A 56,787-nucleotide genomic window follows, 5' to 3' on the forward strand; every position below is an offset into this window, starting at 1 on the left:
GTGCGGTGCGCCTCCACGTTGATGCCGGGACAGCCGATCGACATGTGGGTCCGCCTGGGACCGGGGCCACTGAGGCGGCAGCGCGAGCGAGTGCGTACGCACACGCCTGGCTCCGAGTTCAGCTACACGATGAAGCCGGTGCCAGGCGGGACGCTTCGCAGCCTGCGTACCCAGAGCGTGGCCGCACTCGATGACGGCCGTACGCGCTACACCGCCCACTTCGAGATCCGCGGGTGGCTCGAACCACTGGTCCGGTTGATGTTCGGCCAGACACTGCGACGCGGGTTCGACGGGGTCGCCGCCGGACTCAAGGCCCGGGCAGAGACCGTCTGACACCCCTCAGGGTCAGAGCGCATTCGAGCAGTCGAAGAGGTGGACCGCGGCTGTGGTCTGGCCTGAGGGCGGGTAGATCCACGACCCTGCCCGGGCACAGTGCCCCGCCACCCATTGCACGATGTCCGTGCTGGCTGATCCGTCCTGGATCGCGGCCCTGAAACCGTACGCACCGAGCAGCACCATCCGCACCTCGCCGGATCGCACAGCGGCCTGGAACTCAGCCAGTGTCGGGGTCGGGACGAGATGGGAGTAGCCGCCGATCGGCCAGACCGGCTCCCCCGTGGCCAGGATGAACGGTTGTGCGATGAACCAGCCCACCGTCGTCAACGGGAAGCGGGCAGATCCCTGCCGCTGCTTGGCGATCTGCCACACCTTGGCCGCGTCACCACTGAGCGTTGCGGTCGGGGCGACGAAATCGGCACCGTCAGCCCCGAAGTCCGCGACCTGTGCTGGTGTCGCCACACTGGCGAGGAGCGGCCCCGGCGGCCCGGCCGTCGCCTCGACGTCGGAGCCCGCGTACGCCGGGTTGAGGGTGGAGGCGGTCCAGGCGGCCGGACCGATCAGAAGGGTCGCTGTGACGACCGTCGCGAGAGCCCTCGTCGACAGTCGATGGAGATTCACGAGCAACAGCACCGCAATCGCGACCACACCCCACCGCAGCCATTCGACGAACGACGGCTCCACGGCCCACACCCACGCGGACCAACAACTCTGGAAGACGACGACAACAGCCATGGTGCGTCGCCGCATCGTCACCAGATCCACGAGGAAGGCCGCCGACAGCGCCGCCATCGGGGCCGCCAGTACGACCACGTACGCCGCATGCGGAAGCCGGCCGACGGCACTCAGGACCAGCGCGAACGTGACCCAGGCGCCGCTCCACAGCAGCCATCCGGCGCGCTCGAGTCCACGGTTCGTACGCCAGCCCACCACGATGCCGGCCAGCGTCAGCGGGATCAGCCACCCGATCTGCGGCAGGAGGTGCCCGTCGATCAATTTGGCCCACCCGTCGCCGGGCACGAACACAGGATGAGCGAGGCGCAGCCCCTGCGGCATCGCGCCGGGCAGGTGGATGCCGAGACGCTCCAGCCCGTTGTAGCCGAACACCATCGTGAACACGTTGTCGGTCGAGGTGCCGTCGACGTACGGGCGCGAACCTGCAGGGACGAGAGCCACGATTGTGACCCACAGCAGGGAGGCCAGCACGCAGACCGCCGTCGCGACGACGGCGCGGAGCGCTCGGACCCGACCGCTGACCGGGGCGCAGACGGAGTACGCGATCAGCACCGCCGGAAGCACCAGCCACGCCTCGGCCATCTTCATCTGGAAGCCGAGCGCGATCCACAGCGCCGAGGCGATCAACGACCGCGTGGCCCCGGTGACGGCAGCGCGATGCGCGCGATCAAGGGCGAGGATCAGGCAGCACGCGAGCGGGCCGTCCTCCATCGCATGAGCGAACGTCGGGGTGACGATCGGCGTCAGCACGAACAACGCCGCGGCCAGCCGCGCGGTGGGTACGCCCCGCCAACGGCGGACCGCGGCGTACAAGGCAACGATCGAAACGCCCTCGGCAAGGATCTGCGGAAGCTCGATCACCCACCCGTGGAACCCGAGCACACGGACGAACAGAGCCTGGATCTGCAACCAGCCGGGCACCTTGTCGACCGAGATCGTGCTGGCGGGGTCGAGCGCACCGAAGAACCACGCATGCCAACTCCCGGACATGCTCCGTACCGCCGTGGCGTAGTAGCCCGTGAGCGGAGCGCTCGCGAGATGAGCCGAGGCCAGTGCCAGCCCGGCGAGGACGATGAGAGCGAGGACCTGGCGCTCGCGGGTGAACACGGACTGGACAGACACAGTGCGCACCCGCGCGTACGCGCCAGTCACACCGGTGGGCTCAGCTCGCGGTCCAGATGGTCGCGACGCCGACGTTCGCGATGACGATCAGGAGCAGCGCGAGCCAGAAGTTCCTGGAGATCGACTCCTTGCGCAGGTTCGCCATCACCAGGCCGAGGACGACGATGCCGACGAGCATCATCACGCCCATCTTGGCGTCCCAGGCCTTGCTGTGGGTGTCGTGCACCTTCTCGACGATGTAGAGGGCGAGACCAGCAACGACGGTCGTGCCGGCGCCGTCACGCATGAGGAAGTTGATCTTCTTCACCGGGTCCTTGGCCTGGATCAGGATGCCGCCGAAGAGGGCACCGAAGCCGAGCAGATGGATCGCGATCAGAACGTTCTCAACAGCGGTCATGGCACGAGGCTAACGTCTCGCGGCGGCCGCTCAGAACAAGCGTCGGTCGGCGGCCCAGCGGGCGAGTTCGTGGCGCGAGGTGAGTTGCAGCTTCCGCAGGACGCTCGACATGTGGGTCTCGACGGTCTTGATCGAGATGAACAACTCGCCGGCGACCTCCTTGTACGCATAGCCGCGAGCAATCAATCGCATCACCTCGCGCTCCCGCTCGGTCAGGCTGTCGAGGTCCTCGTCGACGGCTGCGAGTGGGATCGCTCCCGCGAACGCGTCCAGCACGAACCCCGCCAGACGCGGCGAGAACACCGCGTCCCCGGCGTCGACCCGTCGGATCGCATCCACGAGTTCGGGGCCGGTGATGGTCTTGGTGACGTAGCCCCTCGCGCCCCCGCGGATGACACCGATTACGTCCTCGGCCGCGTCACTGACCGACAGCGCCAGATAGACCGGGCGGCCGTCGGTCGAAGGCGCCTGACGAATCACCTCGACACCTCCGCCGCCGGGCAGATGCACGTCGAGGAGTACGACATCGGGCTGCTCCGCGCGAATGACGGCGACGGCCTCCGCGACATCCCCGGCTTCGGCGACGACGTCGACATGCTCGGCGAGCTCGGCGCGTACGCCCCGCCGGAACATGGCGTGGTCGTCCACGATCACGACGGTGGTCATGCCACTGCTCCTCGAGGCTGCCGCAGACGCACGTTGGTCCCCTCTCCGAGCTGACTGACGATCTCGGCGGTCCCGCCATGACGCTCCATCCGACCGACGATGCTGTCGCGTACACCGTGGCGGTCAGCCGGGATCGCGTCGATGTCGAAGCCTGGCCCCCGGTCGCGTACGAACACCTCGACAGTGTCGTCGCTGACCTCGGCATAGACCGACACCGCCGACCCACCGCCGTGGCGTGCCGCGTTGGCCATGGCCTCCCGTGCCGCCGCCACGATCGCCGACGACTCGGTGAGCGGCGCGTCACCGACGACCACCGCATCGACCTTGACCCGGTGGGTGTCCTCGATCTCGGCGGCCGCCTGTCTGAGCGCCGCCGCGACCGTCCCCTCGACACCGGGTTCGTAGAGCCAGGTACGCAGATCTCGCTCCTGTGAGCGAGCCAACTGCGCCACCGTCTCGGGATCGCCGGCCGACCGCTGGATCATCGCCAGGGTCTGCAGGACCGAGTCGTGGAGATGGGCAGCAACATCCGCCCGTTCCTGAGAACGTACGCGCTCGGCACGTTCGGTCGCGAGGTCGGTGACGAGCTTCGAGACCCACGGGCCGACCACCAGCGCGACACCTCCGAGCGCGAAGACGAACGCCAGGGTCAAGGTCCGTACGTCCGACCAGCGCACCTGTTGCAGCGACAAGGTGAGCAGGCCGAGCAACACCAGGACGAGGCCCGCGCCCGCCCGGGCGTACGCACCCCAACCTCCGCCGCCGAAGACGAAGCGCACCCACGACATCCGACCGAGCGGATCGGTCCAACGCGACCGTTGCGCCTCATCGGCCTGGCGCCACAGCAAGCCGACGCCGGCCAGCGCTGCCATCAGCGGCCACAGCACCCGAGCCGGGATGCCGATCGTCGGTCCGAGCAGCAGGATCCCGCCGGCACCGAAAGCGACCAGGGCGAGTGTGGGTCCGAGGTCCACCATGCGCCTCAATGGCCTGGGACGAAGTCCGAGACGACCAAAAGCCTCTGCCCCCACCGTCTGATCGGCGGACGGCGATCCCGCAGGCAGCATCACCCAGCAGGCCGCGTACAGGCCCAGCCCGAGGCCGCTCAGCGCGGTGGTGAGGATGAAGAACGCACGTACGCCGAGCACCGGGAGCCCCAGATGATCGGCGAGCCCTGCGGCGACGCCGCCCAGGAGCGAGTCCGTCATGTCCCGGTGGGCCCGACGTGGTTCGCCGGCCACCCTCGGGCGGCGTACGTCGGCAGGATCAGCAACACTCACCCCGGAATCGTCACATGCGCGCGCGTAGGCGCACATCAGTGATCACCCTGAGTCCCGATCAGGCACGATCTCAGGGTGTTCCCCGATGGTGGCGGGATCCCGGATCGAGGACGGTTGGACCATGACCACATCACCTGACGACACCGCAGTACCCGAGGACGTTGCTCCTCGACCTGCAGACCCGGTCCGCGACCTGTCCCGGCTGCGCCGAACCACTGCTGAATCGCCGTACGGCCGCCACATCGCCGGCGTCGCCGGTGGCCTGGCCCGCCACTTCGACATCGACCCCCTCGTCGTCCGGATCGCGCTCGTCGTGTCCATGATGTTCGGGGTCGGCGTCTTTGTGTACGCGGCCCTGTGGCTGCTCGTCCCCGAGGACGGCAAGCACCACGCCCCGATCCATCTCGATGCACGTACCCGCACCGTGCTGCTGTGGGGTACCGCGGCGGTGGCCGCGGTCTGGCTGCTCGGACTGCCGTTCGGCACCCACGACTGGTTCCCCTGGCCGCTGGTGGTCATCGGCATCGTCGTCGCGGTGGTGACCAACCGTCGTGAGCGCCGCCGGTCCTGGGCCTCCCCTATCGCCAACGGTTCCGTCAGCCCCCAGACGAACGACACCACCGTCATGGGCGCTGCCGGCGAGCCGACGTACGTCGCCCCGCGACCGAGGCGCAATGGCCCGGTCTGGTTCGGATTCGCGCTCGCGACGATCGCCGTCGGCGAAGGCATCCTGGGCCTGATGGCCGCAGCCGGACATCACCCGAACCTCGGTGCGTACCCGGCGCTGGCACTGGCCGTCATCGGTGCGTACCTCATCGTCGGCGCCTTCTGGGGACGTGCCGGTGGTCTCATCGCCCTCGGCATCGTGGCCGCGTTCGCCACCGTCGTCGGCACCGCGGGCAACGGGGTCGGACAGGGCAAGACCCTCGACATCACCCCGACGAGTGCTGCCGCCGTGATGCCGTCGTACAGCCTCGGCACCGGATCACTCACCGTCGACCTCACCCAGGTCAGTGACCAGAAGGCGCTCGACGGTCGGGTCCTCGACCTCAACGGCACGTTCGGGCGGATCCAGCTGATCGTTCCCTCCGGCACCGGGGTCATCTTCCACGGCACCGTCCGCGGGGCCGGGTCGATCCAGACCTGGGACGACGAGCACGACGGCCCAAGGGCCACGTACGACCACACCTTCCCGGCAGCCGCCGGCCACCCGACCATCACCGTCGACGCGTCGATCCGCTTCGGCGCCATCCAGCTCAGGAGCGAATGATGAACCCCAATTCCGTACGCGTCGGACAACTCGTGATGGGCCTGGTGTTCCTGCTGCTGACCGGCGTCTGGGGGCTCTACGCCAGCGACACCATCGGGACCGACAACCTGCGCTGGCTGATCCCGCTCCCCCTGCTCATCGGCGGCGGAGCAAGCCTGGTGGCGCTGGCCGTGACCAGTCGCAAGCGCAGCTGACGCAGACGCCTACGGGGTGTCCTCGCCCCGCCACGTCACTCCGGTACGGATCACCCGTGCCGGGGTGCCGGCTGCCGCGGCCTGTGCCGGGATCGTCTGGTTGCGGACGAGGCTGCGCATGCCGATGACCGACCCGTCGCCGACCGCGACGTTGCCGGTCACGACGGCGTCCCGAGCGATCCACACATGCTCGCCCAGCGTGATCCGACCGCCGAAGGCGTTGATCCGATCCCCCGTGGCAACATCTTCCAGCCGGTGCATGTCGTCAGTGGCCAGATAGAGGTTGTCGGCCCAGAGTTGGTCGGGCTGGGCGATGATGTGGCCGCCATTGCGTGCGTCGAGCATCGTGCGGCCGGTGCCAGTGGTGCGGCCGTTGAGGATGATCTCCGAATGGGCGCCGCAGTAGATGTCGCCCCACAGGAGGTTCACCTCCGGGCCGAAGAAGACCACCGGTCCGTCCCCACCCACGAGCAGGCTGGCGACCGGCTCCATGGTCGAGGCGACCACGAACAACGAATCAGCGAAGGGGATCCCGGTCATCGTCTCGATGAGCCGTGCCGGCAGATCTACGTCAGGCACGACGAACAGGTGGTTGCGCTGGAGCGACCACCAGTCCGGCAGAGGATCGATGACTTCCCGCAGCGACAGTCCGTCCAGGACGTCCTGGCGTACGCCAGCACTCAGCAGTCGAGCGCGTACGCCCTGCGACGGCTCATCTCCCAACACCCAGGTCACGCGGCAACCCTACGGAAGCCCTGAGCCTCAGAGCTTCGCGGGGACACCAAACAGATGCGCGTCGTGATTCCCGGTTGCCACGTACGGACGGCACGGCTCGTTGCGCAGCGACGGGCAGGCCGGCAGCGGCGTCGGTGCCGGGCCGTCCGAGGTCACCGGAAGCACGAGGTACGACCCGAACTGGGCGCCGAGCCCGATGGAGACGGTGCTGGTGCCCGACGGCGGCTGGGTCTCGACGAAGTTCCAGATCGGCTGGTCGCCGTTGAGCCCGGAGATCGTGACCCGGATCCGCGAACCGGCCCGGTAGACGTGCCCCTCGTAGTAGAGCGGGATCGCGACCTTGGTGTACTTGCCGGCCGGCATCGGACGTACGTCGCTGGCCAGCAGGCTCGAGAACGGCTCCATCTCGGTGCTGGGCTGCTTCATCGGGCTGCCGGTGGCGCCGGCGAGCTTGCGTTCGCTCAGCCGCTGCCAGCCGTTCTGGACGAACGTCTCCTTGCCGTCGGGGCGGATCTCGGTGACCGTCGCCTGCAGGTCGACGTCCGGCGTACTCGACTTGACCCAGACGTAGACCGCGCCGGCGCCGAGGACGGTCGTGTCCTTGGTCAACGCAGGGGTGACGTACGAGACCTGGTTGGCCGCCGGAGGCTGCTTCCAGTTGTAGCTCCACTGCGAGGCGTTGCCCCACAGCCCGCCGGTGCCCACACCGGTCCCGAGCTTGGCGTTCCAGCTGTTGAGCGGGGTCGCCTTCGGGTTGGCGACGAAGGTGTCGGCGACGCTGATGCCCGGAGCCGCGATGCTGAGCTTGCCACCCGTCGAGAGGTACCACCGGGCAGCGCTCGTGCCGGGCGCCGGGATCGAGGTGTAGCTCCGCTCGAAGGCAGCGATCGGGTCACCGTCGGCGTTGGTCGGCAGGTTCTTGCCGGCACCGTTGTCGTACATGATCGTGATCGGCTTCTGCGCCTCGAACATCTGCTGTGCACCGGAAAGGGTCAGCTGTGTCTGGATCGGGTCGTTCGGCAGCGTGATCGGATCCGTCATCGGGGTGCCGAAGACCTGGTTGAACAGGAGCGGCGCAACCACCTTCAGGAGCGCAGATTTCACCAGCGGGGATTCCTTGGCGACATAGACCTCGAAGAAGTCGAACATCCGGGTGAAGGTCGCTGGATCCAGCGAGTCCCCATGGGACCCGTTGGTGAAGTAAGCCCACTTCTTGTTCGTCCCGGTCATGTGCCGGTAGAGGTCTGGGCAGTGCGCACCGGTCTGCTCGTCCTCGAACTGGCACGCGAGGAAGACCGGCACGTTGATCTTGTTGACGAAGGTGATCGGGTCCAGCGGGTCCGCCTGGGACGGGATGTAGTGCTGGTTGGCGCGAATCTTCCCCATCAGGTCGAGTGCCTGGCTGTGCATGATCTGGTTGTACGCACAGGTCGTGTCGCCGGCGGCGATCTGCTTGGCCGCGTAGTCCTGGCCGGCACCCGGACCCGAGGGCAGCGCGTCGTGTACGCGCTCCTTGGCCCATTCCACGGCGAAGCCGTCGTTGATGACGCCGCCGGGGAAAAGCGTCGTGGCGACCGAGTCGATGGTCGAGAGCGGTGCGATCGCCGCGAGCGACGGCGGCCGCGTCATGGCCGCGAACAGCTGACTGATGCCGCCGTACGAGATGCCGAGCATGCCGACCTTGTGGCCCTTGACCCACGGCTGGGCAGCGACGGCCTCGATGGCGTCGTACGCGTCCAGTTCCTGCATCCGTTCGAAGAAGTCGTACGCGCCGCCGGAACAGCCGGAGCCACGGATCTGCACGTCGACGACGGCGAAGCCCATCAGGTTCGCCAGCGCCGCGATGCCGTTCTGCGGCCCGTGCGGGTCCGCGGTGCCGTACCCGGAGTACTCGATCAGGGTCGGGTACGGGGCCGCGTACGCGGGTCCCTGCAGCGCCGAGGCGACCTCGGGCGGGAGGCCCACTCCGAGCGTCGCCGGCCGGGTCGGCAGGCTCACCATGTACGCCAGCTTGGTGCCGTCACGAGTGGTCAGATAGCCGTACCCGGTGTCGGGGATGTTCTGACTGCGGATGGCGCCGAGGTTCCACGGGGTGTCCACATCGCTGTGCACGGCGATCGGGCCGGACAGGTGACCGTTGAGCCTGAGTCGGTAGCCGGCACCGGCGGGCACGTTGCGGAACAGGAGCGCGCCGAGGGGACTCGTCGTCTGCGTGCGCATCGCCGCACCCGACGGGCTGATCAGCGTCACCGGCACACTCTTGGGGAGCCGCTCCGACCAGATCTGGCGGGCGCCACCGAAGGCGACGATCTTGTACCCGGCGGCCTGAGCAGCTGGTGCGGCGACCTCCACTGCCGTCAACGAAGCCGCCACCACGGCCGTAGCCGCCACCAGCGTCCGCACGATGCGCGACCGACCCATCAGACCTCCAGGTTCCGTGGCCGGCACACCGACCTCTCGAGAGGCTAACTCCGGCCACAGTCAGGCGTAACGGTTTGGCCACAACTTTCTATAACTCGTTCTACAACCGCCCCGATGTGACGTGCGCAACAATCGATCCATGGCAACACCGCGTCACGTCCTCGATCCTCGCCGTCCGATGGACGTTCGCCGCCAGTCGGTCGTCAACCTCTGGGACTTCCTGGTGCGTCGCGGTGTCGCCGACACGACGCGTACGCCCTCGGAGATCATTGACAGCGGTCGGACCCTCGAACTCCACCGGTACGTCGCCCGCGGCGAGACGGACGGCCGACCGGTCCTGCTCGTGCCACCGCTCGGCGCGCAGGCTTCGTGCTTCGACCTGCGGCAGGGCCTGTCGCTGGCGTCGGACTTCGTCGAGCGCGGGCGTCCGACGTATCTGGTCGACTACGGCCCGCTGAAGGGCGCTGACGCCAAGGTCGGCATTGAACACTTCGTCAACGACGTACTCCCCCGGGCGATCCAGAAGGTCTCCGAGGATGCAGGGGGACAGGACGTCCACCTCGTCGGCTGGTGCATGGGCGGGCTGCTGTCGATCGGCACCACGGCCGTCTACCCGGATCTCCCGATTCGTACGGTCGCCATGGTCGCGAGTCCGTTCGACATGTCGAAGAACCCGATGCTCAAGCCGATCCGGGCGATCGGCAAGGTGACCGGCGGTCGGATCATGGGCACGGTCATCAAGGCCGCGGGATCAGTGCCGGCGCCGGCAGTGAGTCTGGCGTTCAAGGCGACCGCACTGCCGACGTATCTGAAGAAGCCGAAGACCTTGTGGACCCGGCGGGAGGACCGCGACTTCCTCGGTCAGATCCAGGCCGTCGACGAGATCATGAACAACATGTTCGCCTACCCGGGCCGGGCCACGATGCAGCTCTACCAGCGGATGGCGATCCGCAATGAGCTGGCCACCGGCAAGGTGCAGGGACCGACCCACCTGGTGGATCTCGCCACCATCACAGTGCCGGTGATGAACGCGGCGGGCATGACGGACGTGCTCGTTCCGGAGGGGGTCGCACATCACGTCGGCGCGCTCGTGCCGAATTCACCCGACGTACGCCTTCCGCTGGTGCCCGGCGGTCACCTCGGCGCGCTCACCGGTACGAAGGCGCCCGAGACGACCTGGACGTACATCAACGACTTCATCGCCGATCACGACGTGGCGTGAGCCCTGCCGCGCCGGATCGAGGCTCGATCACGGGGCAATTCGAACGCAGGGCAAGACGAACGCTGCGAAACCTGTCGCGGCATCTTCAGTTCGCCCTAAGTTATGAGGGGTCGAGGTGACCCCCGTCACATCGCGGTTCTAAGGCGAGACATTGAGCACTGAGAACTCCACCGCCGTGGTGGCCGCGTGGCGAACTGCGGCGAGAACCGATGCCGCCGGTGCCGCGGACGCCGCCTGGGACCGCATCCTCGAACTGCAGACCCTGGGCGCAGAGGACCGCAACGGCGCCGACGAACAGCTCAACGAGTTGTTCCGCGCTGGCTCTCCGGCCACCGGCCTCGACGGCCCGACCGACGGGATCCTGGTCCTCACCACGACGAGCGCGGTGACCGATGTCGCGCTCCGCAAGCTCACCTCTGCGTGGATGCCGTGGGAGGGCAAGCGATTCCACGCCGACACCCAGACCGGCGACAACCGGATGACGGAACAGTCGGTCGTGGTCAGCAAGGTGCTGTGGCCGCTGTACGCCATGAAGGGCAAGCAGGGCGAGCGGATCGCGTTCGACTTCCAGACGTACGTCGAGAGTGGCAAGGACGATCCCGACCGCGAGGTCCTGGTGATCGACTACGCCGACCTGGCCCAGAACCCGCGCCTGCTCATCCGCAGCATCCGCGACGAGCTCGTCGAGCTGGTGCCGGGTACGTACCTCGGCAAGATCCTGCTCCGGCTGCCGACCGGCTCCTACCTCAAACTTGGCTACTTCGCTCTGCGTACCGACCCCACACAGGAGGACTGATGAAGCCCCAGCTCAACCCCCTCAACCCGCTCGGCCTGCAGTGGTACGAGCACCCGTCGCTGACGCTGCAGCTCGCCAACCTCTCCAGGGAGCGCAACGACCTGCGCGAGCACAACCTCTTCGAGGGCGAGGACATGCGCCCCGACGACACCCCGGAGGCGACCGACGAGGCGATCCGCGCGCGTACTCCTGAGGGCGACTTCAACGACCTCGGCTGCCCGCACATGGGCGCCAAGGGCACCGGTTTCGGCCGCAACGTCCCGATCGAGAAGACGGTCGTGGACCGCAAGAACCTGCTCAACCCCGACCCGCGCGAGATCAGCCGTCGCCTGATGGCACGGGACACGTTCAAGCCCGCCGGCATCCTCAACGCGCTCGGCGCGGCCTGGCTGCAGTTCGAGAACCACAACTGGTTCTTCCACGGCAACGGCGACCCGACCAAGTTCATCTCGATCCCGCTCCAGGCCGGCGATGACTTCCCGGAGAACCCGATGGTCATCCGGGACACGATCCCGATGCACGGCGAGATCAAGGACGGCTGCCCGGCACCGGTGTTCGCGAACGCCGAGACCCACTGGTGGGACGGCTCGCAGATCTACGGCAGTGGCCAGGAGAAGCAGGCAGGAATGCGTACGTTCTCCGGCGGCAAGATCAAGGTCGACGACAACGGTCGCCTCTTCAAGAGCGACATCCCGGGCGTGGACCTGACGGGCATGCAGGAGAACTACTGGTTCGGACCCGGCCTGCTGCACACGCTCTTCTCGCGCGAGCACAACACCGTCGTCGAGGCGATTGCCAAGGCGCACCCGGATCTGTCGGACCAGCGTCTCTTCGAGCTCGGCGTCCTGGTCGTCTCGGCGCTGATCGCCAAGATCCACACGGTCGAATGGACCCCGTGCGTACTGCGCCACCCGGCGCTGCAGATCGGCATGAGCGCCAACTGGTACGGAGCCCTCGGCGAGACCTTCCGCGACAAGGTCGGCCGCATCGGCGACTCCGAGGCGCTGTCGGGCATCGTCGGATCTGCGACGGACCACCACTCGGCACCGTTCTCGCTGACCGAGGAGTTCGTATCTGTCTACCGGATGCACCCACTCATCCCCGACGACTGGTCGTTCTTCTCCCTCGAGAGCGGCGAGCACAAGTTCGACAAATACTTCACCGACATCCAGGGCATGCACACCCGCGACTTCATGGACAGCCTGCAGATGGGTGACATGTGGTACTCGATCGGCAAGGCGAGCGCCGGCGCGGTCTGCCTGAAGAACTACCCGAACTCGCTACGGAACCTGACCCGTATCGATGGCCAGGTCACCGACCTGGCGACCCTCGACATCGTCCGTGACCGTGAGCGTGGCGTGCCGCGTTACAACGACTTCCGCGAGGCGCTGCGGATGCCGCGTCGCAAGAAGTTCACCGACATCACGCCGAACAAGGAATGGGCGAAGGAGATCGCCGAGATCTACAACGGTGACGTCGACGCCGTCGACCTCCAGATCGGTATGCAGGCCGAGCAGCCGCCGAAGGGCTTCGGCTTCTCCGACACCGCGTTCCGGATCTTCATCCTGATGGCCTCACGCCGCCTCAAGAGCGACCGGTTCTTCACCAAGGACTTCCGCCCGGAGGTCTACACCAAGACCGGCTTCGACTGGGTCAACGACAACTCGATGAAGGACGTCCTGCTCCGGCACTACCCGGAGCTCGAGCCGGTCATCGGCGACGTCGAGCGCGTCTTCGCACCGTGGCACGAGCTCGGCGCGGCCGAGCCTGGCAAGAAGCCGCTCATCGTTCGCACCGCGGACACGGTGAAGTCCTACCTCCCGTTCGGCTGATCCCATGACCGACCCAGTCTCCGACTCGTTCGACGTGCGCGTACTCGCTGCCCTTCTGGACGGCGAGTACGCGGCGTTGCGTACTCGCGTCAAGCAACTGCTCATTGAGAACGCCGACCTCATCACGGACTCGACCGAATGGCCGAAGGAGGTCTATCGCGAGCGGGTACGCGACGTGGTGCTCGAGGCGGCGAAGACTGGGCTCACCGGATCCGGATTCCCGGTCGAGTACGGCGGACTCGACGACTTCGGGGGCAACGTGGCAGCGTTCGAGACGATGGCTCTCGGTGACCTGTCGGTGCTGGTGAAGTTCGGGGTCCAGTTCGGACTGTTCGGCGGGGCGATCCACCAACTCGGCACCAAGCGCCACCACGACGCCTACCTGGCCGACATCGCCAGCGCGCGGCTGCTCGGCGCGTTCGCGATGACCGAGACCGGACACGGCTCCAACGTGCAGGCGCTCGGCACCACGGCGAGGTACGACTCGGCGACTCAGGAGTTCGTCATCAACACCCCGGACGAGGCCTCCCGCAAGGAGTACATCGGCAACGCCGCGTGTCACGGCGAGGCGGCTGCGGTGTTCGCGCAGTTGATCGTCGACGGCGAGAACCATGGGGTGCACGCACTGTTCGTGCCCCTGCGCCGCAAGGGCAAGACGCTGCCGGGCGTGAGGATCGAGGACTGCGGGCCCAAGCTCGGCCTCAACGGGGTCGACAACGGACGGATCTGGTTCGACCACGTACGCGTGCCGCGGGAGAACCTCCTCAACCGCTACGCCGACGTGAGCCCCGAGGGTGCCTACAGCTCCTCGATCGAGAACCCCGACCGCCGGTTCTTCACCATGCTCGGCACGCTCGTGCAGGGCCGTGTCTGCGTCGGGGGCGGCGGCATCCAGGCCACCAAGGTCGCGTTGACGATCGCCACCCGGTATGCGGATGCGCGTCGGCAGTTCGGCGTCCCCGGCAAGCCGGAGGTTCTGCTCCTGGACTACGGCCAGCACCAGCGTCGCCTGCTCCCGCTGATCGCGAGGACGTACGCCCTGCACTTCGGTCAGGAGCGGCTCGCGCGCGACTTCAAGGAGATCTTCAGCGACCCGGACGCCTCGGAGCGGCGCCGACGGGCGTTGGAGTCGCGGGCCGCCGCGACCAAGGCCCTGGGCACCTGGCACGCCACCAACGCGATCCAGGAATGCCGTGAGGCGTGCGGCGGCGCCGGCTATCTGGCCATCAACCGCTTCGCGGCCCTCAAGGCCGACACCGACGTGTTCACCACGTTCGAAGGCGACAACACGATCCTGTTGCAGCTGGTCGGCAAAGGCCGATTGACCGACCTGCGCGACGAGTTCGGTTCGCTCGACGGGGTTGCGGTCGCGCGGTTCGTGGGTCGGCAGGCGATCGAGACGCTCGCCGAGAAGACGATCGCTCGCGCGGTGATCGAGCGCGTACGCGATGCCGCCCGCGGTCATGACGAGGCCGAACCGGGCGGAGACCTGCTCGATCACGACTACCAGTTGGCGATGTTGCGTACCCGCGAGGAACGGACCACCTCCAGCGTCGCCCGCCGGTTGAAGGGCGGCATGGACGCCGGAGGCGACCCGGCCGAGGTCTTCAGCCGTTGCCAGCACCACCTCCTCGCGGCGGCTGCGGCACACGGCGAACGGATCGTGTTCGAGGCGTTCCTGACCAAGGTCCAGGCGATGCCTGAGGGCCCTGAGCGCGATGTCATGTCACAGGTCGCCAGTCTGCACGCGTTGTCGGAGATCGAGCGCGATCGTGCCTGGTGGCTGGAGCGTGGGCGGTTGTCGACCGAACGCGCCAAGTCGATCACCCGCGCCGTCGACATGCTCTGTCGGGATCTGCGCCGGGTCGCGGTTCCGCTGGTCGACGCGTTCGGCGTACCTGACGAACTCCTCCCCGAACTTCTCCCCTAGCCTCTCTTCCCCACGATTCAGGAGACCTGTGATGGCCCAAGACTTCAAGCACGCCTCGATCATCGAAGGTGTCCGATTCACCGCCCAGGTCGGCATCCCGAACGTGGCCCAGGGACTCTTCAAGAAGCGTGAGGCCGTCGTCGGAGCCGTCGCCAAGGTCCCGGCGGAGAAGCTGGCGTACGACCTGGTCGCGAAACTCGCCGCGAAGTACGGCCCGAACCCGTTCTGGGTCCGGGTCGGGGCCGAGGAGACGCTCCTGCTGACCCACCCCGAGGACATCGAGACAGTGCTGGGCGGGAGCCCGTCACCGTTCGCTCCGGACCCGGACGCCAAGAAGAAGGGGATGACGGCTTTCCAGCCAAATGCCCTGTCGATCTCCCGCGGCGACCTGTGGGCCAATCGTCGTGCCTTCGCTGATGCGGTGCTGCAGCCGGGCGCCCCGACGCACGCCCTCGCCAAGCGCTTCGCCGCGCTGGCGGTCGAGGCGGCCGACCAACTCGTCGCAGCCGGTGAGCCGGTGACGTTCGACGCGGTGAACGAGTCGTTCCAGCGGCTGACCCGACGCGTCGTCTTCGGGGACGCCGCTGCCGATGACACGGCCCTGACTGAGCAGCTGGGTGAGCTGATGGCGGCCGGCAACAAGATGCCGGGCGCTCCTGCGGCCGGGTACGACGACTTCCATGCCCGGATCGCCGCGTACGTCGCCTCGCCCGACCCGGACGCGCTGACCGGCATGATCCCGAGCGCTCCGTCGGACGGCCAGACCGACGTCCCGGGGCAGTTGATCCACTGGATGTTCGCCATGGGCGACACCCTCCCGGCGAACCTGTACCGCGCACTCGGAGCGTTGGCCACCCACCCGACGGCACTGGAGCGCGTACGCGCCGAGATCGGCACGAAGAAGCTGACCACGGTCTCCACGGTCGCCGACTCCACCTACCTCGCCGGCTGCATCCTCGAAGCGATGCGGTTGTGGCCGACCACCGGCCTGTTCGGCAGAGTGCAGGAGACCGAGGTGCGCTGGAAGAACGGCGAGAAGACCCCGGCGGGCACGCCGCTGCTGATCCACAACCTCTTCAACCATCGCAACCGCGACCGGATCCCGTTCGCGGACCGGTACGCCCCCGAGGAGTGGTCCGAGGGCACGGCCGGTCAGGACTGGTCGTTCAACTTCTTCAGCCATGGGCCGCAGGGGTGCCCCGGCGCTGGCTTGTCGATCTTCCTCGGCCAGGCGTTCCTCGGCCAGCTCGTGATCACGACGACGCCGACGCTCCAGAGCGGTCCGAAGCTGTCCTGGGCGACCCCACTGCCCTACACGTTCGACATCTACGCCACCACGATCGGCCTCGCCTCCCTCTGAGGGTTCTCCCCCACGGTGGGTGGCCGCATAAACTCGCGCGGTGCGCGCCAACAACGATCAGCCTCTCGACGGCATCGACCCCGTGGAGTTGGCGACCACTCTCAAGGTGCTCCGCGAGTTGCACCGGCTGGATCCCGAGCACCCCGACGTCCAGACGGTGAAGCACGCGACCGGCTACATGTGGAAGCTGCTCAAGAAGTCGCGCCGCCTGGCGATCCGCGAGGACCGCGCGAACCACGACACCGAGATCATCGAGAGCACTGCGACCGGGTCCGCCCAACGGATCGACGACGAGACTGCCGGGATCCCGCTGGTCTCGACCGCGAAGGGCGCTGTCGCCGGCGAACTGCTGAAGTCGCGCGGCTGCTACATCTGCAAGGCCGACTACACCCAGGTCGACGCGTTCTATCACTGGCTGTGCCCCGACTGCGCGGCGATGAGCCACACCAAACGCGACCAGCGCACCGATCTGACCGGCAAGCGCGCCCTGCTGACCGGCGGGCGGGCCAAGATCGGGATGTACATCGCACTGCGGTTGCTCCGCGACGGCGCCCACCTCACCCTCACGACGCGCTTCCCCAAGGATGCGGTCCGTCGCTTCTCCTCCATGGAGGACAGCGCCGACTGGCTGCACCGGCTCAAGGTCGTCGGGATCGACCTGCGCGACCCCACCCAGGTGGTCGCGCTCACCGATGAGGTCGCCGCCGACGGCCCGCTCGACATCATCATCAACAACGCGTGCCAGACCGTACGCCGCCTGCCCGGGGCGTACTCGAACCTGATCGACGGGGAGAACGCACCCCTGCCGGGCGGCATCGACCTTCCGGAGATGATCACCTTCGACCGGATCTCGGAGGCCCACCCGGCGGCTCTTGCCTCGGCGCTGGCCTCCACCCAGATCGCCCACCACGAGGGCGAGACCACCGAGCAGGCGCTGGCGGCCCACAACGCGGCCTCACTCACCCAGCTCGCACTGAAGGCGGGAGGCGCCTCGCTCGAGGCGCACCTGGCCGGGACCGCGATCGACGCGGGCGGGCTGATCCCGGACGTCCAGATCAACAACTCCTGGACCCAGGTCCTGGACGAGGTTGACCCGTTGGAGCTGCTCGAGGTCCAGTTCTGCAACTCGATCGCGCCGTTCCTGATCAACTCCCGACTCCGGCCGGCGATGCGCGCCGCCGTCCAGAACGGTGCGCGCCGGGCGTACATCGTCAATGTCTCGGCGATGGAGGGGCAGTTCTCCCGCCGTTACAAGGGCGCCGGGCACCCGCACACCAACATGGCCAAGGCTGCGCTCAACATGATGACGCGTACGTCCGCGGGCGAACTGTTCGAGACCGACCAGATCCTGATGACCGCCGTCGACACCGGCTGGATCACCGACGAGCGGCCGCACTACGAGAAGCTGCGGATCGCTGCCGAGGGGTGGCACGCGCCGCTCGATCTGGTCGACGGTGCCGCACGGGTCTATGACCCGATCGTCCAGGGCGAGGCCGGAGTCGACCTCTACGGCGCATTCCTCAAGGACTACCAGCCCTCCCCCTGGTGAGCCCCCGCCCACCATGGAGCAGACGTGGAAGGATCGATCCATGTCCGAACCCGTCGCTCGCCTCGCCGTCCTCATTGACGCCGACAACACCTCTCCGAAGCACGCCGCGGACATCCTCGACGAGTTGGCGCAGTACGGCCGCGCCACCGTCAAGCGGGCGTACGGCGACTGGACGACATCGCAGCTCTCCGGCTGGAAGTCCGCGCTCAACGAGAACGCGATCGCACCAGTGCAGCAGTTCGCGTACACCACCGGGAAGAACGCCACCGACGGTGCGTTGATCATCGACGCCATGGACCTGCTCTACTCCGGCGACGTGGACGGCTTTGCGATCGTCTCCAGCGACAGCGACTTCACGGGACTGGCGACGCGCCTGCGGGCCTCGGGCAAGATCGTGTACGGCCTCGGCCTGCGCAAGACCCCGGCGTCCCTGGTCAAGGCGGTCGATCGCTTCATCTACCTCGAACTGCTGGGCGACCAGCCGTCGACCTCGACCGAGCCCTCCAGCGATGCGGCCGACCTGCCGAATCTGCAGAGCATCCTCACCAAGGCGATCAACCGCGCCGCCGGCGACGATGGCACCGCGAACCTCGGCGCCATCGGAAGCCAGCTCCGCGCCGCCAACGCGTCGTTCGACCCTCGGCTCTACGGATTCGATCGGCTGATCGCGCTGGTCAAGGCGCAGCCGTACGTGACGGTCACCGGCACCGGATCGGCGACGAAGGTGGCGCTCAAGAGATCCACGAAGGCCAAGTCGTAGCGATCCTCGAGTGAGTGTCAGGGACAGCCGACAGCGACACTCAAGGCGTCACACACGGAGTGCATCCGCGTACCCGACAAAGACCCGAGACGATCCGTCAGCTGTGCAAGCGAGACGTTGAGGACGGAGTCGAGTCCCACGACGCAGCGCTGCGGCACAGGATCCTCGCCCGGCTCCAGCACAACCTCGGTCGGCAACCCGCGAATGGTCGTGGTGCACGGCGCGACGATGGCCCGTCCGAGGCGAGGAATCGTGGCGTCACGCGACAGCACCACGACGGGTCGACGAGGGAAGTCCGGGGCTTCGCACCACCAGACCTCACCACGACTCGGCCGGACCACCATGCGCCTTCCCAGCAGCGTCGAGGAAACCAGGCAGCGATCCCCACGCATCCGGGACCGCGTACTCGACCGCGGCATAGGAAACGTCGATGCGCCGATCAATCTCGGCAGCACGATGCTCGGCAAGAAGGGCAACCAGAGCACGCTCCATGACGGTCGAATCCTTCGCTCCGTTGCAACAGGCGCGCGCACGGATCAAGAGATCCTCATCCACCGTCGTACTGATCCGGAGCCGCGTCATGCCACAAACGTAGCACGACAGTGGCATGTTCCCGAGGTCGTGCTCAGGTCGCTGCTCAGCGCTTCTTGGCGTCGCGCTTCATCACAGCGCTGATCGCCGTGTCGAGTACGCCGGGGGCAAACCGGTTCATCCGGGTCGCCAGGTGCGCGTCCACCCCGATCAGGTAGCGGATCCGGGGCTTCTTGGCCTCGATCGCCTTGCGAATGATCGCCGCTGCCTTCTCGGCAGGGATCGCCATCTTCGCGGCCGTCTGACCCTGGTCCAGCGCCCACGCCATGCCCTTGCCGTACACGGCCTCGGCCTCCGGCCCGAAGTCCTGGACCGCAGGGTCCAGACCCTTCTCCCAGATCGAGGTGGCGATGCCGCCGGGTTCGATCAGGACCACGTCGACGCCGAGCGGGCGGAGCTCGTGCCGCCAGGCATCGGCGAGGCCCTCGATCGCATGCTTGGAGGAGGAGTACGGGCTCATGAACGGCGGCGCGAACTTGCCAGTGGTCGAACTGGTGAACAAGATCCGGCCCTTCGCCTGCCGGATGAGCGGGAGGACCGACTGCGTCACCGCGATGTGGCCGAACAGGTTCGCCTCGAACACGTCGCGGAACTGCTGCAACGGGATGAACTCAGCCGGCCCGGACGCGGGAACGCCGGCATTGTTGAAGAGGACGTCGAGACCGTGATCGCCGACCTCCTTCGCCACGACCTTCGCCACCGCATCGATGCTCGACTGTTGGGTGATGTCGACATGCACCGGCAGGATCGATCCGTGCTCGGCACGCAGCGCCTCAGCCGCCTGCTGCGTGCGTACGCCGGCAAGGACTCGCCATCCTGCGCCCGCCATCGCGATCGCAGTGGCACGGCCGATGCCGCTGGAGGCACCCGTGATGTAGATCGTCTTCGTCATGGCACCAGTCTGCTGCCGCACAGCCGAAAGGTGAAGGAATCACCCTCGAGTGGTGAGGTCAGGCAGCGGCGAGCACCACGTGCGACCACGTCCCGGCAATTTCGGGGTCATACCTACGATCTCGCACCGAATTTCCTCACCTTTCGAGGGTGATTCCTTCACCTTTCGGCGCTTACTCCCAGGCGGCGCTACGCGCCGCTGGTCATTCGTTCGGCGCGCTCGAGCGAGCAAGCTCGCTCGGCGACCTCACTTCATTCCCATTCGATGGTGCCCGGAGGCTTGGAGGTGATGTCGACGGTCACCCGGTTGATCTCGCGGACCTCGTTGGTGATCCGGGTCGAGATCTTCTCGAGCAACTCGTACGGCAACCGTGCCCAGTCGGCCGTCATCGCGTCCTCGGAGGTCACCGGTCGGAGCACGACGGGATGGCCGTACGTACGACCGTCGCCCTGCACACCTACCGAGCGGACATCGGCCAGGAGCACGACCGGCATCTGCCAGATGTCGCGGTCCAGACCGGCGGCGGACAGCTCCTCGCGGGCGATGGCGTCGGCCTCACGCAGGATGTCGAGGCGCTCGCGCGTGACCTCGCCGATGATGCGGATGCCGAGACCCGGGCCTGGGAACGGCTGCCGGTGGACGATCACGTCAGGAAGGCCGAGTTGGGCGCCGACGGCGCGTACCTCGTCCTTGAAGAGCTCACGGAGCGGCTCGACGAGTTCGAACTCGAGGTCCTCCGGCAGGCCACCCACGTTGTGGTGCGACTTGATCGTCGCAGCGCCGGCTCCGTGACCGGATTCGACGACATCCGGGTAGAGCGTCCCCTGCACCAGGAAACCGACCGTCGTGCCCTCGGGGGCTGCAGCGATGATGTCGGCCTGCGCCGCTTCGAACGAGCGAATGAACTCGCGGCCGATGATCTTGCGCTTCGCCTCCGGCTCCGAGACGCCGGCAAGGGCATCCAGGAACTGCTTCTCGGCATCGACCACGACGAGCTTGGCTCCGGTCGCGGCGACGAAGTCGCGCTCGATCTGCTCGGTCTCGTCCTTGCGCATCAGACCGTGGTCGACGTACACGCAGGTCAGTCGGTCACCGATCGCCTTGGTGACGATCGCAGCCGCGACAGCCGAGTCCACACCGCCGGACAGGCCACAGATGGCGCGGCCCTCGGTGCCGATCTGCTCCTTGATCCGGGCGATCTGCTCCTCGGCGATGTTGCCGATGGTCCAGGTCTGGCGGCACTTCGCGATGTCCCACAGGAAGTGCTCGAGCACCCGCTGACCGTGCTCGCTGTGCAGCACCTCGGGGTGCCACTGCACCCCGGCCATCGACCGGGTCGTGTCCTCGAACGCCGCCACCGGGGTGCCCTCGGACGAGGCCAGCACGGTGAAGCCGTCCGGAGCCTTCGAGACCGAGTCGCCGTGAGACATCCAGACACTGTGCGCAGGCGGGATGTCGGAGAGCAGCGTGCCACCTGCACCGACCGAGACCGGAGTGCGGCCGTACTCCCGAGCGCCGTTGTTGTCGACGGTGCCACCGAGGCCCAGAGCCATCAACTGGAAGCCGTAACACATGCCGAAGACGGGAAGCCCGGCATGGAACAGGGCGTTGTCGATCGACGGCGCGCCCGGCTCGTACACGCTCGACGGCCCGCCCGACAGGATGATCGCGGCAGGCTTCCGCGCCAGCATCTCTGCGACAGGCATGGTGTGCGGGACGATCTCGGAGTAGACCTTCGCCTCACGGACGCGCCGCGCGATGAGTTGGGCGTACTGAGCACCGAAATCGACGACGAGGACCAGGTCGTGCTCAGACACCGTGCGTGCGGGGGTCGTCATGCCCAGATCCTAGGGGATTCGCGGGCCCGGACTGCAGCGGGCGGCCATGCCCCTCACTGCACTACCCCGGGATGTCGGCACCCAGCCGGAGGGAGGGTGGCGGGCGCCGACGTCCCGAGGGACAGCCCGGATCACCAGTGGAGGGTGGTGGTCCCGAGCCACCTGCTCCAACGACGACCCGAAACCCGGAGTTACGGGTGATTTCCGGGGTGAGTCCGCTCAGGAGACCCCGACGATCGGCAACCTCAGGGCTGCCGGAGCCGTCGGCGGGACGGCCGGTGCGTTCGGCGGCACGGGCTGCAGGCGTACGTACGCCTCCCCCACCGCCGGGCGCGTGTCTTCCTCACCCTTGTTGGGCCAGAACGACATCGCCCGCTCCGCCTGGGTGGCGATGGTGAGCGACGGGTTCACGCCGAGGTTGGCGGAGATGGTCGAGCCATCGACGATGTGCAGACCCTCGTAGCCGTACAAACGCTGGTACGGGTCGACGACGCCGGTGTCGGGCGAGTCGCCGATCGCGCAACCACCGATGAAGTGTGCGGTCATCGGGACGTTGAAAGGCTCTCCCATGGTGCCGCCGGCATAGCCCTCGCCGTTCTCGGTCGACATGTGCTTGGCCATCAGGCGGGCACCGTCGTTGGCGACCGGGATCCAGGTCGGGTTCGGCTCACCGTGACCCTGCTTGGACGACAAGGTGTAGCCGAACGGGGTCTTCTTCGGGAAGACGGTGATCGAGTTGTCCTTGGCCTGCATGACCAGCAGCACGATCATCCGCTCCGACCAGTGCTTGAAGTCGTAGAGCTTCGAGATGTTCCTGCGCTGGGACCACATCTCCTTGCCCCACCGGCCCAAGCGGCCCGGACCACCGTCGGTGAGCACCGTGGTGAGCAGCGACATCGAGTTCGAGCCGTGGCCGTACCTGACCGGTTCGAAGTGCGTGTGCGCATCCGGGTGGATCGAGGAGGTGATCGCCACCCCCTCGGAGTAGTCGATCTGCAGGTCGGGTGCGATCGCGCCGAGGATCGCCTCGGAGTTAGTACGCGTCAGCTCGCCGAGCCGGTCCGAGATCATCGGGAGGTCGCCAGTGGCCTTCAGCTTGTGCAGCAGCTTCTGCGTGCCGATCGCGGCGGCGCTGAAGATGACCTGGTCAGCGGTGAAGGTCTTGACCGCGGTACGACGCGACAACTTCGCCTTCGTCCAGCGGGTGTGCACCTCGTACCCGCCGCCGGACCGCGGGACGACGCGCGTCACCGTGGTCAGGGGGTGGATCTCGGCGCCGTTCTTCTCGGCCAGGTAGAGGTAGTTCTTGACCAGGGTGTTCTTGGCGTTGTGCCGGCATCCGGACATGCACTCACCGCAGTTGGTGCAGGTCGTACGCGCCGGGCCTTCTCCGCCGAAGTACGGATCGGCGACATCCTGGCCGCGGGGGCCGTCCGTGTCACCGAAGAAGACGCCCACCGGAGTGGCGTGATAGCTGTCCGCCACACCGAGATCCGCGGCGACCTTCTTCATGATCTGGTCGGCCGGGGTCTCGTACGGGTTGATGACGACGCCGAGCATCCGCTTGGCCTGGTCGTAGTACGGCGAGAGCTCCGACTTCCAGTCGGTGATGTGAGCCCACGACTTGTCGTTGTAGAACGGGTCGAGCGGTTCGTACAACGTGTTGGCGTAGACCAACGACCCGCCGCCGACGCCCGCGCCGGCGAGGATGACTGCGTCCTTGACCATGTCGATGCGCTGGATGCCGTAGCAGCCGGCCTCAGGGCGGAAGAGGAACTTCTTGAGGTCCCACGAGGTGGTGGCGAAGTCTTCGTCACGGAAGCGGGCGCCAGCCTCGAGGACGCCGACCTTGTAGCCCTTCTCGGTCAGGCGCAGCGCCGAGACCGACCCTCCGAAGCCCGAACCGATGATCAGGACGTCGTAGTGGTTGCTCATGCGCGTCCGACCGCCTTCAGGACCTTCATGGACAGGGTCATCACCTTGGCGTACTGCTCCTCGGAGAGGCCGAAGGACGGAGCCAACGGGACGACTGACTGGGAGGCCACGGACTGCGTCTCGGTGTACCGCAGCAGGCCCTCGGCGCCCTGACGGCGACCGGTGCCGGACTCGCGCATGCCACCCATGGGCGCATCGATGCTGGCGAAGGTCGCCGCGTACGCCTCGTTGATGTTGATCGTGCCGCACTTGACCTGCTTGGCGAGCTCGCGAGCTCGCTTGACGTCCTTCGAGAAGATCGAGCCGTTGAGGCCGTATGCACCCTCGTTGGCCAGCGAGATCGCCTCGTCCTCCGTCTTGAACCGGTAGAGCGACACCACGGGTCCGAACGTCTCGTGACCGTGGCAGGTCATCTCCGGCGTGACGCCTTCGAGGATCGTCGGCTCGAAGAAGTACGGGCTGAGGTCCGGCCTGGCCTCGCCGCCGGCCAGGACGGTGGCGCCCTTGGAACGGGCGTCCTCGACGTGGGCGACAGCGGTGTCGAGCTGGTCCTGGGAAATGAGCGAGCCCATGTCGTTCTCCCAGTCGAGCGTCGCACCCAGGGTGAGGGCCTTCGTACGCGCCACGAACTGTGCCTTGAACTCGTCGTAGACCTCGTCGGCGACGAACAGTCGCTCGATCGAGACGCAGAGCTGACCGGCGTTCGAGTACACCGCACGGACGGCACCGTCAGCTGCCTTCGCGACATCGGCGTCAGCGAGGATCAGCATCGGGTTCTTGCCGCCGAGTTCGAGCGAGCAGCCGATCAGCCGCTCCGCACACTGCTTGCCAATGAGCTTGCCGGTCGCCGTCGAACCGGTGAAGCAGATGTAGTCGGCACGCTCGATGATCTGGGTGCCGACCCGGGAGCCGGGTCCGGCCACGATGTTCCACAGACCCGCAGGGAAGCCGGCCTCATCAAGGAGTTCGGCGGCGAGAAGCGCGCTGAGCATCGTCTGAGCGTCCGGCTTCGCCACGACCGCGTTGCCCGCGGCCACCGCAGCGAGACCGTCGACCAGCGCCATCGTGAACGGGTAGTTCCACGGCGAGATGATGCCGACGATCCCCTTCGGGATCCGGTTCACGTGGACGTTGGTGAGGACCGGGAAGACACCCGGGCGCCGCGGCGAAGCCAGGTGCTTGCTCAGCGTCCGGCCGTAGTAGCGGGCCGTGAGGGCGACGTGCAGGACCTCGGCGAAGGCATCCTTGCGAGCCTTGGCCGACTCCAGCACCACGACATCGGCGATCTCGGCCTGCCGCGCGAGCACGACGTCGTGCAGCTTGAGCAGCAACCGCTCGCGCTCGCTGAACGGGGTCTGCGCCCACACCTTCTGGGCGGCCCGGGCCCGCTCGAACGCGGTCTCCACGTCGGCCTCGGTGGACTGCGGGATCTGCGCCAGCGGAGCGAGGTTGATCGGACTCGTCGCCTGCTTGGTCTCACCGGAGGTGGCGATGATCCGGTCGGTCAGACGGGTCACGTACGCCGGCTCGAGCACATACGTTGCGGTCGCGTCGTGCTCGGGGTCACGCGGACCCTCAACGAGGTGGCGCTCAGGATTGGGGGACGTCATGTCCGCAAAGATACACGGTGCGGCCCGCACTGACTACCTCGTGTTGTCGTGGCGATCGTCTCAGCGACCCTTCGGACGGGCCTCTTCCCGGAGGTGATCGCGAGCCTGCAGACGTACCTCGTCGGCTGCAGCATCGGTCACCATCTGCTGGCTGGCACGCTCGGCCGTGACGCGCTCGAGATAGTGCTCGACCTCGGCGCGTACGCGCTCGGCGTCCCAGCCCAACTCCTGGGCCATCAGCCGGGCCGCGGCCGGCGCCGCAGCCACTCCGCGGTCGAAGGTCTCCATGGAGATCCGCGTACGCCGCACCAGGACGTCATCGAGGTGCACGGCCCCCTCGTGCGTGACCGCGTAGACGACCTCGGCGGCGAGATAGTCCTCGGCACCCTCGAGGGGAAGCGCGAGCGCGCGCCGATGGTGGATCAGGTCGAGGACCTCATCGATGAGACCGCCGTAGCGACCCAGGAGATGATCGATTCGGGCGACATGGAGCCCCGACCGTCGAGCCAGCAGGACGCGCTGGTTGCTGCGGGTCTCGAAGTTCTCCGCACCGAGGAGGCGGACCTTGTCGGTGATCGACTCCTGGATCGCCTGATCGGTCGTCGTCTTCAACGAGTGCACCGCCGCGTCCACGGCGTCCTTGGCCATCACCCGATAGGTCGTCAGCTTGCCGCCCGCGATCATCACCAGGCCCGGGACCGGGGTGACCACGGTGTGCTCGCGGGAGAGCTTCGCCGTCGAGTCCGACTGGCCCGTGAGCAACGGCCGCAGGCCCGCGTACACACCCTCGACGTCCTCGTGATCGAGCGGCTCGCGCAGGATCGCGTTGACGTGGCCGAGGAGGTAGTCGATATCGGCACGGGTGGCGGCCGGGTGAGCCTTGTCATAGGTCCACGGGGTGTCAGTCGTGCCGATGATCCAGTGGCGGCCCCACGGGATCACGAAGAGGACGCTCTTCTCGGTCCGCACGATGAAGCCGGACTCGCTGCGGATCCGGTCGCGGGGCACCACCAGGTGGATCCCCTTGCTCGCCTGCACGTGCAGCGACCCGCGTCCCCCGACCAGTTCCTGGATGTCGTCTGTCCAGACCCCTGCGGCATTGACAACGACCCGAGCCCGGATGACGAACTCGACCCCGGACTCCAGATCCTTGGCGCGTACGCCGACGACCCGCTCGCCCTCGCGTACGAAGCCGATCACCTGGGTACGCGTCGCGATCTGGGCGCCGTGACGGGCTGCCGTACGCGCGATGGTGGTCACCAGACGGGCATCGTCGACCTGGGCGTCGTAGTACTGGATGGCTCCGGTGATCGCGTCGGAACGGAAGTCCGGGGCGATCCGCTGGACCGCGCGCTTGCCCAGGTGGCGGTGCCGAGGAAGGCCCATCTGACCCAGACCGCTGTGCTTACCGACGGCGGCCATTGCGTCATAGAGCAGCAGACCGGAACCGACGTAGCCGCGCTCCCAGACCGGATGGGTCAGCGGGTAGAGGAACGGGACGGGTCGTACGAGATGCGGCGCGAGCTTGGTGACCAGAAGGCCACGCTCCTGCAGCGCCTCGCGTACGAGCCCGAAATCGAGCATTTCGAGGTAGCGGAGGCCGCCGTGGACGAGCTTGCTGCTGCGGCTGCTGGTGCCGCTCGCGAGGTCACGCTGCTCGACGAGACCGGTGTTGAGCCCACGGGTGACCGCGTCGAGGGCGACGCCCGCGCCGACGATCCCGCCGCCCACCACCAGGACATCGAGTTCCGGCTCGCCAGCCGTACCGGCGAGCGCTGCGATCGCGCTCTCGCGTTGAGCAGCGTCCATGGCACCGAGGGTGGTCATGGGTGGAGCGTACGGCGTCGGGAGGGGCGATTCTTGGATGCCCAAGAGATCGTCCGCATCACGAGTCGTCGAGGTTCTTCAGTCGCTCCAGCAGACGCCGGTCGCGCTTGGTCGGCCTCCCCGCCCCCCGCTCACGCTGGAAGACCGGCAGGATCCGTTCCGGCTTCGGTGGAAGTGCTGGTGTGCGGTCCTCGTACGCCAATGCCGCCTGCGGTGCGCCGACGCGCTTGTTGAGCAGTTCCCGGACGATCAGGATGTGCTCGCGGTCGGTGACGACGCGTACCTCATCGCCGATCTTGAGCACCTGCGCCGGCTTGGCGCGTACGCCGTTGACCCGGATGTGGCCGCCCTTGGCAGCCGCGGTCGCCAGTGACCGACTCTTGAAGAGCCGGACCGACCAGCACCAGGCGTCGACGCGAGACATCAGCCCTCGAGAACTATCTCGATCCTCTGGAACTCCTTGAGATCGGTGTAACCCGTGGTGGCCATTGAACGCTTCAGCGCACCGATCAGGTTCATGGTGCCGTCGGCCACGTGCGATGGGCCGTACAGGATCTCCTCCAGCGAGCCGACCTGGTCGAACACGACCCGTTGGCCCCGCGGGAGCGTTGCGTGGTGCGCCTCCGCACCCCAGTGGGCGCCGTGCCCGGGGGCGTCGGTTGCGCGGGCGAAGGGGCTGCCGACCATGACGGCGTCGGCGCCACAGGCGATGGCCTTGGCGAGGTCACCGGACTTGCCGATCGACCCGTCGGCGATGACGTGCACGTACCGACCGCCGGACTCGTCGAGGTAGTCGCGACGGGCCGCCGCAACGTCGGCGATCGAGCTGGCCATGGGCACCGAGACGCCGAGGACCGTACGTGTGGTGTGCGCAGCTCCGCCACCGAAGCCGACCAGGACGCCCGCTGCGCCGGTACGCATCAGGTGCAGGGCAGCCTGATAGGTCGCGCACCCGCCGACGATGACGGGGACGTCGAGCTCGTAGATGAAGTCCTTGAGGTTCAGCGGCTCGCACTGACCGCTCACGTGCTCGGCGCTCACTGTGGTGCCCCGAATGACGAACATGTCGACGCCGGCGTCCACGACAGTCTTGGCGAATTCCTTCGTACGCTGCGGGCTCAGGGCACCGGCGACGGTCACGCCCGCCTCCCGGATCTCCTGCAGGCGGCGGGTGATCAGCTCGGCCTTGATCGGCTCGGAGTAGATCTCCTGGAAGCGCGCGGTCGCCGACTCGCCGTCGAGCTGCGAGATCTCGGCGAGCAGAGCGGTCGGGTCCTCGTACCGGGTCCAGAGTCCCTCGAGGTTGAGGACGCCGAGGCCGCCCATCTGGCCGAGCGCGATGGCGGTCGCCGGCGACATCACCGAGTCCATCGGAGCAGCGAGGACCGGGATGGAGAACCGGTACGCGTCGATCTGCCAGTCGGTGCTGACCTCCTGCGGGTCACGCGTGCGGCGGCTCGGGACGATCGCCACCTCGTCAAGGGAGTACGCCCGGCGGGCGCGCTTGGCTCGGCCGATCTCGATCTCAGTCACCGGGGAAGTCTAGGTGCGCAGCGCATCCGTGCGTGCGCGTGACCGGAACTTCGGTTGACAGGTGGGGCACCAGAACAGGTTGCGCCCCTCCAGATCGGCGATGCGTACGGCGCTGCCGCAGACATGGCACGGCATCTGGGCACGCCGATAGACGTACACCTCGCCGCCGTGATCATCGACGCGCGGATCCCGTCCCATCGCCTCGGGCATGTGCTCCGGACGGACGGTGTCGATCCGGTTCTTCGCGAAGCCGTCCTGCATGAGGACGACGAGGTCAGCCCACATCGCGTCCCACTGGGACCTGCGCAACGTGGCGCCGGGGCGCATCGGATCGATGCGGTGACGGAACAGTAGTTCAGCGCGATAGACGTTGCCGATGCCGGCCACCACTGCCTGATCCATCAGCAGCGCGCCGATCGGTTTGGTGCTCCGGTGGATCCGGGTCCACGCCCGGTCGACGTCAGCGTCCGGTCGAAGTGGGTCGGGTCCGAGCTTGGCGACACAGGCCTCGACCTGGGCGCGGGTCCACAGATCACAGGCCGTGGCGCCGCGAAGGTCAGCGAGTCGGCGCTCGTTGGCGAGGCGGAGCCGGACCTGTCCGACGGGTGGTTGGCCGAGGTTGTCGACAATGTCGAGCTTGCCGATCAGACCCAGATGAATGTGGATGTACCGCTCATCGGCGAACTCGACGAAGAGTTGCTTGCCCCACGCGTCGGCGCGTTCGACGGACTGGCCGTCCAGCTGAGCCGCCTCGGCCTCGAACCGGCCGGTGGGGCTGCTGACCCGAACCGGTCCCCCGCCGAATGCCTGGGTGAGCTGATCGGCAAGAAAGTGCAGGTGATGCCCCTCGGGCACGTCTCAGTCCTGGTCCTCGGCCGGACCGAGGCCCTTCGCCGACTCGGGCAGCGCGGGGCGTACGCCGTCCTTGTCGTACGCGGTGAGTTGATCAATGCGGCGTACGTGCCGCTCGTCGTTGCTGAACGGCTCGCTGAGGAAGACCTCGACGAAGCGCGTCATGTCCTCAAGGGCGTGCATCCGACCGCCCACGGCGACGACCTGCGCGTTGTTGTGATCGCGGGCGAGCTTGGCGGTCTCGTCGCTCCACACCAGCGCGGCGCGGATGCCCTCGACCTTGTTGGCCGCCATCTGTTCGCCGTTGCCGGAGCCACCGATGACGACACCGAGGCTGTCTGCGATCCCCGCCGCGCGATCCCGGGCGACACCCTCGGCCGCGCGGATGCAGAACACCGGGTAGTCATCCAGCGCGTCGTAGACGAACGGGCCGTGGTCGACGACCTCGTACTCGAGCTCCGTCAGGCGAGCGATGAGGTGGCTCTTGAGGTTCAGGCCGGCGTGATCGCAACCGAGGTGTACGCGCATGAGTTCAGTCTCTCATCGCGCTGATGGTGCAACCGAGGCACGTCCAAGGACCACCCGCCGAATCTTCCGAACGTTCGGACGGCTCAGGCGGACTCCTTCCGAACGTTCGGACGGCTCACGCGCACTCCTTCCGAACGTTCGGAAGATCCAGGAGGGACACCCCCAGATCCCACGATCCGATGACGTCCCGATGGATCAGCGTCACCTCCGCCGCATCTGGGAAGGAGCCGGTGCGCCAGAACAGGGCGTCCCGCAGCACCTCCCGCTCCGCCTGATGCACCGCCCTGACACCAATCTCCATGCCCTCACAGGTCCGCGCCCAACCGATCCACATCGAGCGCACTCGCACGCCGTCGCTCGCCGCGGTCTCTGGCGCAGCCACGGCCTCGAGGTCTCCGTCCGCGGCTATCCGACTCAGCCAATCCCGGTGTCGCCTCGCGAACTCGATCCCACACCGGCGAAGCATCTCGTCCTTGGAGCCGAACCAGCTGGCAACCGTCGAATGCGTCGCATTGGCCTCACGGGCGATGGCGCGAAAACTCGGCGCCGGCAGCCCTCGTCGGAGCACGATCGTCTCGATCGCGCGGCCCACCATGTCTGCCTCAAGGTCGTTCGGGAACATGTCTGAACTCCAGCACCCGCCACCGACATTTCAGACCGTGCGCAGCGCCTCAGCAAGGGCGCGGAGCGCGTGGCCCCGGTGAGAGATCGCGTCCTTCTCTGCCGGCGTGAGTTCCGCAGACGTACGCCCCGGCGCCTCTGCAGGCTCGAACATCGGGTCGTAGCCGAAACCGCCCTCGCCGGTGATCGCGCGACGAATCGTTCCGCGCATCTCGCCACTGACGACGATCTCACGATCGCTGTCGACGTACGCGATGGCACAGGCGAACCCAGCACCTCGTCGCTCGTCGGCGACATCCTCGAGCTGCGCCAGGACGAGAGCGTTGTTCCGAGTATCCGACCGCGGCGGTCCGGCCCAGCGTGCCGACAGCACACCCGGCATGCCGTTGAGCGCATCGACACAGAGCCCCGAGTCGTCCGCGACCGTCGGGAGACCGGTCGCCGCGAACCCGGCTCGCGCCTTGATGAGGGCGTTGTCCGCGAACGTCGAGCCGTCCTCCACCGGTTCGGCGTAGGTGGCGACGTCGTCCAGGCCGACCACGTCGAGCCCGGGCAGCAAAGGCCCGAGGATGCGGTTCAGTTCCCCGATCTTCTTCGCGTTGCGCGAGGCCAGATGGAGCCTCACCGGCGCATGTCCGTCATGACCGGAGCGCGTCCATCTGGATCCGGGTCAGATCGGCACAACCCTTCTCCCCCAGAGCCAGCAGCGCGTCCAACTCGGTCCGCGAGAAGGCCGCACGCTCAGCGGTGCCCTGCACCTCCACAAAGGCACCAGCGCCGGTCATCACGATGTTCATGTCCGTCTCGGCGCGTACGTCCTCCTCGTAGGGGAGGTCGAGGCGTGGCAGGCTGTCGATGATGCCGACGGAGACGGCGGCGACCGATCCGGTGAGCGCGTTCGGGACCCCAAGGGCAGCGACCGCATCCGCAAGTGCGACGTACGCACCCGTGATCGCGGCGGTGCGGGTGCCGCCATCGGCCTGCAGGACGTCGCAATCGATCTGGATAGTGTTCTCGCCGAGAGCCTTCTCGTCGATGATGCCGCGCAGCGACCGTCCGATCAGTCGGGAGATCTCGTGCGTACGCCCTCCGATGCGACCCTTGACGGACTCGCGGTCGTTGCGGGTGTTGGTCGCCGCCGGCAGCATCGCGTATTCAGCCGTGACCCAGCCGAGCCCCGAGCCTGCACGCCAGCGCGGGACACCGGTGGAGGCGGATGCGGCACACAGCACCTTGGTCCGGCCGAACTCCACCAACACCGAGCCGGGCACGTGATCGAGCCAGTGGCGGGTGATCTTGATCTGTCGGAGTTCGTCGTCGGCACGGCCGTCTGCGCGGGTCATGAGGCAACCCTAGGGGCTGGCACCGACACAGCTGTGACCGCGGATCGAATGCCTAGATCCTGTACGTGGCGCCGGCCTCAGCCACGTGGATCGGCCCCTTGAACGGACCGGAGTGTGCGTCGGCGATGATCCGCTCGTGGTCGTGCCAGGCCGGCATGTGAGTCAGCACGAGTCGCTTCGCGCCCGCCTCATGGGCCAGCGCCGCGGCCTCGAGACCGGTGAGATGCAACGCGGGCGGGTTGTCGACCCCTTCGAGGAACGACGCCTCGGCGAGCAGGAGATCGGCCTGCGAAGCGATCTCGTTCAGCACCGGTGTGACACCCGAGTCGCCTGTGTACGCCAGGACCTTGTCGCCGACCGTGATCCGCATCGCGTACGCGGTCACGGGATGCTCGACCTCACGGGCCTCAATGGTGAACGGACCGATGTGCACGGGCCCCTCGAAGCGGTGGAACTCGAACTCCTCGGTCATCCCGCCCTTGGGGAGGTCGTACGCCTTGGAGAGCCGCCGCTCGCTCCCGCGCGGACCCCAGACGGGCAACTGCGGCTGCGGACCGGTCGGGTGGTACTTGCGCAGGACGTAGTAGGACGTCATGTCGATGCAGTGGTCGGCATGCAGGTGCGACAGGAACACGGCGTCGATCTCGAGCGGGTCGACGTATCTGTGCAGAGCCCCGAGGGCTCCGTTGCCCATGTCGAGGATGATCGACCAGGTCCGGCCCTCGAACTCGTCCTGGACGAGGTAGCAGGACGCTGGGGACTCCGGCCCCGGGTAGGAACCGGCGCACCCGACGATGGTGAGCTTCATGCCAACCCTCCGACGTACTGCTGAGCACCGACAAGTTCTGGCCCGAGGAACCGTCGTCCGATGGACTCGAATTCCTGCGGGTCACCGGTGGTGAGGAACTGATGGATCGGCACACCGCTCGGCCGCATCAAGTTACTCCCCGCCAACATCTTGTACACGTCTTTTGCGCATTCTTCGGCGCTCGACACGAGGGTGACGCCGTCACCCATGACGTACGAGATCACGCCGGTGAGCAGCGGGTAGTGGGTGCAGCCGAGGATCAGGGTGTCGACACCGGCAAGCGGATCGAGGTACTCATGCGCTGCCGCCAGCAAGTCGTCGCCACCCGTGATCCCGGCCTCGACGAATTCCACGAACCGTGGACATGCCTGCGTCTCCAACACGATCTGCGGGGCAGCGGCAAAGGCGTCGTCGTACGCCTCCGACTCGGCCGTCGCGCGGGTGCAGATGACCCCGATCCGACCGGTCTTGGTCGCGGCGACCGCGCGGCGCGTGGCGGGCAGGATGACCTCGATCACCGGGACGTCATAGCGTTCGCGGGCGTCGCGCAGCATCGCTGCGCTGGCGCTGTTGCAGGCGATCACCAAGGCTTTGACACCGCGGTCCACGAGCATGTCGAGGCACTCGAGTGCGTACTCACGCACCTCGGCGATCGGCTTCGGACCGTACGGTGCTCGAGCAGTGTCACCGACGTACACGATCGACTCGTGGGGCAGCTGGTCGATGATCGATCGTGCGACCGTGAGCCCACCGAATCCGGAATCGAAGACTCCGATCGGGGCATCCACGTCAAGCACGAGTCTGGAGTCTAGAGGGAAAGCCGAACCGTCACTTTTTCGCCTCGAACCGTCACATTCGGCGACCCAAACCTGGCCGGAAAAACGGCAGCGCCCAATCTGACGGTTCGAGGCGAAAAGTGACGGTTCGACTAGGCCCAGAGCTGTCCTTCGAGGCGCTCTTCTGCTTGATCGATCGTGCCCTCGTAGGCACCGGTCGACAGATACTTCCAGCCGCCGTCGGCGATCACGAAAGCGATGTCGGCCTTCTCCCCCGCCGCGACGGACTTGGCCGCCTGGCCGAGTGCGGCATGCAGGATCGCGCCGGTGGAGATGCCGGCGAAGATGCCCTCGAGTTCGAGCAACTCGCGGACGCGGCGTACGGCGTCGCGAGGACCGACCGAGAAGCGCGCGTCGATCAGATCCGAGTCGTACAACTCGGGCACGAAGCCCTCGTCGAGGTTGCGCAGGCCGTAGACCAACTCGCCGTAGCGCGGCTCGGCCGCGACGATACGTACGTCCGGCTTGTGCTCGCGGAAGAAGCGCGAGGTGCCCATCAGGGTCCCGGTCGTGCCGAGACCAGCGACGAAGTGGGTGATCGACGGCAGGTCCGCGAGCAGTTCGGGACCCGTGCCCTCCTGGTGCGCGAGCGCGTTGGCCGGGTTGCCGTACTGGTAGAGCATCACCCAGTCGGGGTGCTCGGCGGCCATCCGCTTGGCCACCCGCACGGCTTCGTTGGATCCCCCGGCTGCCGGCGAGGAAATGATCTCCGCGCCCCACATCCGAAGCAGCACCCGACGCTCGTCCGAGGTGTTCTCCGGCATCACGAAGACGCAGCGGTAGCCCTTGAGTTTGGCCGCCATGGCGATCGAGATACCGGTGTTGCCCGAGGTCGGCTCGAGGATCGTGCACCCGGGACGGAGCAGCCCGTCCTTCTCGGCGTGCTCGATCATCTTCAGAGCGGGACGGTCCTTGATGGATCCGGTCGGGTTGCGGTCCTCGAGCTTGGCCCAGAGGCGTACGTCCGCGCTCGGCGACAGTCGCGGAAGCCCCACCAACGGCGTGTTGCCGAGGGAGGTCAGCAGGCTGTCGTAGCGCACCATGATCGTTGGTCGAGTAGGCCCAGGGCCGGCTCGAGACCTAGCGAGCGCCGCCCGCGACTGCCGGCAGGATGACGACCTGGTCGCCGTCCTTGAGCGCGGCCTCGAGGCCGCCGAGGAAGCGTACGTCCTCGTCGTTGACGTAGATGTTGACGAAGCGACGAAGGTCGACAGCGCCGTCCTTCTCGTCGATCAGGCGCGCCTTGATCCCCGAGTGGTTGGCCTCGAGGTCGTCGATCAGCGCCGACAGGGTGTCGCCGGCGGCCGGGACGGCCTTCTCGCCTGCGGTGTACGTACGCAGGATGGTCGGGATGCGGACCTCAATGGCCACGATGTTCTCCTCAGATCTCAGACTGCCGGGTCCAACGTCGGAACTACCGAGATTTCTTCCTCGGTGACCGTGCCGTCCACGATCCGGTAGGAGCGAAACTCTACCGGTCCGCTGTCATTTCCATGCTCTCGCGTCGACACCAGGACGTAGTGGGCGTTCGGCTCGTTGGCCAAACCGATGTCGGTCCGGCTCGGGTACGCCTCCGTCGCGGTGTGCGAGTGATAGACGATCACCGGCTCCTCGTCGTTGGCCCACAGGTCCTTGTAGAGCTGCAGCAACTCGGTGGAATCGAACTCGTAGAAGGTCGGCGAACCGGCCGCGTTCACCATCTCGATGAAGCGCTCCGGGCGATCCGTGCCCTCAGGCCCGGCCACGATCCCGCACGCCTCGTCGGGATGGTCCCGCTTGGCATGGCCGACGATGGCGTCGTAGGTGGCCTGGTCGATCGTCAACACGCATCAAGCCTAAGCGGGGCCGACCGGGGTGACCGACCCGATCTCACGCGTGGGAGACGGCCTTGGACAGGGACTCGACCAAGGTTTCCTGGAGGAATCCGGTCCAGTGGTAGATGGCGTACACCTGCCGGGCCGGGTCCTCCTCAGGAAGCTCGATCCAGCGGTCCTCGTCGTCGTCCTCCACCCCCAGCCGGGTGGCGAGCGCGAGTCGGATGTCGGTCAACGAGGTCATCCACGCGGTGGCGGCGCCGCGGTCGAGTTCGACGTCGATCGTGATGTCGTCGTCCGGCTCGTCCGGCAACCCGGCGTCGTCGAGAGCGTCGACAATGGCGGAGGCGTTCGCGACCTTGCGGTTGCGCAGCGCGGACTCGGTGAATCGACGGAACTCCCCCGCGGACTCCTCATCATCGAGGTAGGCGTCGGGGAACAGCCGAGCCAGCACTGGATCCTCGGGAGCCGTGGTCGGGCCGTGGAAGTCGAACATCGCCTCGAACGGATCGCTCGGCTCGGCGGGCAGCGCCGACTCGCTGCGCAGCAGTTCAACCATCTGGCCGGCCAGGGAACGCAACAGGTCCGCCTCGAAACCCGCGAACGTACCAATCACCTGGCGGCTGCGCCGGTGATAGGTGAACCCCGGCTGGGAGCTTCGGCCACCTGCGGCAGCGAATCCGCTCACGTCTGCTTCTCCAACGTCGCCCACAGCCCGAATTCGTGCATTGCCTGGACGTCGCGCTCCATCGCCTCGCGGGTGCCGTTGCTGACCGTGCTGCGGCCGTCCCGGTGCACCTCCATCATCAACTTCTCGGCGCGCTTCTTCGGGTAGCCGAAGTACTGCTGGAAGACGAACGTCACGTACGACATCAGGTTCACCGGGTCGTTCCAGACGATGGTGATCCACGGTGTGTCGGAGACGACGAGGTCCTCGGTACGTGGATCGTCCAGCTCGATGGGAGCGGTCATGGGACAAGCCTGCCACGCCGTGGCGAGAAGTCTGGCGGCGTGGTCCACCTTGACATTACATAGGTTTCCTATGTTATTTTGGAGCCATGCCCCAGCCAGCCACCGAGATCGTGATGTACGCCGCGCGGCTCATCCGACAGGTACGACGCGAACTCGATCTTCCTGCCTACATCCGGGTGCTCTCACTGCTCGATGAGCTCGGACCGACCGGGATCTCGCAGCTCGCCACCGCCGACAACTGTGCCCAACCGACGATGTCCGCGCAGATCCGCCAGATCGAACTCGACGGGTACGTCAGCCGCCGCCCGCACCCCGATGATGCCCGGAGTTCGCTGATCGAGCTCACCGCCGCGGGGCGTACCGAACTGGCAACCATGCGGACAGCGCTCGGGGCTGCCGCGGCAGCACGCCTCGGTGACTGCACCCCCGCCGAGGTGGCCACCACGATCCACGTGCTTCGCACCTTGACCTCGGAGGTCTCTGAATGAGTCTGTTGAAGCAACCGCGCGCCGTGTGGGCGGTGGCATTCGCCTGCGTCATCGCCTTCATGGGCATCGGCCTGGTGGACCCGATCCTCAAGTCGATCGCCGCCAAGCTCGGCGCCTCGCCGAGCCAGGTCAGCCTGTTGTTCACCAGCTACATGGCGGTCATGGGCGTCGCGATGCTCATCACCGGCTGGGTCTCGAGCCGGATCGGTCCGAAGAAGACACTGCTCATCGGACTGCTGCTCATCATCATCTCGGCGGCGCTCGCTGGCAGCTCCAGCACGGTGGGTGCCGTGATCGGCTTCCGCGCCGGCTGGGGTCTGGGCAATGCCCTCTTCATCGCCACCGCACTGGCCACCATCGTGGCCGCGTCGTCAGGCGGCGTCGGCAACGCGATCATCCTGTTCGAGGCAGCCCTGGGCCTCGGCATCGCCTCCGGGCCGCTGGTCGGCGGCCTGCTCGGTCAGCAGTCCTGGCGCGCACCGTTCTTCGGCGTCTCGGTGCTGATGGCGATCGCCCTGGTGGCCACGTTCTTCCTGCTGCCAGCGACACCCGCGCCGGCACGGCGTACGTCCCTCTCCGAGCCCCTCAAGGCCCTACGCCACCCGGGTCTGGCTCTGCTCGCGGTCGTGGCGGTCTTCTACAACCTCGGCTTCTTCACGCTCCTGGCCGCAGGCCCGTTCGCCCTGCCGACGTACGGCGTGATGCAAATCGGCTGGACCTTCTTCGGCTGGGGGCTACTGCTGGCCGTCGCATCCGTCTGGGTCGCACCTGCGCTGCAGCGCCGCTTCGGAACAGTGCCGGTCCTGATGGCCGCCCTCGGGCTGTTCGCTCTCGATCTGCTGATCATGGCCATCGGAGCCGACAACGAGACAACTGTGACGGCGGGCATCGTCGTTGCCGGAGCGTTCCTGGGTGTGACCAACACGCTCGTGACCGAGGCGGTGATGCATGCAGCACCCGTCGAGCGCCCGGTCGCCTCGGCTGCGTACTCGTTCGTTCGCTTCTCCGGCGGCGCCGCCGGTCCGTACATCGCCGGCAAGCTGCTGCAGCACGACGGTGTCAACGCACCGTTCTACTTCGGCGCGATCGCCGTCGCGCTCGGTACCGTCGCGCTCGCCTTCGGCGGCGGGCTGCTCAAGCAGACACCGGTCGAGACCGGCGAGCAGCTGCTTGAGGACGTCCTCGTCGCCGACTGACCCGCCGCCTTGTGCGCATCAGCGGGGGCCATGGCGCTCGCTGGTGCGCACGAGGCGGTCACACCGCAGGCTTCGCGGCCCAGTCGCGCAACTGGTCGATCCGGGCCCGGAGCTGGTCACCGGTCGCCACAGCAGCCGCGGGTCCCCCACACGCCTTGCGCAGTCGCGAGTGGATGACGCCGTGCGGCTCCGAGGTCCGGTGGTGCCACGCGGCGACAAGTGAGTTGAGTTCACGGCGCAGTACGCCGAGCTGATCGAATGTCGCCGTCTCGGTCAGAGCCTCCGAGGCTTGCGCAGCACGGTCGTCACGCATCTTGTCCTTGGCACCCTTGGCCACACGTTGCTGCAGCAACTCACGCATCTGCGCGGGGTCGAGCAGGCCCGGGATACCGAGGAAGTCCATCTCCTCATCCGATCCGACATGGACCTCACCCGCATGGCCGAACTCGCCGCCGTCGAAGAGCACCCTGTCGAACCGCGCCTGGGAGTCGAGTGCCGCCCACTCGTTGTTGAGCTCGTCGCTGGCCCCGTCGCCGGCCTGGGCCTGCGCGAGCAGAGCGTCCTCGCTGTCGAACAGGTCATCGGGGTTGGCACGCCTGGCCAGGACGTGATCGCGTGCGACTTCCAGTTCGGCGGCGAAGCCGAGCAGTGAGGGCACCGAAGGCAGGAACACCGAGGCGGTCTCACCACGTGCACGAGCACGTACAAAACGGCCCACGGCCTGGGCGAAGAACAGGGGCGTCGCGGTGGTCGTGGCGTACACACCGACGGCCAGACGGGGTACGTCGACGCCTTCCGACACCATCCGGACGGCGACCATCCAGCGCGCGTCGCCCGTGGAGAAGGTTGCGATCTTCTTCGAGGCCGCCTTCTCGTCGGACAGGACGATCGTCGGCAGTTCCCCGGTGATCTGCTTCAGGGTCTTCGCGTACGCGCGGGCGCTGTCCTGGTCCGAGGCGATCACCAGTCCGCCGGCGTCCGGGACGTTCTTGCGTACCTCGTCCAGACGCTTGTCCGCAGCCGAGAGCACCGCCGGGATCCACGACCCCGACGGGTCCAACGCCGTCCGGAGCGCCTGCGCGGTGAGGTCCTTCGTCAGCGGCTCCCCCAGCCGAGCGGTGATCTCGTCACCGGCGCGCGTACGCCAGGACATGTCGCCCGAGTACGCCATGAACAGCACCGGGCGGACGACATGATCAGCGAGCGCCTCGGCGTAGCCGTACGTGTAATCGGCCACCGAGCGACCGATCCCGTCCGAGCCTGGAACGTAGGTCACGAACGGGATCGGGTTGATGTCTGAGCGGAACGGCGTGCCGGTGAGCGAGATGCGTCGGGTCGCGGGCTGGAACGCCTCGCGTACGCCCTCACCCCAACTCATCGCATCGCCGGCGTGGTGGATCTCGTCGAGGATGACCAGCGTCTTGAATCGCTCGGTCCGGATCCGCAGCGCCAGCGGGTTGACGGCGACGCCGGCGTACGTCAGCGCAACACCCACATACTCCGCCGAGGTCTTGCCTTGACCGACCGAGTACGCCGGGTCGATCGGGATCCCGGCCCGTGCTGCGGCCTCGGCCCACTGGGTCTTGAGGTGATCGGTCGGGGTCACGATGGTGACGCGTTCGATCACCCGGCGCGAGAGCAGTTCGGCGGCGATGGCCAGCGCGAAGGTGGTCTTGCCGGCACCCGGCGTTGCGACCGCCAGGAAGTCACGTGGACGCTCGTCCAGATAGCGCGACAGCGCTTCCTGCTGCCACGCCCGAAGGCGGAAGGTCACTCCTTGTCGCCGCTGGAGTCGTCGGGGAGGCCTTCCCAGATCTCCTTGCACTCGGGGCAGACCGGGAACTTGGCCCCGTCACGACTCGGAACCCAGACCTTGCCGCACAGACCGACGACGGGATAACCCATCACCATCGCCTCGGTCAGGGTGTCCTTGTCGACGTAGTGCGAGAAGCGATCGTGATCGCCCTCCTCGAGCGGGACCTCACGAGTCCGATCGTCCGTGCGCTCCTTGACGGCCGTGTCGCTCTTCGAGCCGAATCCGAGGAAACCCATGGCCCTCACTTTAGTCACCGGAACCGACAACCCCGGCCTGCGACATGAGCCGCGGACCGGGGTTGACAGGAGTTTTCGAGCGTCAGGCGACGAGAGCCCGGACGCGGTCGAGGATCGAGGTGCGCTCCTGCACCTCGGCGACGTGCAGAGCCGAGATGTAGGTCTCGCGAGCACGCTTCTCGAGGCGGCCGCCGACCGCGATGGAGAGTTCGTGGCCGTAGCCGCCGAGTCCCGCCATCAGTGCGATCAGGTGATGCTCCTTCAGTCGACCCGTGGCGAGCGCCTGGCGCATCACGTCGTTGGTCGGGTTCGCGTTGTAGTGGTCGAGCACGGCGCGTACGCCGGGGAGCTCGTCATAGGTGAGGTGCCACGCGTGGATCACGGCGGCTTCGAGGTTGGCGTCGCCGGCGTCGAACAGTTCACGCTCGATCATCCCGGCCAGTCGGGTGTACCAACGCAGCTGGAGCGCCGCGAGGATGTCCATCTCGTCATCGAAGACGGCGCTCACGCCATCCAGGTCCATCGGAAGCAGACCGTCGCCACGTTCGGCAGTGACGGCCTCGATCTCGCGGAGCACGTGTCCGCGGTTGTGGTGAGTCGTCCAGGTCATGGCCAAATCCCCCTTGTGTCAGGTACTTCCATACCGGGAGTACGTACCGACAGTACGTCCCGGTTTTCGGGTATGCCAGCCGTGGCGAGGGTGGGTTGGATCACCCCGTGCGTGACCCACGACACGCTCCCCTCGAAGCAATCAAAGACACGCCGTCACGCACGTGGCGTACGTCACTTAGAGTTGGTCGGGTGCCCAAGCCGACAGTGAGCAAACTCGTGCCCAAGGTCCCGCTGCCATCGGTTCCGGGGACGTCGCGCAGGATCTCGGCCTCCACCAAACGGACGCTGATCGATCTGGCCAAGGTGCTCTTCACCGAGAACGGGTACGCGAGCACCTCCCTCGACGCCATCGTCGCGCGCGCCGAAGTCACCAAGGGCGCGCTGTATCACCACTTCAGCGGCAAGCAGGCCCTCTTCGAGGCGGTCTTCGAGGACCTCGAGCAGGAAGCCGTGCGCATCGTCGAACAGGCGATGAAGGACGTACGCGACCCCTGGGACCGGGCGATCGAGGGTCTGCGGAGCTTCCTCGGCGCAGTGCAGGACCCGTCGTACCGCCGACTGGTCATCCAGGAGGGCCCGGCGGTGCTCGGGTACGAGCGCTACCGCGAGCACGAAGAGCGTTCCGCGCTCGTGATGGTGCAGGACATCATCGAATCGACCATCGGTGCCCTCGGACAGGACCTCACCGACGACTTCAAGGCGACCTGGTCGCGGATCTTCATGGGTGCACTGTCGGCAGCCGGCGAGGACGTGTCCCTGTCCGCCGATCCCGAGGCAGCCGCCAGCCGCGTCGAGGTGCTGATCGGGCTGATCTTCAGCGGCCTGCAGAACCTCGCGCCCCGACCCCAGGTCGAGGACACCGCAAAACAGGCCTGAGCAGCCTCAGCTGAACGTGACGGTGCCCTCCGCGACCTGCGGGTCGTTGCCGTTCGGGATCATCTCCAGGAACGTGTGACCCGGGTTGATGTAGATCGGGTGCCCGGCGGAGTCGGTGAAGGTCGGCGTGCCGTTGACCCCGTTCTTGTGCCACGTTCCCTTCACGACCTTGCCGCCCGAGAAGATGATCGCCTTGCCACTGCCGTCGAAGTGCGACTCAGGCACGTACGCGCCCTGGTAGCCGCCATACCCGGAGTCCGACGTCCTGACCTTGATCACGATGATCGTGGTCGGCTGGAATGCGTCGCCGGCGTTCATGTAGCCGTTGGTCATCGTGTACTTGCCGCCCGCGTACGACCACTTGGTCGTGCTCGCGCCGGAGAACTTCACGGTGATCGAGGTCGCGGTGCCGCTGCCCTTGAACTTGCCGCAGGGCAGGAAGGAGGCCGGCGTGGCCGACGGCTGGTTCGCCTCGACGCCGAGTTGCTTCAGATCGGCGTACACACTGTCGACCCCCGGGTGGGTGCCGTCGAGAATCCGCCTGACATGCGGGTTGCTCATGGTGATGAGAGGGATGCCCGCTGCCGCGACGGCCTTGATTGTGACATCCGCACCGCCGGAGGTGACGACATGCGCCCCCAGCGGCTTGGCCAGTCCGATGTCGGTCAGTCGGGTCGACCGGATCGGACCCACCTTCGACGGCAGGTTGGAGTAGAAGAAGGCGCCGAGGCGGGTCAGACCGCCCTCCACCAACTCCTCGTAGACGAAGTCCGCGGAAGCCAGGCCGTACTGCGGCCGGGCGTTCGAGTCGTTGGGGATCTTCGCGATGTAGACGGGGTGCGTGGTCGCAGCGCTGCCGCCGTTGAGCGGCTCACAGGTGAGCGGCCAGAACGCGGGCGCAGCCGGGGCCGAGGAGGTGCCGGCGGAACTGGGCGCGCTGATCGACTTCCCGCCGCCGCAGGCGGTCAGGGCGAGGCTGGACAGGGCAAGGGCAGTGACAACTCGGCGCACTCGTTCAGTCAACCTCGCGTACGCACTCGTGCGAAGCAGGCTCGCCCAGACTCACCGAAGTCTCAGAAACTCATTAGAGGAATGTGGGGCCGACCCGGTAGCGTTGACCTGCTGGCCCGAGGGCCGGCGTTGAAAACTCAAGAGGGGCTGATCGGTTTCGACTTGGGACGTTAGTTCCAGGGGAAGCGGGTCGAGGAGCCAGCGCCATCTCGTTAACGCCGCTGGAAAAAATATAACTGCCAACGCTAAGCGCAGTTCCTTCGCTCTCGCCGCCTGAGCGGTGATCGAAGCGTCTGACCGGGTATCCGTCTTCGGCCCGGACCCAGGCGTCGCCTAGAAGACTCACCATGCGCATCTCGTCAGTGGGGCGCTAGGGACATATAGCTGACTGAGCCTGTTGGGGATGTGTCTGTGCAAGCCTCAAGGCCGAGAAAAGCGACAGCATCGACTACACCCGTAGAAGACTTGGTTCGACGCTCGAGGACCGGGGTTCGATTCCCCGCAGCTCCACCGACGAGGAGAAGGCCGCCAAGCCGAGGGCTTGAGCGGTCTCGACGAGGAGGGGGTGCGCTGACGCGCGCAGCGCGGCAGCCGCTCCACTCTGTGACTGGCGGCGTGTGCCTTCCTGACGGACGGCCACGCCGCTTCGTCATGTCATGCGGCATCAGAGATGCCGCGAGGTGCCGCTACGCGCCGGCCCCACTGCTGGCCGGACTGCCAGACCCGCGCCCGTCCAGCCCTTCTCCTGCTTGGTCTGTGCTGGCGACGTATCTGGTACGCCGCCAGCACACATCAAGCCAACCCGGGGCAGGGCACGAGCGGCCCAGCAGTCGCATGAACCGCAGAGCCAACCACGGGCGCCGGGTTCGCCGTCCGGATTGTCACACCCTCCAGCGGAGCGGACGTTCTGGGGTGAATGTGCCCTCAACCCGACAGGATTGTGCAGACGACGGAAGTAGTTGCTAGGCGCCAGCCCCACTGAGATGGACCGCAGTCGACAGGGCCGTTGCCACTGCCGACTGCGGCGTACGGAGCGTGCCGGACACAAGTTCATCGAGTTCGACGACAGCCAACGACGGCGTACTCGCCGGGATGCGGTCGAGCACGGCAAGAAGGTCGGTCGCTGATTGGGCAACAGTGAACCGGCGTGCTGCTCCGGCCCGATCTGCTCTCGATTGCGGCCCGCGGGCCAGCGCCCGATTGATCCCGACTGCCAAGGCAGCCGCGTCGTCAGGCACGACGAAGGTGATCGCACCGCAGTCCGTCTCCGGCAGACCACCGTCGTCCGAGGCGACGACCTGGCAGCCCGCATGTTGGGCCTCGATCGACACGATCCCAAAGGTTTCGTGCCAGTACTGGCCATTCGACGGCATCACCACGACGTCGTGCTGTGCCATCAGAGCCGCCATCGCCTCCGGGGTCTTGCGTGCCTCCACCAGGCGGATGTCCGGGTGGGCCGCCAGCAGCCGTCGGATCACCGCGCCATGCGGCTTGTCCGATCCGGCCGTCGTCGCCGTGATGCTCATCGCGACGCCCGGACTCGCCATGTCGAGGTGGAGCATGGACAGCAGAGTGAAGACGCCCTTCTCCGGGCTCAACCGACCTGCGAACAGGACGCGTACGACATCGGCACCGGCCTCGGACCGCTCGACCTCACCGAAGCACGGCTCCGCGAACGGGTACACGACCCGCACCTCGGTCTCGTCGACGCTCAGGAAGCTGGCCCACATGTGCGCAGCGAACTGGCTCGTGGCGATGAGCGTGCGATCACGCATTCGCGCGGCCACGCGTACCCGGTCCGCGACGTGGATCGGTGGCGGGACGTGCAGCATCTGGAACGCTCGCCGGCGAGTCGCCACGGAGGGGAACTCCGTCACGAACACGACGATCCCGTCCAGGCGACCGACCTCGGCCACCGTGTCGAGAGCCCGGAAAGGGACCCCGGGAAATTCGTCGCGACCATCTGGGCCGACGACGCCGACAGTCACGATCTCAGCGCGGACACCTCGCCGGTTGAGCTCGCGGACATGCCCGATCGTGTAGTTCTCGGATCCGCCGGTGCCCGCGGGCAGGGGAATGCCGAACTCCCAGATGAAGTGGATCGTCGGGCGCGAGGGCATCTCGCCACCGCCTCTTGTCGCTGCCGACACCTGAGCCGAAGCCAGTCGCGAAGTCCACGGCCGGCGGCTCAATGTCCCGCAGTCCGTTTCCAGAGTACGCCGCGGATCCTCAGCACTCGTACACACGCGCCTCCCATGGGCGAAGGGCCTCTGATTCAGGGTCCGATTCGTGGTAGTTCGTCAGCAGCAACACTCGGCCGCCGGCGCTGGCGAGATCGAAACTGATCGGCGAGTTCGACAGGTTGGCATACACCTCCACGGTCTCGTCTCCCCACGTACGGGCGAATGCGTAGATCTGGTCGCGACCGGTCTCGATCACCCTGAATCCACCCATCACGAGGACCGACCGACTGTGGCGTAACGCGATCAGAGCTTTGTAGTGCTGGTAGATCGACCCCGGGTCGTCCCTCTGCGCTGCGACGTTGAGCCACGAATGATTCGGGTTGGCTGCGATCCACGGAGTGCCGTCGCTGAATCCGGCACCGGCCGCACCAGTCCACTGCATCGGCGTACGCGCATTGTCGCGACTCTGCCGTCGCAGGGCAGCCATCGCAGCAGCCGGGTCTGCCCCGCTGCCGTCCACAGCGGCGGCGTAGTAGGCCAGGGACTCGACATCCCGCAGATCCGCGATGGAGTCGAACGGCATGTTGGTCATGCCGATCTCTTCGCCCTGATAGACGTACGGCGTCCCGCGATGAAGATGCAGCACCGTGGCCAGGGCGGTCGCCGACTCACGCCAGAACGTCGTGTCGTTGCCGTAGCGGGACACGACCCGCGGCTGGTCATGGTTGTTCCAGTACAGACTGTTCCAACCACCATCGCTCAAGGCGAGTTGCCAGCGTACGAGGGTGTCACGCAGGTCGTTGACCGAGGCGGTGCGCGGAGTCCACTTGTCACCCTGCTGGTCCAGCGAGACGTGATCGAACTGGAACACCATGGCCAGAAGCGCATTCTCGGTATCGGTGAACTCGCGCGCCTGCTCGGGACTCACGTGGGGCATCTCCCCCACCCTGAGGTATCGACCCGGCCGAGGGTCGAAAACCCGCTCGTTCATCTCCCGCAGGTATCCCTTCAGCTCTGGCCGATTCGCGAAGTGCGGCATCCCGTCGCCGTACCCGCCTGCTGGTGCGGGCACGTCCGGCAGATCACGGTCCTTCGCGATGAAGTTGATGACATCCATCCGGAATCCGTCGATCCCGCGGTCCAGCCACCAATTCATCATCGAGAACACTGCGTCACGGACCTCAGCGTTCTCCCAGTTGAGATCGGGTTGGCTCGGCGAGAAGAGATGCAGGTAGTACTGCGCGCGTTCGGGCACCCACGTCCACGCCGGCCCGGAGAATGCCGCACCCCAGTTGTTGGGCTCGGCACCTGGTTGACCGCCGACGGTTCCCGGGCGGGGATCACGCCAGAAATACCAGTCGGCGTACGGATTCACCGTCGACCGGCGTGATTCAACGAACCAGGGGTGCCTGTGTGAGGAGTGGTTGACCACCAGGTCCAGGATCAGCCTCATTCCACGGGCGTGGATAGCCGCGAGCAACGCATCCAGGTCCTCGAGCGAGCCGAAGACCGGGTCGATGTCCTGATAGTCGGTGATGTCGTACCCATTGTCGGCCTGCGAAGACGGGTAGACCGGGCCGAGCCAGATCACGCCGATCCCCAGATCGACGAGGTGGTCCAGGTGTGCGATCACGCCTCGAAGATCGCCGACGCCGTCCCCGTCCGAGTCCGCGAAGCTGCGCGGGTAGATCTGATAGACGACGGCTGAGCGCCACCATTCGGCTCCATCCGTGGGCGTCACTCAGCGGCCGCTGACTCGCGGGCAAGGAACGCCCCGAGTTCGGCCACGGTGCTCATCAGTGGAGCTGGAAAGACGATGGTGGTGTTCTTGTCGACACCGAGCTCGATGAGCGTCTGGAGGTTTCGCAACTGCAGCGCCAGCGGGTGCTGCATCATCACGTCCGAGGCGTCACCCAGCGCGGCAGCAGCCAACGACTCACCCTCGGCGTTGATGATCTTCGCGCGCTTCTCCCGCTCGGCTTCGGCCTGACGCGCCATTGCGCGCTTCATGCTGTCGGGCAGTTGGATGTCCTTGAGCTCGACCAGCGTGACTTCCACTCCCCACCCGCTCGTGACGCCGTCGAGGAATTCGCGGATGGACACGTTGATCCGATCGGTCTCGGAGAGCGTCTCGTCCAGCGTGTGTTGGCCCACGACCTTGCGCAGCGTGGTCTGGGCGATCTGGTTGATCGCCGTGTGGACGTCCTCGATCGCGACGACGGCCTTGACTGCATCCGTGACCCGGAAGTAGGCCACCGCGGAGACATCCACGCTGACGTTGTCACGCGTGATGATGCCCTGTGACTGGATCGGCATCGTCACGATGCGGAAGCTGACCCGGTGCAACACATCCACCACGGGGATGATGAAGCGCAGGCCGGGCTCTCGTACTCCGATGACCCGGCCCAGACGGAAGAGCACGCCCTGCTCGTACTGCTTGACGACCCTCACGGACAGGACGAGACCGAGCAGCGCGACGACAGCCAGCGCGGCCACCACACCGATGACAGCAGACATCAGACGGCCTGCGCCCGTTCGTGGTGGTGCCCGCCCTCGCTGTCCCACTCGGAATGGTCATCACCCTCCACGCCGGTGAGAGCGGAGCGCGCATCCTCGGCGGAGGCGTCGGGCTGAATGATCCGGACCGTACGATGCTCGCCGTTCGCAAGGGTCAGAGTGACCAGATGGGTGTCGTCTCGTGGGAAACAACCCGTCTTCATGATCCGATCACCGACATCGACCTGGCGAGGACGATCGTCCCAGTCGGGCGGCGAGTACAGGATCCTGGAGATATGGCCGGCGGCGACGGGCCACAGCGAGACAAGGGCGGGAAGCTGATCGCTCAGCGAGCGATTCCCGGGCCACCAGACCGCGTCGGGAAGTACGCGATCTGGCTTCGCGCGGTAGGAAAAACGAGTTGATTGCGGATTCGTGGCCATGGCCACCTCACAGAGATATGCCGTGTCATCAGAATCCTTGAACCAGTGGTCGGTTGATGGCCGATGCGCCCGGTGACCTAAGAATCGCGGCTTTCCTCCACAGTACCCCGGCCCTGCGGAATGCACCCGCCCGACGGCCCTGGGCGGTCAGGAGACGGCCACTCCGGCTGGCGCGTACGCCGCGGCGAGGGCACCCTCGCGTACAGGCGCCGGCGCATGCGCACCCAGCACCGCCAGCAGCGGCTCGGAATCGACCGCAACGCCGGTCACTCGCGTCTGTGAGACCGCTGCCTCATGATGCACGTGGTGGTGCGCCGCATCGGCCAGGCCGATGACGTCTCCCGGCCCGACGAGCCGCACGTCCTCGTGGTTCCGACTCATCGCGACCTCGCCCTCGAGGATGAGGAAGCACATGTCCGAACAACTCGACTGGGCGCTGATCGTCCAATGCTCCGGATAGACAAATGCGTGACTGGCAGCGATGAGCCCCGAGATCTCCGACGCGGTCATGCCAGCCAGCAACGGGTGCCCGGACAGTTGCCTGGCGAGTTCTGACTTCTCCGAGCGGCTCAGTCTGGGGTGGTACTGACGGCGGGTGAGAAGACCGGCGAAGTGCGCGTCCCGGTCGGTGATCTCGTAGTCGTGGCGGTGGTCCATTGCTCTCGGCCTCCAAAGGGATGTGGGAAGTGGCGACGGGACCAGCGTGCTCCGTGCTCGAGCGCGGCGCTTCCGCCAACTGGCTGATATCTGCTCCGCCGGCCGGAGTCGGTGGCATCCGCCGAGTGGCGGAGGACGTACGGCCTCAGCCGAGGTCCGAGCCGGCGAGGTGAGCGGCAAGTTGAACCCGCGAACTCACCCCGAACTTCGCGTGGATGTGGGCCATGTGGGTCTGTACGGTCCGCGGCGACACGACCAGCTCTGCGGCGATCTCGGGGTTCGTCCTGCCGGCAGCAGCAAGCCGCGCGACGTGCCGTTCCGTCGGCGTGAGCTCGCCCCACGCGTCCGGAGGTACGTTCCGCGGCGCAGGTACCGATCCCGCACCGAGCATCCGCCCGACCAGGGCCGACCAGCGCGTCGCATGCAGCGTGTGCACGATGGTGCTCGCCTCCTGGAGAAGCACGATGGCCCGGTCCTTCTCGCCGCTCTCCTGCCACAGACGCGCAGCGTCCATGCAAAAGAGCGCGTGGGTTGGTGGGCGTCCGGTGCCGCGCTGGGCGTCCACTCCCGCCTGGCATACGACCGGATCACGGTTGAGGAGTCCCTCACACACTTTCGCCGTGGCCAGCGCGCTCGCGACTCCCGGTGCTCGCCGCGCACCTTCCATCGCTGTCGCCGTCACCGTCGAAGCGACGCCCAAGTCGTTGCGGTCCATCGCCTCGTGCACCAGCTGCGGCGCGAAGACCCGCCACGCGAGCAGGAACGGCGCTCCTCGCAGCCGGAACCAGGCCTCGCACAGCAGGTCGTACCTCTCGTTCCCGTCGTGCGAGTTGGCTGCCTGGGCGAGCGCCACCCACTCCTCCCCCAAACCTCCGTACGGCCCCAGGCGGTGCGAGCGCGCCTGCTGGATCAGGTTCGCCGCCTGGGATGATTTCGCCCGGGCCGCTTCGATCGTCGCCCAGATCCCCCAGGCCAACGGGCGGGCGGCAACCGCGCCGGTCTCGCGTGCGACCCGTAGCGCGGCCTGACAGTCCCTGATCGCGTTGTCCCACTCGCCGTCGATGACGTGCAGGAGCGCGTTGGAGGCGAGGTACCAGGAGAGTTGACCAGTGTCGCCCTCGTCCTCGGCGATCTTCACGCCGGTGAGGATCGCCTCGTGGGCCTCAGGCAGTTGATCGAGTTCGGCTCGCGCCATTCCGAGCAACACATGGGCGGTCGAGCGGTACTCGGCCTGAGCCTCGCCCTGGGTGGCCAGTCCGACGGCCTTCTGCGCATCGAGGAGAGCCACGTGAGGCAGTCCGTTGGCCAGGTGCACTGCTGCCATCGTGGTCAGCCCCTGCCGGACCGCGAAGTCGATCCCACTCTGCTCGCCGAGAGCGATGGCTCGCTCAGCCTGCATCTCGGCGCCGGCGATGTCGCCACCCAGGACCCGTGACAGGGAGGAGACCGCCAGGAACATCGCCTCGTCGGAGGCTGACCCGGCGACGAGCGCGAGCGCCCGCTCGAACTGTTCGCGTGCGTCTGCCATCAGACCGGCGCGCTGCATCATCACGCCGATCGCGGCCTCTACCCGTCCACGCTGGGGCGGGTCGGTCGACACGATCAGGAGCCGGGAGGCGGCGGCGGTTGCGCGGTCGAAGTCTCCCGCTTCGATGCGGGCCCACATGTCCATCTCGGCCAGGAGGAGGGCTTGTTCGTCCGTCCCGACGGTCGGGGCCTGTGGCCCCCATCCGCGAGCCGCGGCCTCCACCGCCGTGTGTGCATCCACCGCGTGGCTGGCTACCGACTTCGACACCGTGTTGCTCATGCTCATCCGCCTCACTAGCGAACCCGCCCGAGACTCAGATCCTTTTCAGGTTAAGCCTGCTGCCGTCGATCCGAGTAGGCCCCCATCGGGTGATCCGCACCACCTCGGATGGACCGGATTCCAGTCGCATCGGCACCCTCGGGGCGTACGTTGTGGGCGTGACTCCCCCGCCGACCCAGTACGCCCTCGCCGGCGAGGTGTCGATCGCGTACAAGGTCGTCGGCGACGGCCCGATCGACATCGTCCTGGTCCCGGGCTACCTCGGCCACGTCGAGCTCATCTGGGACGTGCCGAGCGTCGTCCACATGTTCGAGCGACTTGGCACGTTTGCCCGGGTGATCCAGTACGACCGTCGCGGCACCGGCCTGTCCGACCGGCTGCCGCGAGCCTCGACGCTGGAGGAGCGGGTCGAGGACATCCGTGCGGTGATGCAGGCCGTCGGTTCGACCAGCGCCACCCTGGTCGGCATCTCGGAGGGTGCGCCGACCGCGATCCTGATGGCGACGACCCATCCCGACATGGTCGACAACCTCGTGCTCTACGGAGGTCTCGCCCGCGGCACGTGGGCCGAGGACCACCCCTGGGCGGCGCCGCGCGAGGACCTGCTCGAATCCTCCCGGGCGACCGCGCCCTTCCTGTTCGAGGGCGCGATGGCCGAGGTGATGGCACCCTCGGTCGCCGACATCGACTTCGCCCGCGACTTCTATGCACGACTCCAGCGCTACAGCGCCAGCCCGTCGTCGCTGCAACAAGCTTTCGAAGCCTTCCTGGACATCGACGTACGCGCCCTGCTCCCCTCGGTCAGCCAGCCGACCCTCGTGGTCCACCGCCGTGGCGACCGGGCCGTGAACTGGCGAGCTGGCAAGTACCTCGCCGATCACATCCCCGGGGCCACGTACAAGGAACTGCCCGGCATCGACCACGCGATCTACGTCGGCGACGCGGACGCGGTGATCGACGAGATCGAGCACTTCATGACCGGCGCCCGCCGCGCGGTCGAGGTCGACCGGATCGTCACGACCGTCATGTTCGTCGACATCGTCGGCTCGACCCGGACCGCGGCCGCCTTGGGCGACAGCACCTGGCACGACCTGCTGACCGCCGTCACCAGCGTCCTGCGCGACCAACTCCGTACCCATCGTGGCACCGAGGTGAAGACCCTCGGCGACGGGCTGATGGCAACCTTCGACGGCCCGGCGCGGTCGATCCGGTGCGCGAAGGCGATGATCGAAGCCACCGCGCCGTTGGGGATCGAACTCACAGTCGGACTCCACACCGGCGAGGTGGAGGTGACCCAGGACGACGACATCGCCGGGCTGGCCGTACACCTCGCGGCGCGCATCGGATCGGCCGCTCAGGCCGGCGAGATCCTGGTGTCGCGGACCGTACGCGATCTCGTCGCCGGGTCAGCGATCGACTTCACCGACCGAGGGGACCACGACTTCAAGGGCATCCCCGAGCCGTGGCGCGTGTACGCCGTCACTTCGTAGGCGCGCCGCTCCGGGCCGCTCAACCGCGGTGATACACCTGATGGATCGTGGTGCCGGCGGCCGTGATGTCGAAACTCAGTTGGTTTCCGCTGATCGAGACATCCGCGCCGCTGCCCGAGAACGCGGCAGGGAACGGCACGGTGATGCCCATCACCTGGACTCCCCCGGTGTTGTGGATGTTCGAGAACGAGATGTGATGGCCACTCACGGAGTAGTTGCCGGTGGAGGTCACGTCCCCGCTGGCCGGCCGGCCGTGAATGGAGCAGTGCATCTGCAGGTGGTCGGTTGCCGTCCCGTCTGCGTTGAAGGTGACCGTGACGGGTCCGGAACAGTCGAAGGACATGCCGTGGCTCAGCGCGGCGGTCCCCGCCAGCAGGTCATGGACGTCGGCATGCCAGGTCCCGACAAGACCACTGGCGAGCGTGACGGGCGTGGCCGCAGGAGTCGTGACGGCGGGCGACGAACTCGTGGCACCTGGCGATGTCGACGGCGTACCGCTCGAGGAGGAGCCGCCACAGCCGGCGACGGCGCTTGCAGTTGCGGCGATGAGTACGCCGCGGGCCAATCCAGTCAGTCTCATGGGGTTCCTCCGGATCGTGTTCGGCACCACGCTAGCCCTCAGGAGCCGCCGCCGACCAGCACGACAACTCGTCCGGAGGACGCTAGGTTCGGGCCGTGACCGACCCATCGCTCGATGACCTGATCGTCCTGTGGCACACCGCGGTGAGCGATTTCCGCGCGTTCGCCGCCGACATCACCGATGACCAGTGGCACCACGCCACCGACCTTGCCGGCTGGGACGTCGCGGCGGTCGTCGCCCACATCGCCCACCTCGAGCACGTCGTCGCGGGTGGCGGCCACGAGCCGGTCGACATCGGCGCACCCGAGCACGTCAAGAACGTGTTGGGCGAATACACCGAGCAGGGCGTCGTGGCCCGCCGAGGACGTACGCGCGACGAACTGGTCACGGAGATCGACGAGGCTCGGGTGACCAGGGCTGCATCGCTGGCCGCAGCTCCTCCCGACCCTGATGCCACCGCGCCGGACGTGTTCGGGCTGCTCGGGTGGACCAACGACACCTTGCTGCGCAACCGGATCGGCGACATCTGGATGCATGAGCAGGACCTGCGCCGTACGTTGCAACGCCCGGGCAACCTCGACGGGGCCGTCGGCACCTTCGTGATCAAGCATTACCTGCGCGCACTCGGGTACGCCCTCGGCAAGGGCGCGAAGGCCGCCATCGGCCAGAGCGCGCGGGTCGACGTCGGTGACATCACGGCGACGGCGGTCATCGGTGAGGACGGCCGCGGACGCGCTGCCGAGGTGCCCGGACCGACCACGACCATCTCGCTCAGCCGCGAGGCGTACATCGTCCTGGCCGGCGGCCGTGTGCCGCTGGACCGGGTCGAGGTGTCGTTCGAGGGCGACGGCGACCTGGCCACCCGGCTCCTCAACGCCCTGACCGTGACGCCGTAGCGTCAGTCGGCCATGCCCTTGAGGCGCCGTCCGAGCGCCTGCTCGGTCTCGCGATTGGCCGTACGCTCCGCGATCGACTGCCGCTTGTCGTACGACTTCTTGCCCCGGGCGAGCGCGATCTCGATCTTGGCCTTGCCGTCCGAGAAGTAGAGCGAGAGCGGCACCACGGTCACACCCTTGGCCGAGACTTCCTTCTCGATCTCGCGGATCTCGTGCTTGTTGAGCAGGAGCTTGCGCTTGCGCCGGGCGGAGTGGTTGGTCCAGGTGCCATTGGCGTACTCCGGGATGTGCACGCCGTGCAGCCAGGCCTCACCGAACTCGATGTCGACGAAGCCGTCGACCAGGGAAGCACGCCCCTGGCGCAGCGACTTGACCTCGGTGCCCGTGAGCACGAGTCCCGCCTCGAAGACATCCTCGACGTGATAGTCGTGGCGCGCCTTCTTGTTCTGCGCGACGAGCTGGCGACCTTTCTCCCTGGGCATTGGACAAGTCTCCCAGACCGGGCCGCGGCGGGTCACATCAGTTTCGGCGAGACGTCAGGCGATGTAGTGCATCGGGTCGACGGCGACCCCGTCACGCATGACCGTGAAGTGGATGTGGCAGCCCGTCGACCAGCCCGTGGTGCCTTCGTACCCCACCGTCTGGCCGCGGGTCACGATGGCGCCCACGCCGACCGCGTACCGCGCCATGTGGTTGTAGATCACGGTGAAGTTGTGGCCGTCGATGTAGCCGAGGTCAAGGAACAACCGGTTGCCCCAGACCGAGGAGTAGTACTCCGAGACGACCCGGCCCGACTGGACCGCGATCTCCGGGGTGCCACAGGGTGCGGCGAAGTCGTCGCCGTCGTGCAGACCGTAATAGCCCCAGATCGGGTTGATCCGGTAGCCGTACGGCGAGGTGAGGACGCCGCCACCGAGCAATGGGTACGACAGCATCCCATTGGTGGAGACGCCGTCCCGGTGGAGGTCGCTCCCCGACTGCGCGAGGATCCGCGCGATGATCTGCGCCTCCTGCGCCTTCAGCGAGTTGAGTGCCGCCTGATCGTGCAGGGCGAGCTGGTGGGCAGCATGGGTGGCCTTCTGGGCCGAACGGAGCAGGTTCGTCACTTGCGTACGCGCAGCCACGGCCTCGGCCTGAAGGTGTTTGACCCGGGCGACCTGCGCTGCGGCCTGGGCGGCACCGACGGCCACCTCCTGGGTGGCGCTCGCGACCTGCTGCTGGCGGGTCGCCATCCGGCTCTCGGCTGCCGTCAGATTGTCATAGATCGCAGACTGCATCTGCGAGTAGATGGCGCCGTACTCCGCTGCAGCAGTCATGTCTGCCATCGAGTGCGAGCCGAGCATCGCTTCCATCTGTGATGCCGAGGAACTCGCACCCGTGCCGACGGTCACCGTGTTGCCGATGACGATCTGGCGCTGAACTGCAACGGCATGCTGACTCGCACCCAGATCGCGCTGCGCCGTGGCAAGTTTCATCTGGGCGGCCACGAGTCGCTTCTGCCAGACGCGGTCATTGGCCTGGGCGATGCGCAGCGCGTGCTGGACCGTGGTGACACGCCACTTCGCGCTGTGCAACTGGCTGGTCACCGCGGCCAGGTGCGCCTGCGCTTTCCGGTACGCCGCACTGGAACCGTCGAGGTCCTGCTGGACCTTCTGCTCGGTGCTCTGGATCGAGCGCTGCTTGTGACGCAGATCGTCCGCGTGGGACGGGTTGGAGACCGCACCGGCCGTGAGGGCCAGCGCGGCACCGATGGCAACCGTACGGCCAAGAGGGACGCGTCGCGGTGCCGTGCGCCGGGGGAAGGTCTCGCACGGGTACAAACCGTTTCGTTCGGGGAAGTGAACAACCTCGACCGTACGTAACAACGTCGGCCCCCTCGGGCAGAACACGCCGAGGGGGCCGAAAGTCTCAAGTTCTTCTTGAGTGTTGGACCGACTCGGTCAGACCTTCACGTACCGCCGTGTCATCAGCAGCGCCGGCACCACAGACAGCACGACGCTGAGCGCGATCACGTACGCCGACCCCACACCCCAGTCGTGCCATCCGACCCAGGACATGAACTGGATGTGCGGCGCGAGGCCCCGCTGGATGCCGAAGTACTCCACGCCGGCCAACGCGGCGACCGCCAGCCCGCCACCGATCAGCGCCGCAACCAACACCTCGAGCAGGAACGGCAACATGATGTAGAGCGAGGAGGCGCCGACGAGCCGCATGATGCTGATCTCACGACGTCGGGCGAACGCCGCCAGCCTCACGGTGTTCGACACCAGCAGGAGCGCTCCGACGACGAGCGCGGCGGCCGCAGCCAGCGCCATCCCCATGGTCGCGTCGAGAACGCCGAGGATCCGGGCGACCAGGTCACGTTGATCGTTGACGCGCATGACCCCCGGAAGGGTCAGCACGGAGTCGATGATCGCCTGAACGTGGTGAGCATCGTTCATCGAGATCCGGAACGATGCCGGAGCGGCCGCAACGGTCACGACCGGATTGGGGCCAGTGACGCCGGCGAGCTTCTCGCGCTTCCACGTGTTGTAGAGGTCCTGTGGCGACTCGTACTGGACGCTGCCGACGTACGGGTTGTGAGACAGCGTCGACTCGATCAGCGCCTTCTGGGTCGGCGTGACCTCCTGGATGCAGTTCTTCGTACGACCCTCCGGGACGCCCGTACACATGTAGACGGTGATCTGGAGCTTGCCACCGAGGTCGTGGTCAGCCTGCTGGGCCTGCTTCAACAGCAGGTAGCCGACGCCGGCCAGCGTCATCGACACCAGCAGGGTGATGACCACCGCGAGGTGCATCGAGATGTTGCGCCGCAGGCCCTGTCGCAGCTCGGTGAGTACGTAACGGATCGCCATGGATGTCGTCTCTTCTCAGTCAGTCTCAGCGGGTCAGGCCGGGGAGTCGTACGCGCCGCGGGACTCGTCGCGCACGATGCGCCCCTCGTCGAGCTCGATCACCCGCTTGAGCATCTGGTCGACGATGGTGGCGTCGTGGGTCGCCATCAGCACGGTCGTACCGGTGCTGTTGATGCGCTCCAGGATGTTCATGATGCCGATCGTGGTCGCCGGGTCGAGGTTGCCGGTGGGCTCATCGGCGATCAGGATCATCGGCTTGTTGACGAAGGCGCGGGCGATGGCGACGCGCTGCTGCTCACCACCGGAGAGTTCGTCGGGCATCCGCTCAGCGGTGCCGTCCAGACCGACGAGTTCGAGCGTCTCGGGGATCCGGCGTGCGATCTCCTCGCGGGTGTGACCTGTCACCTGCATCGCGAAGGCGACGTTCTCGGCGACGGTCTTGTTCTGCAGCAACCGGAAGTCCTGGAACACGGTGCCGATCTGGCGGCGCAGCCGAGGCACCTTCCAACCGGCCAACCGGTTGATCTCCTTGCCGGCCAC

The 56,787-nt window shown here is 67.1% G+C and carries 57 protein-coding genes and 1 other RNA gene (2 of these 58 only partly in view); 16 read left to right on the plus strand and 42 right to left on the minus strand.

Annotated elements, in window-relative coordinates; translation table 11 throughout:
• On the plus strand, positions 1–333 hold the 3' portion of the coding sequence (locus KCTC_RS04625) for an SRPBCC domain-containing protein (protein ID WP_125567196.1). The gene continues 105 nt to the left of window position 1, outside the view; the window shows 333 of its 438 coding nt (coding positions 106–438); the start codon falls outside the window, past its left edge; it ends in the stop codon at positions 331–333.
• A gap of 12 nt (positions 334–345) precedes the next feature.
• Here the strand turns inward: KCTC_RS04625 and KCTC_RS04630 are convergent, their stop codons facing one another.
• From KCTC_RS04630 to KCTC_RS04645, 4 genes are read right to left on the minus strand one after another with little or no spacing between them, the layout of a single operon-like run.
• Positions 346–2,193, minus strand: coding sequence for a glycosyltransferase family 39 protein (locus KCTC_RS04630; protein WP_125567198.1), 1,848 nt, complete (start codon positions 2,191–2,193; stop codon positions 346–348).
• A gap of 40 nt (positions 2,194–2,233) precedes the next feature.
• On the minus strand, positions 2,234–2,590 hold the full coding sequence (locus KCTC_RS04635) for a hypothetical protein (RefSeq protein ID WP_125567200.1): 357 nt from the start codon (positions 2,588–2,590) through the stop codon (positions 2,234–2,236).
• 30 nt (positions 2,591–2,620) lie between these two features.
• Positions 2,621–3,256 carry a LuxR C-terminal-related transcriptional regulator gene (locus KCTC_RS04640; RefSeq protein WP_125567202.1) on the minus strand — a complete coding sequence of 212 codons (636 nt, stop codon included), beginning with the start codon at positions 3,254–3,256 and terminating at the stop codon, positions 2,621–2,623.
• Entirely contained in the window at positions 3,253–4,536 is a 1,284-nt protein-coding gene (locus KCTC_RS04645; RefSeq protein ID WP_231998841.1) for an ATP-binding protein, read from the minus strand. The genes KCTC_RS04640 and KCTC_RS04645 overlap by 4 nt, the downstream gene beginning before the upstream one ends.
• A 121-nt stretch (positions 4,537–4,657) precedes the next feature.
• Here KCTC_RS04645 and KCTC_RS04650 point away from each other — a divergent pair, with 121 nt between their 5' ends.
• Positions 4,658–5,806 carry a PspC domain-containing protein gene (locus KCTC_RS04650; RefSeq protein WP_164512478.1) on the plus strand — a complete coding sequence of 383 codons (1,149 nt, stop codon included), beginning with the start codon at positions 4,658–4,660 and terminating at the stop codon, positions 5,804–5,806.
• The gene (locus tag KCTC_RS04655; protein ID WP_125567206.1) at positions 5,806–6,000 is read left to right on the plus strand and encodes a hypothetical protein; all 195 of its coding nucleotides are present in this window, start codon (positions 5,806–5,808) and stop codon (positions 5,998–6,000) included. Before KCTC_RS04650 ends, KCTC_RS04655 begins: the two co-directional genes overlap by 1 nt.
• Positions 6,001–6,009: 9 nt before the next feature.
• Here KCTC_RS04655 and KCTC_RS04660 read toward each other — a convergent pair whose 3' ends face one another.
• Both KCTC_RS04660 and KCTC_RS04665 read right to left on the minus strand, forming a co-directional pair.
• Complete coding sequence (locus tag KCTC_RS04660; protein WP_125567208.1) at positions 6,010–6,735, minus strand: acyltransferase; 726 nt, start codon at positions 6,733–6,735, stop codon at positions 6,010–6,012.
• Between the two features lie 27 nt (positions 6,736–6,762).
• The gene (locus KCTC_RS04665) at positions 6,763–9,156 is read right to left on the minus strand and encodes a CocE/NonD family hydrolase (RefSeq protein WP_125567210.1); all 2,394 of its coding nucleotides are present in this window, start codon (positions 9,154–9,156) and stop codon (positions 6,763–6,765) included.
• Positions 9,157–9,295: 139 nt separating this feature from the next.
• On the opposite strand from KCTC_RS04665, the gene KCTC_RS04670 reads away from it, so the two are divergent.
• From KCTC_RS04670 to KCTC_RS04700, 7 genes are all read left to right on the plus strand, one after another.
• On the plus strand, positions 9,296–10,378 hold the full coding sequence (locus KCTC_RS04670) for an alpha/beta fold hydrolase (RefSeq protein ID WP_125567212.1): 1,083 nt from the start codon (positions 9,296–9,298) through the stop codon (positions 10,376–10,378).
• A gap of 151 nt (positions 10,379–10,529) precedes the next feature.
• On the plus strand, positions 10,530–11,174 hold the full coding sequence (locus KCTC_RS04675; protein ID WP_125567214.1) for a hypothetical protein: 645 nt from the start codon (positions 10,530–10,532) through the stop codon (positions 11,172–11,174).
• The gene (locus KCTC_RS04680) at positions 11,174–13,006 is read left to right on the plus strand and encodes a peroxidase family protein (RefSeq protein ID WP_125567216.1); all 1,833 of its coding nucleotides are present in this window, start codon (positions 11,174–11,176) and stop codon (positions 13,004–13,006) included. The genes KCTC_RS04675 and KCTC_RS04680 overlap by 1 nt, the downstream gene beginning before the upstream one ends.
• 4 nt (positions 13,007–13,010) lie before the next feature.
• The gene (locus KCTC_RS04685; protein ID WP_125567218.1) at positions 13,011–14,936 is read left to right on the plus strand and encodes an acyl-CoA dehydrogenase family protein; all 1,926 of its coding nucleotides are present in this window, start codon (positions 13,011–13,013) and stop codon (positions 14,934–14,936) included.
• Positions 14,937–14,967: 31 nt separating this feature from the next.
• A complete protein-coding gene (locus tag KCTC_RS04690; RefSeq protein WP_125567220.1) occupies positions 14,968–16,296 on the plus strand; it encodes a cytochrome P450 in 1,329 nt (442 codons plus the stop codon).
• A 40-nt stretch (positions 16,297–16,336) separates the two neighbouring features.
• Positions 16,337–17,845 (plus strand): SDR family NAD(P)-dependent oxidoreductase, encoded by a 1,509-nt coding sequence (locus KCTC_RS04695; protein WP_197715249.1) that lies wholly within the window; start codon positions 16,337–16,339, stop codon positions 17,843–17,845.
• Between the two features lie 40 nt (positions 17,846–17,885).
• Positions 17,886–18,605: an NYN domain-containing protein gene (locus KCTC_RS04700; RefSeq protein WP_125567222.1), complete on the plus strand. Its 720-nt coding sequence runs from the start codon at positions 17,886–17,888 to the stop codon at positions 18,603–18,605.
• A gap of 17 nt (positions 18,606–18,622) precedes the next feature.
• Here KCTC_RS04700 and KCTC_RS04705 read toward each other — a convergent pair whose 3' ends face one another.
• The 21 genes from KCTC_RS04705 to clpS form a co-directional block, all read right to left on the minus strand.
• Positions 18,623–19,024, minus strand: a complete 402-nt coding sequence (locus KCTC_RS04705; RefSeq protein ID WP_331852198.1) for a type II toxin-antitoxin system PemK/MazF family toxin — start codon at positions 19,022–19,024, stop codon at positions 18,623–18,625.
• Positions 18,924–19,187, minus strand: a complete 264-nt coding sequence (locus tag KCTC_RS04710) for a hypothetical protein (RefSeq protein ID WP_125567226.1) — start codon at positions 19,185–19,187, stop codon at positions 18,924–18,926. The genes KCTC_RS04705 and KCTC_RS04710 overlap by 101 nt, the downstream gene beginning before the upstream one ends.
• 55 nt (positions 19,188–19,242) lie before the next feature.
• Entirely contained in the window at positions 19,243–20,088 is an 846-nt protein-coding gene (locus tag KCTC_RS04715; RefSeq protein WP_125567228.1) for an SDR family oxidoreductase, read from the minus strand.
• A 251-nt stretch (positions 20,089–20,339) separates the two neighbouring features.
• Positions 20,340–21,926 carry a glutamine-hydrolyzing GMP synthase gene (guaA, locus tag KCTC_RS04720; protein ID WP_125567231.1) on the minus strand — a complete coding sequence of 529 codons (1,587 nt, stop codon included), beginning with the start codon at positions 21,924–21,926 and terminating at the stop codon, positions 20,340–20,342.
• Between the two features lie 219 nt (positions 21,927–22,145).
• Complete coding sequence (locus tag KCTC_RS04725; protein WP_125567233.1) at positions 22,146–23,861, minus strand: GMC oxidoreductase; 1,716 nt, start codon at positions 23,859–23,861, stop codon at positions 22,146–22,148.
• Positions 23,858–25,471, minus strand: coding sequence for a succinic semialdehyde dehydrogenase (locus KCTC_RS04730; RefSeq protein WP_125567235.1), 1,614 nt, complete (start codon positions 25,469–25,471; stop codon positions 23,858–23,860). The genes KCTC_RS04725 and KCTC_RS04730 overlap by 4 nt, the downstream gene beginning before the upstream one ends.
• Positions 25,472–25,531: 60 nt before the next feature.
• The gene (locus tag KCTC_RS04735; protein ID WP_174233031.1) at positions 25,532–27,298 is read right to left on the minus strand and encodes a glycerol-3-phosphate dehydrogenase/oxidase; all 1,767 of its coding nucleotides are present in this window, start codon (positions 27,296–27,298) and stop codon (positions 25,532–25,534) included.
• Between the two features lie 58 nt (positions 27,299–27,356).
• The gene (locus tag KCTC_RS04740; protein WP_125567237.1) at positions 27,357–27,722 is read right to left on the minus strand and encodes an RNA-binding S4 domain-containing protein; all 366 of its coding nucleotides are present in this window, start codon (positions 27,720–27,722) and stop codon (positions 27,357–27,359) included.
• Positions 27,722–28,831 carry a GuaB3 family IMP dehydrogenase-related protein gene (locus KCTC_RS04745; protein ID WP_125567239.1) on the minus strand — a complete coding sequence of 370 codons (1,110 nt, stop codon included), beginning with the start codon at positions 28,829–28,831 and terminating at the stop codon, positions 27,722–27,724. The genes KCTC_RS04740 and KCTC_RS04745 overlap by 1 nt, the downstream gene beginning before the upstream one ends.
• Before the next feature lie 9 nt (positions 28,832–28,840).
• A complete protein-coding gene (locus KCTC_RS04750) occupies positions 28,841–29,686 on the minus strand; it encodes an Fpg/Nei family DNA glycosylase (RefSeq protein ID WP_125567241.1) in 846 nt (281 codons plus the stop codon).
• A 3-nt stretch (positions 29,687–29,689) separates the two neighbouring features.
• Positions 29,690–30,211, minus strand: a complete 522-nt coding sequence (locus tag KCTC_RS04755; RefSeq protein WP_125567243.1) for a ribose-5-phosphate isomerase — start codon at positions 30,209–30,211, stop codon at positions 29,690–29,692.
• Between the two features lie 115 nt (positions 30,212–30,326).
• Complete coding sequence (locus KCTC_RS04760; protein ID WP_125567245.1) at positions 30,327–30,833, minus strand: TetR/AcrR family transcriptional regulator; 507 nt, start codon at positions 30,831–30,833, stop codon at positions 30,327–30,329.
• A 30-nt stretch (positions 30,834–30,863) separates the two neighbouring features.
• Positions 30,864–31,457, minus strand: coding sequence for an RdgB/HAM1 family non-canonical purine NTP pyrophosphatase (gene rdgB / locus KCTC_RS04765; protein WP_125567248.1), 594 nt, complete (start codon positions 31,455–31,457; stop codon positions 30,864–30,866).
• 13 nt (positions 31,458–31,470) lie between these two features.
• Positions 31,471–32,175 carry a ribonuclease PH gene (gene rph, locus KCTC_RS04770; RefSeq protein WP_125567250.1) on the minus strand — a complete coding sequence of 235 codons (705 nt, stop codon included), beginning with the start codon at positions 32,173–32,175 and terminating at the stop codon, positions 31,471–31,473.
• A 52-nt stretch (positions 32,176–32,227) separates the two neighbouring features.
• Positions 32,228–32,983 carry an MBL fold metallo-hydrolase gene (locus tag KCTC_RS04775; protein ID WP_125567252.1) on the minus strand — a complete coding sequence of 252 codons (756 nt, stop codon included), beginning with the start codon at positions 32,981–32,983 and terminating at the stop codon, positions 32,228–32,230.
• Entirely contained in the window at positions 32,980–33,780 is an 801-nt protein-coding gene (murI, locus tag KCTC_RS04780) for a glutamate racemase (protein ID WP_125567254.1), read from the minus strand. Before murI ends, KCTC_RS04775 begins: the two co-directional genes overlap by 4 nt.
• Positions 33,781–33,911: 131 nt before the next feature.
• A complete protein-coding gene (locus tag KCTC_RS04785) occupies positions 33,912–34,859 on the minus strand; it encodes a cysteine synthase (RefSeq protein WP_125567255.1) in 948 nt (315 codons plus the stop codon).
• Between the two features lie 40 nt (positions 34,860–34,899).
• Complete coding sequence (locus KCTC_RS04790; protein ID WP_125567257.1) at positions 34,900–35,190, minus strand: MoaD/ThiS family protein; 291 nt, start codon at positions 35,188–35,190, stop codon at positions 34,900–34,902.
• 17 nt (positions 35,191–35,207) lie between these two features.
• Positions 35,208–35,645, minus strand: a complete 438-nt coding sequence (locus tag KCTC_RS04795) for a Mov34/MPN/PAD-1 family protein (protein WP_125567259.1) — start codon at positions 35,643–35,645, stop codon at positions 35,208–35,210.
• A gap of 43 nt (positions 35,646–35,688) precedes the next feature.
• Positions 35,689–36,321, minus strand: coding sequence for a DUF2017 domain-containing protein (locus KCTC_RS04800; protein ID WP_125567261.1), 633 nt, complete (start codon positions 36,319–36,321; stop codon positions 35,689–35,691).
• Positions 36,318–36,605, minus strand: coding sequence for an ATP-dependent Clp protease adapter ClpS (gene clpS / locus KCTC_RS04805; RefSeq protein WP_125567263.1), 288 nt, complete (start codon positions 36,603–36,605; stop codon positions 36,318–36,320). Before clpS ends, KCTC_RS04800 begins: the two co-directional genes overlap by 4 nt.
• 86 nt (positions 36,606–36,691) lie before the next feature.
• On the opposite strand from clpS, the gene KCTC_RS04810 reads away from it, so the two are divergent.
• Positions 36,692–37,093, plus strand: a complete 402-nt coding sequence (locus tag KCTC_RS04810) for a MarR family winged helix-turn-helix transcriptional regulator (protein WP_125567265.1) — start codon at positions 36,692–36,694, stop codon at positions 37,091–37,093.
• Positions 37,090–38,289: an MFS transporter gene (locus tag KCTC_RS04815; RefSeq protein ID WP_125567267.1), complete on the plus strand. Its 1,200-nt coding sequence runs from the start codon at positions 37,090–37,092 to the stop codon at positions 38,287–38,289. The genes KCTC_RS04810 and KCTC_RS04815 overlap by 4 nt, the downstream gene beginning before the upstream one ends.
• A gap of 58 nt (positions 38,290–38,347) precedes the next feature.
• On the opposite strand, the gene KCTC_RS04820 is transcribed toward KCTC_RS04815, so the two are convergent.
• From KCTC_RS04820 to KCTC_RS04830, 3 genes are all read right to left on the minus strand, one after another.
• The gene (locus tag KCTC_RS04820) at positions 38,348–40,102 is read right to left on the minus strand and encodes a DEAD/DEAH box helicase (protein WP_125570018.1); all 1,755 of its coding nucleotides are present in this window, start codon (positions 40,100–40,102) and stop codon (positions 38,348–38,350) included.
• On the minus strand, positions 40,060–40,341 hold the full coding sequence (locus KCTC_RS04825; RefSeq protein ID WP_125567269.1) for a DUF3039 domain-containing protein: 282 nt from the start codon (positions 40,339–40,341) through the stop codon (positions 40,060–40,062). Before KCTC_RS04825 ends, KCTC_RS04820 begins: the two co-directional genes overlap by 43 nt.
• 82 nt (positions 40,342–40,423) lie before the next feature.
• On the minus strand, positions 40,424–40,951 hold the full coding sequence (locus tag KCTC_RS04830) for a hypothetical protein (protein ID WP_125567271.1): 528 nt from the start codon (positions 40,949–40,951) through the stop codon (positions 40,424–40,426).
• Positions 40,952–41,142: 191 nt separating this feature from the next.
• Between KCTC_RS04830 and KCTC_RS04835 the strand changes: the two genes are divergently transcribed.
• Entirely contained in the window at positions 41,143–41,829 is a 687-nt protein-coding gene (locus KCTC_RS04835; RefSeq protein WP_125567273.1) for a TetR/AcrR family transcriptional regulator, read from the plus strand.
• 6 nt (positions 41,830–41,835) lie between these two features.
• Here KCTC_RS04835 and KCTC_RS04840 read toward each other — a convergent pair whose 3' ends face one another.
• Positions 41,836–42,840, minus strand: a complete 1,005-nt coding sequence (locus KCTC_RS04840; RefSeq protein ID WP_164512479.1) for a DUF3048 domain-containing protein — start codon at positions 42,838–42,840, stop codon at positions 41,836–41,838.
• A gap of 143 nt (positions 42,841–42,983) precedes the next feature.
• On the opposite strand from KCTC_RS04840, the gene ssrA reads away from it, so the two are divergent.
• Positions 42,984–43,353, plus strand: a transfer-messenger RNA (tmRNA) gene (ssrA, locus tag KCTC_RS04845).
• A 449-nt stretch (positions 43,354–43,802) separates the two neighbouring features.
• Here ssrA and KCTC_RS04850 read toward each other — a convergent pair.
• From KCTC_RS04850 to KCTC_RS15005, 6 genes are all read right to left on the minus strand, one after another.
• Positions 43,803–44,960 (minus strand): glycosyltransferase family 4 protein, encoded by a 1,158-nt coding sequence (locus KCTC_RS04850; RefSeq protein ID WP_125567277.1) that lies wholly within the window; start codon positions 44,958–44,960, stop codon positions 43,803–43,805.
• 109 nt (positions 44,961–45,069) lie between these two features.
• A complete protein-coding gene (locus KCTC_RS04855; protein ID WP_125567279.1) occupies positions 45,070–46,764 on the minus strand; it encodes a glycoside hydrolase family 13 protein in 1,695 nt (564 codons plus the stop codon).
• Entirely contained in the window at positions 46,761–47,540 is a 780-nt protein-coding gene (locus KCTC_RS04860) for a slipin family protein (protein ID WP_125567281.1), read from the minus strand. Before KCTC_RS04860 ends, KCTC_RS04855 begins: the two co-directional genes overlap by 4 nt.
• The gene (locus KCTC_RS04865) at positions 47,540–47,962 is read right to left on the minus strand and encodes a DUF5994 family protein (RefSeq protein ID WP_231998888.1); all 423 of its coding nucleotides are present in this window, start codon (positions 47,960–47,962) and stop codon (positions 47,540–47,542) included. Before KCTC_RS04865 ends, KCTC_RS04860 begins: the two co-directional genes overlap by 1 nt.
• Before the next feature lie 147 nt (positions 47,963–48,109).
• Positions 48,110–48,619, minus strand: a complete 510-nt coding sequence (locus tag KCTC_RS04870) for a cyclic nucleotide-binding domain-containing protein (RefSeq protein ID WP_125567283.1) — start codon at positions 48,617–48,619, stop codon at positions 48,110–48,112.
• A 145-nt stretch (positions 48,620–48,764) separates the two neighbouring features.
• On the minus strand, positions 48,765–50,426 hold the full coding sequence (locus KCTC_RS15005) for a helix-turn-helix domain-containing protein (RefSeq protein WP_164512480.1): 1,662 nt from the start codon (positions 50,424–50,426) through the stop codon (positions 48,765–48,767).
• Between the two features lie 158 nt (positions 50,427–50,584).
• On the opposite strand from KCTC_RS15005, the gene KCTC_RS04880 reads away from it, so the two are divergent.
• Positions 50,585–51,916: an adenylate/guanylate cyclase domain-containing protein gene (locus KCTC_RS04880; protein ID WP_125567287.1), complete on the plus strand. Its 1,332-nt coding sequence runs from the start codon at positions 50,585–50,587 to the stop codon at positions 51,914–51,916.
• A 19-nt stretch (positions 51,917–51,935) separates the two neighbouring features.
• Here the strand turns inward: KCTC_RS04880 and KCTC_RS04885 are convergent, their stop codons facing one another.
• Positions 51,936–52,496 carry a lipocalin-like domain-containing protein gene (locus KCTC_RS04885; protein WP_125567289.1) on the minus strand — a complete coding sequence of 187 codons (561 nt, stop codon included), beginning with the start codon at positions 52,494–52,496 and terminating at the stop codon, positions 51,936–51,938.
• A 95-nt stretch (positions 52,497–52,591) separates the two neighbouring features.
• Here KCTC_RS04885 and KCTC_RS04890 point away from each other — a divergent pair, with 95 nt between their 5' ends.
• Positions 52,592–53,392: a maleylpyruvate isomerase family mycothiol-dependent enzyme gene (locus tag KCTC_RS04890; protein WP_125567291.1), complete on the plus strand. Its 801-nt coding sequence runs from the start codon at positions 52,592–52,594 to the stop codon at positions 53,390–53,392.
• A gap of 2 nt (positions 53,393–53,394) precedes the next feature.
• Here KCTC_RS04890 and smpB read toward each other — a convergent pair whose 3' ends face one another.
• The 4 genes from smpB to ftsE all read right to left on the minus strand — a co-directional run.
• Complete coding sequence (gene smpB / locus KCTC_RS04895; RefSeq protein ID WP_125567293.1) at positions 53,395–53,874, minus strand: SsrA-binding protein SmpB; 480 nt, start codon at positions 53,872–53,874, stop codon at positions 53,395–53,397.
• A gap of 54 nt (positions 53,875–53,928) precedes the next feature.
• Positions 53,929–55,212 carry a M23 family metallopeptidase gene (locus KCTC_RS04900; protein ID WP_125567296.1) on the minus strand — a complete coding sequence of 428 codons (1,284 nt, stop codon included), beginning with the start codon at positions 55,210–55,212 and terminating at the stop codon, positions 53,929–53,931.
• 120 nt (positions 55,213–55,332) lie between these two features.
• The gene (gene ftsX, locus KCTC_RS04905) at positions 55,333–56,247 is read right to left on the minus strand and encodes a permease-like cell division protein FtsX (protein ID WP_125567298.1); all 915 of its coding nucleotides are present in this window, start codon (positions 56,245–56,247) and stop codon (positions 55,333–55,335) included.
• 33 nt (positions 56,248–56,280) lie between these two features.
• Positions 56,281–56,787, minus strand: the 3' portion of a protein-coding gene (ftsE, locus tag KCTC_RS04910; RefSeq protein WP_125567300.1) for a cell division ATP-binding protein FtsE. It continues 183 nt past the right edge of the window; the window shows 507 of its 690 coding nt (coding positions 184–690); its start codon lies off the right edge, out of view; the stop codon is at positions 56,281–56,283.

Source organism: Nocardioides baekrokdamisoli, from assembly GCF_003945325.1.
GTDB classification, from domain to species: Bacteria; Actinomycetota; Actinomycetes; order Propionibacteriales; family Nocardioidaceae; genus Nocardioides; species Nocardioides baekrokdamisoli.

Excerpts from the sequence above, each read along its gene's own strand:
- KCTC_RS04635 (WP_125567200.1), bottom strand. The coding sequence starts at position 2,590 with ATGACCGCTGTTGAGAACGTTCTGATCGCGATCCATCTGCTCGGCTTC.
- KCTC_RS04640 (WP_125567202.1), bottom strand. The coding sequence starts at position 3,256 with ATGACCACCGTCGTGATCGTGGACGACCACGCCATGTTCCGGCGGGGC.
- KCTC_RS04650 (WP_164512478.1), top strand. The coding sequence starts at position 4,658 with ATGACCACATCACCTGACGACACCGCAGTACCCGAGGACGTTGCTCCT.
- KCTC_RS04655 (WP_125567206.1), top strand. The coding sequence starts at position 5,806 with ATGAACCCCAATTCCGTACGCGTCGGACAACTCGTGATGGGCCTGGTG.
- KCTC_RS04665 (WP_125567210.1), bottom strand. The coding sequence starts at position 9,156 with ATGGGTCGGTCGCGCATCGTGCGGACGCTGGTGGCGGCTACGGCCGTG.
- KCTC_RS04670 (WP_125567212.1), top strand. The coding sequence starts at position 9,296 with ATGGCAACACCGCGTCACGTCCTCGATCCTCGCCGTCCGATGGACGTT.
- KCTC_RS04680 (WP_125567216.1), top strand. The coding sequence starts at position 11,174 with ATGAAGCCCCAGCTCAACCCCCTCAACCCGCTCGGCCTGCAGTGGTAC.
- KCTC_RS04685 (WP_125567218.1), top strand. The coding sequence starts at position 13,011 with ATGACCGACCCAGTCTCCGACTCGTTCGACGTGCGCGTACTCGCTGCC.
- KCTC_RS04690 (WP_125567220.1), top strand. The coding sequence starts at position 14,968 with ATGGCCCAAGACTTCAAGCACGCCTCGATCATCGAAGGTGTCCGATTC.
- KCTC_RS04700 (WP_125567222.1), top strand. The coding sequence starts at position 17,886 with ATGTCCGAACCCGTCGCTCGCCTCGCCGTCCTCATTGACGCCGACAAC.
- KCTC_RS04705 (WP_331852198.1), bottom strand. The coding sequence starts at position 19,024 with ATGCCGCGGTCGAGTACGCGGTCCCGGATGCGTGGGGATCGCTGCCTG.
- KCTC_RS04710 (WP_125567226.1), bottom strand. The coding sequence starts at position 19,187 with ATGACGCGGCTCCGGATCAGTACGACGGTGGATGAGGATCTCTTGATC.
- KCTC_RS04715 (WP_125567228.1), bottom strand. The coding sequence starts at position 20,088 with ATGACGAAGACGATCTACATCACGGGTGCCTCCAGCGGCATCGGCCGT.
- guaA (WP_125567231.1), bottom strand. The coding sequence starts at position 21,926 with ATGACGACCCCCGCACGCACGGTGTCTGAGCACGACCTGGTCCTCGTC.
- KCTC_RS04725 (WP_125567233.1), bottom strand. The coding sequence starts at position 23,861 with ATGAGCAACCACTACGACGTCCTGATCATCGGTTCGGGCTTCGGAGGG.
- KCTC_RS04730 (WP_125567235.1), bottom strand. The coding sequence starts at position 25,471 with ATGACGTCCCCCAATCCTGAGCGCCACCTCGTTGAGGGTCCGCGTGAC.
- KCTC_RS04735 (WP_174233031.1), bottom strand. The coding sequence starts at position 27,298 with ATGACCACCCTCGGTGCCATGGACGCTGCTCAACGCGAGAGCGCGATC.
- KCTC_RS04740 (WP_125567237.1), bottom strand. The coding sequence starts at position 27,722 with ATGTCTCGCGTCGACGCCTGGTGCTGGTCGGTCCGGCTCTTCAAGAGT.
- KCTC_RS04755 (WP_125567243.1), bottom strand. The coding sequence starts at position 30,211 with ATGCGCGTACACCTCGGTTGCGATCACGCCGGCCTGAACCTCAAGAGC.
- KCTC_RS04760 (WP_125567245.1), bottom strand. The coding sequence starts at position 30,833 with ATGTTCCCGAACGACCTTGAGGCAGACATGGTGGGCCGCGCGATCGAG.
- rph (WP_125567250.1), bottom strand. The coding sequence starts at position 32,175 with ATGACCCGCGCAGACGGCCGTGCCGACGACGAACTCCGACAGATCAAG.
- KCTC_RS04775 (WP_125567252.1), bottom strand. The coding sequence starts at position 32,983 with ATGAAGCTCACCATCGTCGGGTGCGCCGGTTCCTACCCGGGGCCGGAG.
- clpS (WP_125567263.1), bottom strand. The coding sequence starts at position 36,605 with ATGACCGCTCCCATCGAGCTGGACGATCCACGTACCGAGGACCTCGTC.
- KCTC_RS04810 (WP_125567265.1), top strand. The coding sequence starts at position 36,692 with ATGCCCCAGCCAGCCACCGAGATCGTGATGTACGCCGCGCGGCTCATC.
- KCTC_RS04815 (WP_125567267.1), top strand. The coding sequence starts at position 37,090 with ATGAGTCTGTTGAAGCAACCGCGCGCCGTGTGGGCGGTGGCATTCGCC.
- KCTC_RS04825 (WP_125567269.1), bottom strand. The coding sequence starts at position 40,341 with ATGGGTTTCCTCGGATTCGGCTCGAAGAGCGACACGGCCGTCAAGGAG.
- KCTC_RS04830 (WP_125567271.1), bottom strand. The coding sequence starts at position 40,951 with ATGACCTGGACGACTCACCACAACCGCGGACACGTGCTCCGCGAGATC.
- KCTC_RS04850 (WP_125567277.1), bottom strand. The coding sequence starts at position 44,960 with ATGCCCTCGCGCCCGACGATCCACTTCATCTGGGAGTTCGGCATTCCC.
- KCTC_RS04860 (WP_125567281.1), bottom strand. The coding sequence starts at position 47,540 with ATGTCTGCTGTCATCGGTGTGGTGGCCGCGCTGGCTGTCGTCGCGCTG.
- KCTC_RS04865 (WP_231998888.1), bottom strand. The coding sequence starts at position 47,962 with ATGGCCACGAATCCGCAATCAACTCGTTTTTCCTACCGCGCGAAGCCA.
- KCTC_RS04870 (WP_125567283.1), bottom strand. The coding sequence starts at position 48,619 with ATGGACCACCGCCACGACTACGAGATCACCGACCGGGACGCGCACTTC.
- KCTC_RS15005 (WP_164512480.1), bottom strand. The coding sequence starts at position 50,426 with ATGAGCAACACGGTGTCGAAGTCGGTAGCCAGCCACGCGGTGGATGCA.
- KCTC_RS04885 (WP_125567289.1), bottom strand. The coding sequence starts at position 52,496 with ATGAGACTGACTGGATTGGCCCGCGGCGTACTCATCGCCGCAACTGCA.
- smpB (WP_125567293.1), bottom strand. The coding sequence starts at position 53,874 with ATGCCCAGGGAGAAAGGTCGCCAGCTCGTCGCGCAGAACAAGAAGGCG.
- ftsX (WP_125567298.1), bottom strand. The coding sequence starts at position 56,247 with ATGGCGATCCGTTACGTACTCACCGAGCTGCGACAGGGCCTGCGGCGC.